General features: G+C 51.6%; 37 protein-coding genes. 16 read left to right on the top strand and 21 right to left on the bottom strand.

Going from position 1 to position 56,734, the window contains the following annotated elements; genetic code table 11:
- Positions 1–750: 750 nt before the first annotated feature.
- A complete protein-coding gene (locus tag CA13_RS26730; protein ID WP_419194870.1) occupies positions 751–960 on the top strand; it encodes a helix-turn-helix domain-containing protein in 210 nt (69 codons plus the stop codon).
- 467 nt (positions 961–1,427) lie between these two features.
- Here the strand turns inward: CA13_RS26730 and CA13_RS26725 are convergent, their stop codons facing one another.
- Positions 1,428–1,865 carry a hypothetical protein gene (locus tag CA13_RS26725; protein WP_419194869.1) on the bottom strand — a complete coding sequence of 146 codons (438 nt, stop codon included), beginning with the start codon at positions 1,863–1,865 and terminating at the stop codon, positions 1,428–1,430.
- Positions 1,866–2,007: 142 nt separating this feature from the next.
- Here CA13_RS26725 and CA13_RS26720 point away from each other — a divergent pair, with 142 nt between their 5' ends.
- On the top strand, positions 2,008–2,211 hold the full coding sequence (locus CA13_RS26720; RefSeq protein ID WP_419194090.1) for a hypothetical protein: 204 nt from the start codon (positions 2,008–2,010) through the stop codon (positions 2,209–2,211).
- Positions 2,212–2,679: 468 nt separating this feature from the next.
- On the opposite strand, the gene CA13_RS26715 is transcribed toward CA13_RS26720, so the two are convergent.
- Complete coding sequence (locus CA13_RS26715; protein WP_146401909.1) at positions 2,680–3,384, bottom strand: PEP-CTERM sorting domain-containing protein; 705 nt, start codon at positions 3,382–3,384, stop codon at positions 2,680–2,682.
- A gap of 339 nt (positions 3,385–3,723) precedes the next feature.
- Here CA13_RS26715 and CA13_RS26710 point away from each other — a divergent pair, with 339 nt between their 5' ends.
- Positions 3,724–4,794 (top strand): glycoside hydrolase family 16 protein, encoded by a 1,071-nt coding sequence (locus CA13_RS26710; RefSeq protein ID WP_146401907.1) that lies wholly within the window; start codon positions 3,724–3,726, stop codon positions 4,792–4,794.
- Positions 4,795–5,590: 796 nt separating this feature from the next.
- Here the strand turns inward: CA13_RS26710 and CA13_RS26705 are convergent.
- Complete coding sequence (locus CA13_RS26705; protein ID WP_146401905.1) at positions 5,591–8,062, bottom strand: alpha-L-arabinofuranosidase C-terminal domain-containing protein; 2,472 nt, start codon at positions 8,060–8,062, stop codon at positions 5,591–5,593.
- Between the two features lie 252 nt (positions 8,063–8,314).
- Here CA13_RS26705 and CA13_RS35705 point away from each other — a divergent pair, with 252 nt between their 5' ends.
- The 3 genes from CA13_RS35705 (at position 8,315) to CA13_RS26695 (ending at position 11,868) form a co-directional block, all read left to right on the top strand.
- The gene (locus CA13_RS35705; protein WP_419194868.1) at positions 8,315–8,479 is read left to right on the top strand and encodes a hypothetical protein; all 165 of its coding nucleotides are present in this window, start codon (positions 8,315–8,317) and stop codon (positions 8,477–8,479) included.
- A gap of 72 nt (positions 8,480–8,551) precedes the next feature.
- Entirely contained in the window at positions 8,552–10,567 is a 2,016-nt protein-coding gene (locus tag CA13_RS26700; protein ID WP_146401903.1) for a S1C family serine protease, read from the top strand.
- On the top strand, positions 10,564–11,868 hold the full coding sequence (locus CA13_RS26695; protein WP_146401901.1) for an SHD1 domain-containing protein: 1,305 nt from the start codon (positions 10,564–10,566) through the stop codon (positions 11,866–11,868). Before CA13_RS26700 ends, CA13_RS26695 begins: the two co-directional genes overlap by 4 nt.
- A 275-nt stretch (positions 11,869–12,143) precedes the next feature.
- Here CA13_RS26695 and CA13_RS26690 read toward each other — a convergent pair whose 3' ends face one another.
- The gene (locus CA13_RS26690) at positions 12,144–14,516 is read right to left on the bottom strand and encodes a glycoside hydrolase family 95 protein (protein WP_419194867.1); all 2,373 of its coding nucleotides are present in this window, start codon (positions 14,514–14,516) and stop codon (positions 12,144–12,146) included.
- 396 nt (positions 14,517–14,912) lie between these two features.
- On the opposite strand from CA13_RS26690, the gene CA13_RS26685 reads away from it, so the two are divergent.
- Positions 14,913–17,357 carry a glycoside hydrolase family 3 C-terminal domain-containing protein gene (locus CA13_RS26685; protein WP_419194866.1) on the top strand — a complete coding sequence of 815 codons (2,445 nt, stop codon included), beginning with the start codon at positions 14,913–14,915 and terminating at the stop codon, positions 17,355–17,357.
- Positions 17,358–17,397: 40 nt separating this feature from the next.
- On the opposite strand, the gene CA13_RS26680 is transcribed toward CA13_RS26685, so the two are convergent.
- The 9 genes from CA13_RS26680 to CA13_RS26640 form a co-directional block, all read right to left on the bottom strand.
- Positions 17,398–18,090 carry a creatininase family protein gene (locus CA13_RS26680; protein WP_146401897.1) on the bottom strand — a complete coding sequence of 231 codons (693 nt, stop codon included), beginning with the start codon at positions 18,088–18,090 and terminating at the stop codon, positions 17,398–17,400.
- The gene (locus tag CA13_RS26675; RefSeq protein WP_146401895.1) at positions 18,090–19,067 is read right to left on the bottom strand and encodes an ROK family protein; all 978 of its coding nucleotides are present in this window, start codon (positions 19,065–19,067) and stop codon (positions 18,090–18,092) included. The genes CA13_RS26680 and CA13_RS26675 overlap by 1 nt, the downstream gene beginning before the upstream one ends.
- On the bottom strand, positions 19,064–20,392 hold the full coding sequence (locus tag CA13_RS26670) for an FAD-dependent oxidoreductase (RefSeq protein ID WP_146401893.1): 1,329 nt from the start codon (positions 20,390–20,392) through the stop codon (positions 19,064–19,066). Before CA13_RS26670 ends, CA13_RS26675 begins: the two co-directional genes overlap by 4 nt.
- Before the next feature lie 10 nt (positions 20,393–20,402).
- Positions 20,403–21,188: an SDR family NAD(P)-dependent oxidoreductase gene (locus CA13_RS26665; protein ID WP_146401891.1), complete on the bottom strand. Its 786-nt coding sequence runs from the start codon at positions 21,186–21,188 to the stop codon at positions 20,403–20,405.
- An 18-nt stretch (positions 21,189–21,206) separates the two neighbouring features.
- A complete protein-coding gene (locus tag CA13_RS26660; RefSeq protein ID WP_146401889.1) occupies positions 21,207–22,025 on the bottom strand; it encodes a sugar isomerase domain-containing protein in 819 nt (272 codons plus the stop codon).
- A gap of 48 nt (positions 22,026–22,073) precedes the next feature.
- A complete protein-coding gene (locus CA13_RS26655; RefSeq protein WP_146401887.1) occupies positions 22,074–23,438 on the bottom strand; it encodes a sugar porter family MFS transporter in 1,365 nt (454 codons plus the stop codon).
- Positions 23,439–23,449: 11 nt separating this feature from the next.
- Positions 23,450–26,851 (bottom strand): glycoside hydrolase family 31 protein, encoded by a 3,402-nt coding sequence (locus CA13_RS26650; protein WP_146401885.1) that lies wholly within the window; start codon positions 26,849–26,851, stop codon positions 23,450–23,452.
- Between the two features lie 127 nt (positions 26,852–26,978).
- Positions 26,979–28,481 carry a sulfatase gene (locus CA13_RS26645; RefSeq protein ID WP_146401883.1) on the bottom strand — a complete coding sequence of 501 codons (1,503 nt, stop codon included), beginning with the start codon at positions 28,479–28,481 and terminating at the stop codon, positions 26,979–26,981.
- Between the two features lie 218 nt (positions 28,482–28,699).
- Positions 28,700–30,718: a right-handed parallel beta-helix repeat-containing protein gene (locus CA13_RS26640; RefSeq protein WP_419194865.1), complete on the bottom strand. Its 2,019-nt coding sequence runs from the start codon at positions 30,716–30,718 to the stop codon at positions 28,700–28,702.
- Between the two features lie 543 nt (positions 30,719–31,261).
- On the opposite strand from CA13_RS26640, the gene CA13_RS26635 reads away from it, so the two are divergent.
- From CA13_RS26635 to CA13_RS26625, 3 genes are all read left to right on the top strand, one after another.
- Positions 31,262–33,124 carry a family 20 glycosylhydrolase gene (locus CA13_RS26635; protein ID WP_146401881.1) on the top strand — a complete coding sequence of 621 codons (1,863 nt, stop codon included), beginning with the start codon at positions 31,262–31,264 and terminating at the stop codon, positions 33,122–33,124.
- A 225-nt stretch (positions 33,125–33,349) separates the two neighbouring features.
- Positions 33,350–36,697, top strand: coding sequence for a GH116 family glycosyl hydrolase (locus CA13_RS26630; protein WP_419194864.1), 3,348 nt, complete (start codon positions 33,350–33,352; stop codon positions 36,695–36,697).
- Between the two features lie 188 nt (positions 36,698–36,885).
- Entirely contained in the window at positions 36,886–37,524 is a 639-nt protein-coding gene (locus tag CA13_RS26625; protein ID WP_419194863.1) for a trypsin-like serine protease, read from the top strand.
- Between the two features lie 291 nt (positions 37,525–37,815).
- Here CA13_RS26625 and CA13_RS26620 read toward each other — a convergent pair whose 3' ends face one another.
- Complete coding sequence (locus tag CA13_RS26620; RefSeq protein ID WP_146401875.1) at positions 37,816–39,273, bottom strand: hypothetical protein; 1,458 nt, start codon at positions 39,271–39,273, stop codon at positions 37,816–37,818.
- Positions 39,274–39,331: 58 nt separating this feature from the next.
- On the opposite strand from CA13_RS26620, the gene CA13_RS26615 reads away from it, so the two are divergent.
- The 4 genes from CA13_RS26615 (at position 39,332) to CA13_RS26600 (ending at position 43,966) form a co-directional block, all read left to right on the top strand.
- The gene (locus CA13_RS26615) at positions 39,332–40,333 is read left to right on the top strand and encodes a helix-turn-helix domain-containing protein (protein ID WP_146401873.1); all 1,002 of its coding nucleotides are present in this window, start codon (positions 39,332–39,334) and stop codon (positions 40,331–40,333) included.
- Between the two features lie 160 nt (positions 40,334–40,493).
- On the top strand, positions 40,494–41,543 hold the full coding sequence (locus tag CA13_RS26610; RefSeq protein WP_146401871.1) for a cobalamin-independent methionine synthase II family protein: 1,050 nt from the start codon (positions 40,494–40,496) through the stop codon (positions 41,541–41,543).
- Positions 41,544–41,546: 3 nt separating this feature from the next.
- On the top strand, positions 41,547–42,989 hold the full coding sequence (locus CA13_RS26605; protein ID WP_146401869.1) for an enolase-like domain-containing protein: 1,443 nt from the start codon (positions 41,547–41,549) through the stop codon (positions 42,987–42,989).
- A 92-nt stretch (positions 42,990–43,081) separates the two neighbouring features.
- The gene (locus tag CA13_RS26600) at positions 43,082–43,966 is read left to right on the top strand and encodes a sugar phosphate isomerase/epimerase family protein (RefSeq protein WP_146401868.1); all 885 of its coding nucleotides are present in this window, start codon (positions 43,082–43,084) and stop codon (positions 43,964–43,966) included.
- 333 nt (positions 43,967–44,299) lie between these two features.
- Here the strand turns inward: CA13_RS26600 and CA13_RS26595 are convergent, their stop codons facing one another.
- The 6 genes from CA13_RS26595 to CA13_RS26570 form a co-directional block, all read right to left on the bottom strand.
- Entirely contained in the window at positions 44,300–45,715 is a 1,416-nt protein-coding gene (locus CA13_RS26595; RefSeq protein WP_146401865.1) for a sulfatase, read from the bottom strand.
- 222 nt (positions 45,716–45,937) lie between these two features.
- A complete protein-coding gene (locus CA13_RS26590) occupies positions 45,938–47,353 on the bottom strand; it encodes a sulfatase-like hydrolase/transferase (protein ID WP_419194862.1) in 1,416 nt (471 codons plus the stop codon).
- 7 nt (positions 47,354–47,360) lie between these two features.
- Positions 47,361–49,718, bottom strand: a complete 2,358-nt coding sequence (locus CA13_RS26585; RefSeq protein ID WP_419194861.1) for a glycoside hydrolase family 2 TIM barrel-domain containing protein — start codon at positions 49,716–49,718, stop codon at positions 47,361–47,363.
- A gap of 479 nt (positions 49,719–50,197) precedes the next feature.
- Positions 50,198–51,400 (bottom strand): Gfo/Idh/MocA family protein, encoded by a 1,203-nt coding sequence (locus CA13_RS26580; protein WP_146401863.1) that lies wholly within the window; start codon positions 51,398–51,400, stop codon positions 50,198–50,200.
- Positions 51,401–51,451: 51 nt separating this feature from the next.
- On the bottom strand, positions 51,452–51,916 hold the full coding sequence (locus tag CA13_RS26575; protein WP_146401861.1) for a cupin domain-containing protein: 465 nt from the start codon (positions 51,914–51,916) through the stop codon (positions 51,452–51,454).
- Between the two features lie 15 nt (positions 51,917–51,931).
- Complete coding sequence (locus tag CA13_RS26570; protein ID WP_146401859.1) at positions 51,932–53,329, bottom strand: glycosyl hydrolase; 1,398 nt, start codon at positions 53,327–53,329, stop codon at positions 51,932–51,934.
- 89 nt (positions 53,330–53,418) lie between these two features.
- Between CA13_RS26570 and CA13_RS26565 the strand changes: the two genes are divergently transcribed.
- Both CA13_RS26565 and CA13_RS26560 read left to right on the top strand, forming a co-directional pair.
- Positions 53,419–53,967 carry a helix-turn-helix domain-containing protein gene (locus CA13_RS26565; RefSeq protein ID WP_146401857.1) on the top strand — a complete coding sequence of 183 codons (549 nt, stop codon included), beginning with the start codon at positions 53,419–53,421 and terminating at the stop codon, positions 53,965–53,967.
- Between the two features lie 18 nt (positions 53,968–53,985).
- Complete coding sequence (locus CA13_RS26560) at positions 53,986–54,762, top strand: 3-ketoacyl-ACP reductase (RefSeq protein ID WP_146401855.1); 777 nt, start codon at positions 53,986–53,988, stop codon at positions 54,760–54,762.
- 118 nt (positions 54,763–54,880) lie between these two features.
- Here the strand turns inward: CA13_RS26560 and CA13_RS26555 are convergent.
- The coding region (locus CA13_RS26555) for an Ig-like domain-containing protein (protein WP_419194860.1) at positions 54,881–56,734 on the bottom strand (1,854 nt) is incomplete at its 5' end.

Below are 56,734 nucleotides of genomic sequence, written 5' to 3'. Positions count from 1 at the left end.
CCCCGGTCAAATCAAAAGCGTCGAGCCAAAATCCGCGTGAAACTATAACCAATAACATCAAACTCGCGCTGTCCAGCTAGACTACAAAACCGCGATATGCACCCAACATTTCGGAGCCGTTAGCGGAAGCTCGGAATCGGTTCATCGGTATCGACGTGATGATGTTGGAGTTTGACTTGTGCTGCAGCTGCTGTGATTGCTGCAAAACCAAAAATTGAATGAAACAGCCGCAACTGTTTTACGCCGCTGGATGGTGTTCGCTATCCATTGGGAATCGGGCGGATGTATCCGTGATGCCAATTGGCATTGAAGATGCAATCACTGGTTGTTTACAGGCTCTTTTGTGAGCCGAATCTCCAGAGCGTCTTGCTTCCAAGGCGTTCTCTCTTTTGCGATCCCCGTGCACTTGGTTGTCAGGTGCCGATCGAACCCTACCTCAATTCGGAGAGTGGAACGATGAAAGTGGTGTTGAGTGACCGTCAAGAGACGGCCAAATGCGTGTGGTGTGAGAAGGACAAAGAATGCGTGAAAACGTCATTCTCGGACGGCCTTATTAGAGAAGCTTGGCTCTATTGGAAGTGTTTGCAAGCCGCCTTCAAGGTTCGGTCACGCGGCAGCAAGTCTGAACTGACGAAGCCTGAGAATCCAAGCTAAGCCGCTCGCTTGACTTGCCTATTTGCCGGAGGTTCGGCTTAACAGCCGGAGCGTTCTTCTCTCCCTTTCATAGCCAACACATCGAGACAGACCAAAATGACCGATCAAGAACTTTCTGTTCGACTTGAACGAATTGCAACCATGTTGTGCTCGCTTATCGAGCAAGAGAAAACAAAAGAGCACTACACAACCGCCGAGATCGCCAACATTCTAGGTCGAGCAGAATCCACAGTCCGTGAATGGGCACGCGGCGGACGCATTTGGGCCGAGAAGCGGCAAAGCGGTCGCGGTCGAAGCCGCGAATAAATGATTTCGTCTGTCGAACTGGAACGCATTCAAAACGAAGGTTTGCTACCGCTGTGAGTAACTAAGATTCGGCCAAAGTATCTTCTCGATCGCGTCATGAAACGCGATCTGGTCCGATACCACCAAATCGGCCCTTACTGCTATTCTTCCCCAAAAAAGTCCCCAAGCAAAACAATGCAATGACTTATTTATGGACGGTCCATCGTGCAAGACTAGTTTTAAAAAGATCTGGCGATTATTTCGCTTGCCAATCGAGACAAAACGTTTGTTCGACATCGGTTTTCTTGGGGATCGATTATTATTCAAGCTACTTCGGCTATCCACGCATCGTTGATTTCAAGTTGGTTTTCGGGTAGATACTTTTCCTTTCATGTCTCGTCACCAATCGCGGCTCCGCCTGCATTTCGTGGCGGACAGCGTCTCGGTAAACGGGGAAACACCACAAACACCTAAAACCTTTAATTTGGTTACGACCTCTTTCCCTTATCCGCCCTTTTCCTCACACCGTAGTCTCGCCAATTTCGAAAGCAGCCGATGTCAATGCGGCTACATTCCAGCCTGTCAGTCGATAGCGGCAAGTAACTCACGCACCCATCGGCATTCTTCCGATGCGGGCAGAGCATCAGCCATCGCCGAGCAACCTCGGTATCCTCCCAGCTCGCAACAACATCCGGCCTGCTTCGCAGCATCACATGAAAATGGTTTGACAGAATTACGAAACCCAAAAGGTCGATACCGAGGCGAGCAGCGAACTGCTTTAACTGCTTTTCAATCCATACCTTACGGTGGTCAAAATTCTTGCCGCTGATCCGGTCATCCCCCATCAAGAAGCAGCGACGAACGGTGCGATTGAAAACATGAGTAATCGAGATTTCGGCGGGATCAAACACCTCGACGCGAGCCAATCTAGCCTCCGAATTCCTCTCCTAGAGCCATTGGTATCTACACAAGTCAGGAAAGGATTACGTCGGCAATCGAGGTCATTGAAAAATCTAAATTGACAATTGTAAATTTGAAAGTCTAGAAACGTTTCAGTGGAGAAGATCGATGGATCAGCGCGGTGAAGATCTGGAAGACCGATTGTTGGATTTTGCAGCACCCATTGGGAAATTGGTAGATGCGTTGCGGGACACTCGGCAAGGCTGGCATATCGCGGGACAATTGGTGCGAAGTGGCTATCTGATGATCGGATCACGCCGCTTCTCGATGAATGCGTCCAATTGTGCAACATCATTGGAAAGTCAGTCGTGACAGCCAAGGCTAACCTTCAAAAAATGAATAAGCTGGCTGACGGAGGCGATTTTACAATTTACAACTTTCAATTTAACTTTTTCAGTTGGTAACGACTTAAGCCAGTTTGGTACTTGTGTAGATACCAATGCCTAGAGCAACGGATCGTCAGAATCCGAAAAGTTGAGTGCAGCGCTACTGGATTGCGAGTAAACCCTCACTCGTGTGCTCCGTCCCCTCCTCTCCGCCTCCTCCATCCCCTTTGCTGCCTACTGTCCGGTTGCTGTTCGTCGAGTCATGACTTCGCTACACGCTTCCTTCAGACCCCGCCTCACGACGGATGCCCTTGCGTTTGGCTAGTCCTTCACCTCCGTCAAATTGGACAAGCGACTTTCACCCTCAAGCTGAGAAACATGCCTGGCAAACCAAAAAATCTCCTTCGCGTTTACGAAGGAGATTTGGTGATCGCTTTGAACTCGTAAGGTTGTGCTAAGCTGCGATATCAGAGTGAAGCTTGCGACGACGTCGTCGAGCGATAACCGTGCCGGAAAAACCAACGATGGCCAATGCCGCGAAGGTTGATGGTTCGGGTACGGCTACGGCCGTAGCAAGGCTGATATCTCCAATGTAGATAGGGTTCAAACTAGTATTGTTCTTAAACGTTACCAGTCCATTTAATACAGAGGTACCTGCAACGAAGCCTGAGACTGTGCTTAAATCAAACTCCAACTCATGCCAATTGCCGCCCGTGAAATCACCAATTGCACCTGGATTTCCGTCCAAGGTCCAGTCATCCGTTCCAAGGTCGAAACTCCCTGTGTCCATGCTAATGGTAAAACCGTTCATGTTGCCTGCATCGGTTGAGTAAGCGGATACCCGCAACAAGCTTTCGCCTGTCGGAATCGTGTATTCCTTCCCTCCGTAGAATTCGAGCCCACCGCTCTTGTAGCTGCCGTCAGGCGTGAACTTTATGACGCTCTCTCCCGGGAAGGTAGCCGTATCGATCTCCTTCATTCCGTTCGCGAAAAGTCCTCCATGCACAACTGTGCCGTCGAAAAGGACTACATCAGCATGGGTAACGGTAGTTGCGGACGATATGCCGAGGGCGGCGATGACGGCTAGGGTGAGAAAGCGTTGAATCATGCTGGTTCTCCAAGCGATGTTGGCGAGGGACAGAAAATCGACGAATGCCATTGCCAACAGAAATTATTGCATTGTCTTTAGTAAGTCTTATCATAGTGAAGAGGGGAGGGCTGTAAAGCTTTTCTGGCCAGGGAATGAGCAATTCTAGCGAGGTTTCTGGCAAGACAGACAAGCGGGCACGAATCCCCCGGGACGATAAAAAATCGCAATCAATGCTGTTTTGGCTTCGGAGATATAGGAGATTGGATTTGCCGCTACTGTAAATCGAAAAGCTAACCGGTATCGTAGGTTGATGCCGGTTGTTTCTATCTCGTCTTCGACCGAGACAGCCGTTGGGGGGAGGAGTGACGGCCCCCAAAGGCAACCTCAACAAATCTCATTAAGCGAATCATGATTTTTCGAATGCGTGCAATCTTGTTCCCCGCCTTGGCGATTTTAGTTTTGAGTTCTGCGGTGAATCGTGCCGAAGATGCGGCCGAGACTGCTACTGTTTCTGTGACTCCATCAGGAGAGGCACTCAACACATCCGGCGAACCGATCAATTCGCCAAGCTGGGTGCCGCCGGGAAAATGGGAGATTTCCTGGTCGGACGAGTTCTCGGGAAAAGGGGAACTAACGAAGTGGTTCCCCATGCTCGCCTACGATCCGGATACATTCAAAGCCAACCAAGCGAAGGGGCTCCGCTGGACCGGCGCAACAGAAGAATCCGCTTGGATGTATAGCACCAAATCCGGCAACCACGTACTCAACGGCTCGGGACAACTTGCGATGCGGATCGTCTGTGACAAAACGAAGCAAAATGAGCACGGGGACCGCGTCAATGCAGCCTACCTGTTGTCGGGCTATCCAGAAACATGGGCTAGTACTGAACCGAACAACGTGAAGTGGGCCGGCCAGTTTTTCAGCCCGAAGGAGGGGCCGCTCTACATCTGTGCAAGTGTTCGCAGCGATAAAATTATTGGCTATTCGACGTGGTTCGCGTTCTGGCTTTTTACCCAAACACGAGCCTATAACGACGAACCGGCCGATGGGACAGAAGTCGACATCGTCGAGATTGTCAAAGGCGAACCAGACTATATGCGGTACTGTTTCAACGTCGCTAATCACTGGGGAAAAAAAGACGCGTCGGAATCAAAGCAATTCAATGCCGCCTCACGCCCGCGTCCGCAGCAATACGTTGATGTCAACGACGACAAGTACCATGAGTACGGCTTGGAATGGTCAACCGATTTGATGAAATGCTACGTTGATGGAAAACTCTTCTACACCTTCACGGAAAACATCCCGACCGATCCCGTGGACATGATGATGCTTCTAACTTTAGAGTTCAAACCAAATTCGTGGGACCCCAATCAAGGCGACGGCCGCACCGAAGGCCCCTGCGTTGCTGAAAACAATGAAATGCGTGAAATGTCACGCGTCTTGGTCGACTACGTTCGCGTCTATCAAAAACAACCTTAGAGCGAGCGATCCGAGTATCGAACCTTTAACGCCACGCGTTGACTCACCATGACTCGTAACCAAAGTAACCAAAGCAACCAAAGTAACCAAAGAGGGCCATCAATAACCAAAGAGGGCCATCAATAACCAAAGAGGGCCATCCAACATCTATCTTTCGTACGGAACTTTTTCGGTGTCTTTGATTTGGGAATCTGCAGCCAGTCGATGCGCTCGAAGCTGCAGACCTTCTCTCCTACGAGTTCACAACCATCTTTGCAGCATCGACCGCCCAGCGGACAACGCCAATCAGAAAATCGGCTGCAAGTTCAAGAGTGCAAAACAGATGCCGCTACGCCGAAGATAACCCGAGCGGATTGGCTGGCGCACATAGCCATCCTTGGCCACTTCGAACCGCTTTACGAGCAAGACTCTCTATCGTTCCCGCCGCAATGCAAGGGTTTATTGGATGGCCCGTTTGTTTTTCGTTTGTTTTTCCAACGGAAAAAGAGCCGATCATTGGAACAACCTCCTCACGATAAACAGTGAACTCAAGGTAGGAGACCGGTGAGGACGAACAGAACCCCGTGTGCTCAAACGAAGAAAGAAGGAAGGCAAGCTAACAGCAACACCAAGGAGCGGAGACCCAACTCGTTATGCATCAGCAGCTTAAGCTTGTGCCCGTGCCATTGAGCCCGTGCCATTGAGCCCGTCACACCTGTTGTTAAAGACCATTCGCTTCATCTGACCGGGATAGCCCGGCCAGATGATATTCCAATTTGCTCACCTACGCTGGTATAGATTTGCGTAGAGGGTCACATCAACGCTCGGCCTTGATGCGAATGAATTCCACGGCAAACGGCGGGATGCTATGCGAAAACTCACGACCTGCGGCGATTTCACTCGTCACTGGCGCAACGGTATTGGGGTGATCCAACGTGTTGGTGGCATTTTTCTCACCCGACAAAGAGATCAACTGCGCCTTGGTGGCAACGCTATCGCTGCCCGCAATATTAAGATGAGCCTCAATCGGGTCGGACGTTGGATTGACGAGCTTAACAATCACCTCGCCGGCATCACGATCGTAGGTCGAGGAAATGCTCAACGCAGCTGGCTCGATCTTGTATTCTTGGACCAACTGATCATCGATGTAGCATTGTATCACGCCGGGCGTCAAATCGACCCGCAAATCGTACCAGCGGTTTGTCTCGATCGAACCGTTCACACTGTCCAACGTTGCGCTGCCGCTCGAAAAGTCTTCCAAGCCATGACGGCTGTTGTTCCATCCTGCCACGTTCCACCAATAACCACCGTTACCTTCCTTGTCGGCACCGAACCGAATCAGGAATCCTTCTGAGCCGCTTGTTTTGCGTGCTCGCACCGCGAACGTAACCGTTTCGTCCGAGAAGGTTTCCTGGCTAATACTCATTGCCGGTGCGGCCTGCTCTTCGGATTGAAGATAGTGACCATCCTTGACCGAATAATCGCCGCTGATCACGTTCCAATTGGCAGGATCCAACTGGCGTCCGTTCACCGTGACTTTTTCAACATCAATGGCGGTGTTCCAACTTCCAATGCCAACGCAACCGGAAACGGTAGGCCGATCTCCCACCGCCTTGGTCTCGACGCTGTTGCTGAGATAGACGTCGCCCTTGTTTTGCCCATAAATTTGTTGCACGTAGTAGTTCGTCGTTCGTACTACATTCCGTTTGTCAAAATAGATCATATCCGGGTTCCATTGTGAGTGACCCTCACGACCGAATAGCGGCGCGTAACACGTCATATCAACGATAGCCGCGTTTCGTTCCACGCCGTTTAGGAATGCCGCTTCCGAAAGCGCGGAAAAGAGCGTGTTTTTGCGATCCGTATCGTGAGCAGCGTATTCCCCTACAAAAATCAACGGCTTGTTACGACTGAACTCATCGAAGCGATCCTGATTGCCCAGGAACCATGATGGCGGCATGTAATAGTGCTCGTCGGAGCTATAAACATTGTCACGCGTCATTAGGTCGTAGATCGGGATCTCTGGTCCAAGCCCAGAGGTACCGATGATCTTGACGTCCGGGTATGCCTCACGAATGACCTTGGAGAATAGCGGAAAGCGTTGACGCATGTCGGGCGTGTCGTGTTCCTCGTTACCCAGGCAAACGAACTCCAAATTAAACGGTTTCGGATGCCCCATCTCGGCACGTACCTTACCCCACTTGCTAGTCACCGAACCATTGGCGAACTCGATCAAGTCCAACGCGTCTTGGATGTGCGGTCCGAGCTCTTCGATTGGAACAAATTCATTACAACGGAAACCACATCCCACGCCGATGGGAACGACAGGCAGCGGGGCCATTTCCAGATCTTCACAGAGTTGGAAGTATTCGAAGTAGCCTAGACCGTAGGTTTGGTGATACCCCCAAAGGTTCCAATTCGGTTTGCGTTCGGCAACGTCACCAACACTATCCTTCCAACGATACATGTTGTCTAAACCATGACCATGAGCGATGCATCCACCAGGAAAACGCAAAAACTTCGGGTTAAGCTCTTTCAACGCTTGGACCAAATCTTTCCGCAATCCATTTTTGCGACCATTGAATGTGTCTTGCGGGAACAGCGAAACCATATCCAGGTTCAACGTGCCCTGTCCCTTTGTGGTAACAACGAGGCGTGCGTTATCGGTCGTCGCGGAGGCAACAATGACGCCCTCGAGTTTCTGCCACGTTTGGCCACCACCCTTGAGAACAACCGAACCACAATCAGACACGTCGTCCGACTGTAATTTAACGGTCAACGCCGAGTCGCCATTCCAATCGTCGATTCTGGCGTAAAGTGAAACGTTGTACCGCTGCCCTTTATCCAAATGGATACCGTCGAAACCGCTATTGCTTATGCCAACAACGCCGCTCTGGTCAATCTTCAACTGCAGATAGTTTCGATTGTTTTGATTGAGTGGGCTTGTGTTGACAACCTTCGCATCGGCGTGCCCCCCTTCACCACCAATACTTTTCCAAGCAAACAAAGGATGAAAACCACTGCCACGATGCGTTTCTTCAAGCGAGTGATATTCGAACGAGCGGTTCTGTACCAATTCAGCATACAACCCGCCATCCGCTGCATAATTGATGTCCTCGAAGAACAGGCCATACAGGTGGGGACTCAAGGCCACCGTCGGCTTCGCACAATCGATTCGGATCTCAGCCCGGTTTTCAGCCTTGGCGATTGGTATGTTGGCCAGGACGATCAAAGCAGTGATGGCGACAAAGGAAACTAGGTTCCACGACTGCTGACGTTGCTTCTGCATGTCTCATTATCCTTAGAACGTAAAACAATTGGGAGATTCAGTTGCGAAAAGGTAACGTGACTACTTGCTTGACCAGAAACCGTGATACTTGACGGCTGCTGGGAATGCTTGCCACGTTTCAAACGCAACCTACTATGGTCCCCAATCATTCCATGGATACAACCCAAATATACGCATAAAAATATCCCATTTGCGCAGGCAATACCTTCACCGCGGATCGACTTGGGTTTCTGGACTACACCGAATTCAAAGATGGTCACACTGGCCTTCCTGCTAAGTGCGTTTAAAAGCATTGGAGTAATTCTCTCGCGGACCCGCGCCACGAAGTCGACCGAAGTGGCTTATCGCTGGCATGCCAAGAGCTTATCGCTGGCATGCCAAGAGCTTATCGCTGGCATGCCAAGCAAGGATGGCTAGGATCTGCTAACCTATTGGCCAGACGAGACGTGGTCGACTTCCATACCCGGGGCATCAAAGCAGAGAATAAGAATGAGAAGCGAAGCCAATCGCGACGATCGTAAGGTTGTCCTGTTTCTTGTTTTTTCTGGTCTACTTTTATTCGCCTTGCTCAGTTTGACCCTGCTATCGTTCGCTGGTTGGTATTTCTACCGCGATGTTTTCGTCACGACTGAACAAAAGCCGCAATCTCCGACTCACCCTTTTGTTGCCCAGCAGGCCATCCCGCAAATTGAAGAGAACATTGTTGCTGTCGCTGCAGAGGTCGAGCCGACCGTTGCAGAAGAACTTGAACACGAGTCCTCTCCAATTGCAGACGACGATCGCGCAAGCGATCTTGGCAATCATTTTTCCAAGTCCAAGGCAATGCAACTCCATTTGATTGCAGATCTTGCTTCTTTAGGTCCAGAAGTTCCCACCGCACTCGATCATGTGGAATCCGCTCTCAAGTATTCTTTTGATCCAACAAAGAAGTTGGTTTACGGTTTCGAGATCGAAGCTGAGGTGGGAACGAAGAAGCTCAAATACAGAGGCCGCAACTCGCTTCAGGGAACTGGGAATCGCCCAACCATCACCGCAACGGATGATGAAGTCGATGAAGGTAGCGGTACTGGGTTTGTCATCCATCCACAAGGAATCATTGTGACCTGTGCACACGTGGTACAGGGCGCAACGAGCATACAAGCAACCATCGGAGACTCGGAGCTTAGTGCGACGGTGATCAAGCTAGACTTTGAGAACGATCTTGCGGTACTACGTCTCAACAAGGATGACCTGCCCTACCTAAAGTTGGCGAACTCGGACCAAGTTCGATTGGCTCAGGAAGTCCGAGCATTAGGATACCCGCTGTCGGATGTGTTAGGAGAATCCATTAAAGTGACCAAGGGGGAGGTGTCTGGACGTGGCGGCCCCGATGGGGCGGATGGGCTTCAAATCGACGCGACGATCAACCCCGGGAACAGCGGAGGACCGCTTGTCGATGATGCTGGACGACTCGTTGGCGTCACCAGCTCACTACTTGCAGGTGAGGGCATCTCCGAAGTCGGTTTCGCAATCCCATCGAATAAGGTGATTGAGATTGCGAAGGAGCTGAACATTCCCGTGGTGCTAGAAGATCAGGCAACTGCCATGTCAGCGCCAGACATCATTGATTTGGTGAGCCCAGCGACCGCTCTATTGAAGCTCAGCTTTGGCCCCAACGGCGCCGGGATGGAATCCCCCTACGAACTCGATTACGGCTGTTATTGGTATGAGTCGACGCTGCCCACTCCGGGTGTGTTTCAGTCACCTTCATTGCGCCACGAGAACTATGACGGAAAAATTCAAATCGATCCGTCCGGACAAGTACTTCACCATGATGAACACGCAATGTTACCGTTGATGATTGAAAACGCAGGCCAGGTGGGGATTGAGATGCTGCCGAATTCGGCGCCCGGACGCACCGCCACCAGCCGTCTGATCGTATTCCAACAACGGACCGCCCAAACCCGATCCTCGGGACTGGATCGCTATGGGTTCGGCGGTTTTGCATCAAGAAGACGTCCGCCTTGGATGCGGTCACAATCGCCGCCACCTGAAAACTCGCCAATGCTGCTCGGAACCGAATCAACAACCATCGCTTTTGGAAAGCCTGGCCCCGACGGTATCGATGTGACAAAGACATACTTGCTGCGCATCGATGGCGAAGCTAAGGACGAACCACCTCTTGTCATCAGCGGATCCGGAAAAGGGATGTTCGACCCGAACGCTGGCCGGATGCTGCACATGAACTACGAAGCAACGATTACACTGAATCAAGATAACCTGACGATTCGCATTCCCATTAAATTCAATTACAAGCTAGTCGATCAGGCGGAGCTAAAGCAGGAACAGCAAGCAAGGCTAGAACGCGAGGAATCACGAGCGAAGGAAAGAGCCAATGCATTCATGAATTCGGATTCGCTATCGCCGTCAACAACGCGTTCCGTCGCTACCGACGATTTAGAGTTCGAAAACGTCAAAGATGCCCCCCAATCCACCAGCCTGAACAAGTTCGATCCAAACAAATGACATTCAACCGCCTGGTCCGAACATTTTCATTCGCCTGCGCGATCCTGCTGGGCTTCGTGCCTAACGCACTGGCTCGAACATGGACTGACCGCACTGGAAAATTCAAAGTGGATGCCGAGCTTGTTACCGTTCGCGACGGGAAGGCTTACTTAGAGAAAACAAACGGTCAAGTAACTGCGGTCCCGCTCGGACGCCTTAGCGTCAAGGACCTCACCTACATTGCTTCCCTTCCTGAGCACGCTACACACGTCAAAGCGCTGTTGCCAGAGACAAGCCCATCCACCGAGGGGGACGAGGCAGAGACGACGGGTAACGAGCAAGCGGGAAATCGAGAATCGCACGCCGCAGGATCGCCGGCGGTGGTGATGGCGACCATTGTCACCGATTCCCCATCAGCATCGGGATCCATTCGCCAATTTCGCTCGGATTCCTGGGGCTACAAGGGACTAGCGTTTTCGAATGATGGTGCATACTTGGCTACGCTTGGCAGCGATAACCTGACCCTCATAGACATCAATGCGTCGACAAAATCCGCTTACGATATCGGTAGCGACAATCGATCCGCCGTCGCGTTTTCTGCAGATGGTAAGCGGCTCTTTGCGGGGTCATTCAACGGCGAGGTGCTGGTATGGCAATTTGACGGCAAGGGGACTTTGAAGCCGGAGAATCATTTTTCAATCCATCGCGGAGAGATCAAATCGATCGTTGCATCGCCCGACAATAAGCATGTCATCACCATTCACTCCGCCGACATTGCCTGCCTGTGGGATATGGTGTCAGGTGAAGTGCTGGCGCGATACAAAGGCTTCCAATTTAGTTCCAGCGGAGCTGCCCGGTTCAGCCGTTACGGCGGACACATTCTAATCACCGATGGACGAATGGCGGCAGTGATTGACGTGCAAAGCCGCAAAATCATCCAGCGCATGCCGCTATCAAGTGGAAGCGGCCAATTTGCAGCGATCTCACCCCGCGGAAGCTTGATCTCGGCCGGCCGGACTTACGACGTTCATTACTTTGAAACGCAATCCGGAAAGCAGCCCGCCATGGGTGAAGGGAACGAGATTGCATGGTCCGCAGCCTTTTCACCAGGCGGCAAACGCCTAATTACCGGCTGCCGAGAGCACGTCAAGCTTTGGAATACGCAAAGCGGCATGCCGCTCCGCAAGTTTCAAATGGGCGACAGTGGCTATGTAAAATATGTTGCTTTCTCACCTGATGGAATTCATTTCGCAGCGATTGGTGGCCCGATCGGTAAACTGGTCGAAATTTTTCGTCTGCCCAGCGAAGAACGCAGACGATAGACACTCCGCTGCAAAATACTGCAATCGCAACCGTGCAAAAGGCTTTGCGCGAACGATTAAAGGGGAACGGAACGATCAAAGCACTGTCATGGTCGAGCATGCCCCTTAAGTAAACGCATTCGATCACTCCATCGCGTGAGACAGAGTTCCTGTCTGACGCTTTCTTTTTAGCAGTAAGGAAGGGGTTATCCGAAAAGCTATTGCGTTTTGTGACCACCGTTGGCAACGATTTTGATAGCAGCTCAGCTCATGCTGAATCACTGGAGTTTGTACTCCTAACGAGAGAGATTCCCGTCGAAGTGATACTTCTGGTTGGCTTCGGTTTCCAAGACAATGGCTTTGCCATCGTAGCACATCGTCAGTGGCGTCCCTTTTAACGATGTGACGTCCACTTGCAACAGTTTGCCATTTCGCCACTGCAGGTCAAAAACGAAGGCACCGCGGCCGCAAAGCCCCGAAACCGAACCTGTGGGCCATGCTTGGGGCAGGGCAGGAAGCAGGTCGACAATGGGCTGTCCGCTGTCGCTAAGCCGGTGACTTTGCATCAGCATTTCTGTCATGCCAGCACAAGTCCCCATGTTACCGTCAATCTGAAAGTACTTCTGGGTGTAGAAGTGCATCATGAGGTTCGGATAGAGATACTGCGTGATCGCTTTGTGGATCGTCTTGTAAGCCTGCTCTGGTTCTCCGAGCCGAGCCCATTCGTTTAGTAAGGTACCTGTAATCCAACTGCCACCCCGTTGGTAAACGGGAATCTTGGGAATCGTATAGACAAGATGTTTGACGGCCGCAGCGGCGAGTTCGGGTGTGTCGTGCGGCGTGATTGCTCGCCCCGGACTGATTGCCCACAACGGAGCAGTCTGGCCACTAACGACTGTTTGCTCCGCGGGAAAAGCCCATTCCATCAACCGACCCGTTTTTGAATCAATCTTTGTTGGCCGCAGTTTCGAGCGAATCGCACCGAGTTGCTCGCGGAAATCCGGATCGATATCAAGGACCTTGGTCGCCGCGATACAGTTGCTGAACAAGTCATACAGAATTTGGTTGTCCATCGTCGGGCCATAGGTCAGTCGCCCTTTTCTACCATCGGCCAAGATGAATGTCTGCTCAAAGGAAATCGCGGGGCAGGTTGAAAGATAACCATCCTTGTCCTGCGTTAGGTAGTCGACGAAGAACTCAGCCGCCTCGCGCATCGTTGGATAGGACTTGCGCAGGAATTCGACATCGCGAGAAAAATCATAGTGTTCCCAAATATGTCGAGATAACCATGCGCCACCCAATGTCCAAAGGCCGTGGATCGAAGTGTCGACCGGCGCTGCCCCGCGCCACAAGTCCGTATTGTGATGCACAACAAACCCGCCACACTTGTAGTGCTCGCGGGCAACTTTTCTTCCTGTGACGCGGACGTCTTCGATAAGTGCCAGCAGAGGCTCATGGCACTCGGCAAGGTTCGTTGTTTCGGTAGGCCACGTATTGAGTTCTGCGTTGATATTTAGTGTCCATTTACCGCCCCAGGGCGCACTGAGCCCCTCGGCCCATATGCCGACGAGGTTGAGCGGTTGAGTGCCGGGACGGGCGCCGGCGATGCTCAAATAGCGGGCAAACTGAAAGAGCTGTTCTTCGAGGAGCGCCGAATGCTCTCCGGCTAACATCTTCTGTATCAATCGATCGGTAGGAATCGAGGCATCGGATTCAGTGCCACCGAGGTCGAGACTCAGTCGGTTAAAAAGTCCACGATGGTCCGCAATGTGACGTTTCTTGAGATCGGCAAATGAACTTTGTTGGATTTTGGAAAGGCAATCCGCACAGCGCGACTGAGGATCCCCAGAGACGTCTTGATAATCAACATAGTTCGTAGCGGCGACCAGGACGAGCGTCGCGGCGTCTGCGCCCGTAACACTCAACCTGTTCTCGTCAGTCGAGACCGACCCGCCTTCGGTTGAAACCTGGATCTGACTTTCAAAATGGATCTTGCCTTCAATTCCGTTCCGACTGGAAGAAGTTCCCGTGATGTTTAAACCGTTCGTTCCTACATGCTGACGATTCTGTGGCGTATGCTCGGTCGAGAAGAACGTTGTAAACGAAATTTTGCCTGGTTGGTCGCAACTTAAACGAATCGCAATCACGTCGTCTGGGTGCGACGCGAGAATCTGGCGAGTGAATGTGGCACCACCAACCTTGTATTTGATTTCGACTAGACCAGTGCTCAAATCCAGTTGACGTCGGTAGTCCGAATAGGAGTCATGTCCTTGGCATTCGAGGTGCAATTTTCCAAGATTCTGGTAACCCTGCTGTTTACGTGGTACACCCAATGAGTGAGCGGCACCAAATTCAGCGGCTTCGTCGTATTTTTCCTCTCGGATCAATTTCCGGAGTGGTTCCAAGTACTGATGCGATCCGACATTTGTGTAATCATGAGGTCCGCCCGACCAGACCGTTTCTTCGTTTAAGTAGAAGACATCGGCTGCGGGATCACCGTGCATCATCGCGCCCCATCGCCCATTGCCGATCGGCAGCGATTCGGACCAACTCACCGCTGGACGGTCATACCAGAGGGTGACTTTAGATGAGTCATTAGCGTGACAATTTGCCGCCCCCGCAACGAAAATTGTAATTACGGCGATAACGAAAGTAGGAATTCGGTTCACGATATTGGACTTATTTGTTGCAGGCAGTGATTCGATCCGAGTCAATTTTTCCAACGAGTGTATTAGCGTCGGTGACACCGGGTCATTATGCGAAACGCCATTGTACTGAAACCAATAACCGCAAATTCAGCTACTCTATCGGATGTGAGAATATTTTGAAGAAAACCACTCCAAAAACTCGCTGGCTTCGTTTGCCCTCATGCGCTACACACGAGTGCGTTAAGCAGCTCGTCGCGTTGAAATTGGATCACTGAGTCGGTCTAATTTGCCCAGTCAAATTTCACAAACCCGATACAGACGAGTCTCAAATTTGATAAACTCTGGTTCTCATTTCAACGGAGCACAAATCGCCCCTTGATCCTATTTCACTACGATCAACTGCACGACTAAACTGACATGCGAAACCTAATCATTTTTTCAGTCCTGACTTTGCTAGGCATGCCGGCGCTGGCTCATGCCCAACCGTATGACAACGACGTTGTCCTGAGCCAAATTAACGCAGAGCTTTATCACGACACTTGGATCGATTTCAACAAGAACGGCAAAAAGGATGTGTACGAAAATTCTCAGGCCACGATCGAGGATCGCATTGAAGATCTGCTTGCACAGATGAACGTCGATGAGAAGACGTGCCAGCTTGTCACTCTGTACGGCTACAACCGCGTGGTTAAGGACGACTTGCCAACTGCGGCATGGAAGAGCAAAGTTTGGAAAGATGGATTGGCGAATATCGACGAGCACATCAATGGAATTGCTGGCCATCAAAACAAGAAGGAAAGCAAATATGTATGGCCTCCTTCGTCCCATGTGCGAGCGTTAAATGAAGTGCAACGATGGTTCGTGGAAGAAACGCGGCTCGGCATACCGGTTGACTTTACTAATGAGGGAATTCGTGGGCTATGCCACCATCGCGCGACGAACTTCCCCGCCCAAGTAGGCATTGGGGCGACGTGGGACAAAGAGCTGGTTGCACAAATCGGGAAGGTAACCGCTACCGAAGGAAAATCTCTCGGGTACACCAATCTTTACTCGCCGATTCTTGATCTGGCTCGTGACCCACGCTGGGGCCGCGTGGTTGAATGTTACGGCGAAGACCCGGTGTTGGTGGCAACGCTTGGTATCGAGCAAGCAAAAGCAATTCAGAGCGTCGGAATCACGTCATCACCAAAACATTATGCTGTCTACAGCATTCCCAAAGGTGGCCGTGACGGCCAAGCTCGCACGGACCCGCACGTGGCGCCACGAGAGATGCGTCAAATGTTCCTGCACCCCTTTGAACAAGTGGTTCGCAAAGTCGGGGTGATGGGAATCATGAGCTCCTACAACGACTATGACGGGGTTCCTGTTTCGGGCAGCCAGTACATGATGATTGACCTGTTGCGAGACGAATTCGGTTTCAAAGGGTACGTCGTTTCCGATAGCGATGCAGTGAAATTCCTGCACTCCAAGCATCGTGTTGCAAGATCAGCGAAAGAGGCTGTCAAACAATTTCTTGAGGGCGGCGGCAACGTCCGTACCGAATTCAACGCACCAGAGAACTTCGTCGGTCCGCTGCGCGAGCTGATCGCTGATGGCGATATCGACATGGATCTGATTGACGACCGTGTTCGAGACGTACTACGTGTGAAATTCACGGTTGGCTTGTTTGATACGCCTCTTCGAAGGGATCCCCAACAAGCGGACGGCGCAATCCGAAACAAGACGCACCGCGACATCGCTCTTCGAGCCGCACAAGAATCGATGGTGTTGTTAAAGAACCAAAATGATCTCTTGCCGCTTTCGAAAAACTGTGGCTCGATCCTCGTGTGTGGCCCGAATGCAACCGCCATTGAACACAGTGTCAGCCGCTATGGACCGACCGGAGGTGAAGTGATTTCGGTGCTCGATGGAATCCGCCAAGCAGTGTCCAAAGAGACACAAGTGCACTACGCCAAGGGGTGCGAGATTTTCGACGACCGTTGGCCGGAATCAGAAATCTTCCCCGAGCCACCAAGCGGTAAAGATGCGGAGATGATTGCGGAGGCAGTCGAGATGGCGAAGAATGCAGAAGTGGTAGTTGCCGTACTTGGCGAGTCAGAGAAAACCGTTGGCGAAGGCGTTAGCCGCACCGATCTAAACCTCACCGGGTATCAACGAGAGCTCGTCCAAGCGCTTCATGCTACCGGAAAACCAGTGGTCGTTGTGCTCATCAACGGTCGAGCGTTAACGATCAATTGGATCGATCGCTATGTGCCTGCCATCGTCGAGGCTTGGTTCCCGGGCGAATGGTGCGGGCGGGCGGTGGGCGATGTCCTATTCGGAAATTACAACCCCGGCGGCAAGCTTCCGGTGACCTTTCCACGTACCGTCGGTCAGGTTCCTCACAACTTCCCCTTCAAGCCGGGAAGTCAAGCGGAACAGGGACGAAACGGTGACCCTAATGGCGTCGGCAACTCACGGATCACCGGTGAATTGTACCCGTTCGGGTACGGGTTGAGCTACACAACCTTTGAGTACAGCGATCTCGAAATCTCGCCAGCCGTCATCACCCCTGGCGACGCGGTTCGAGTAAATTGTCAAATCACTAATACAGGCGACCGCGATGGTGATGAGATTGCACAGCTCTATCTACGCGATAATTTCAGTAGCGTGACTACCTACGATACGATGCTGCGAGGGTTTGAACGTGTTTCGCTAAAAGCAGGTGAGTCAAAAACGATCTCGTTTCAACTCGAAGAGAGCGACATGCAGCTGCTCGACCGCGAAATGCGTCGCGTCGTGGAACCTGGCGACTTCACCGTACGCATCGGCAGTTCGTCGACGAGCATTCATTTGGAGGGCGGGTTCAGCGTGGCCGAATAGGCATGTTGAACCATCATCGATCTAGCGTCGGGTGTTCCATTCACTCGGCGCTACGGATGATTGCCGAGACCTTCTCGGTTAGAATTCGAACGATGTCTTCTCGCATGCGTTCGCCCTCACTGAAAACGGCCTCGCTTGGCGATCCGTTAATTCCGCCAGTCCCCGGACAAATCTCAGCACGCGACCGTATGCGATACCAGGGCTTTTTGACCTTAAAGTCTTTAACGCGGTCCATGTGCGACTTGGTACCAACAGCCAAAGCAATTTCGGTTTCGCCTTTGTCCGCATGAGAGATATTGGTCAAGCCGGCCTCGGTCCAATAGTTCCAATAGACGGCCTGCAAATCTGGATACGTTTCCCAGATGCGGTAAAAAGCCATCTCGGTGGGCAATTTGTTCGCACCGTGGCCGCTTAGGAAGATTTGGCGTTTGAATCCGTGAGAGCAAAGTCGGCAGGACAGATCGTCGATAATACGCGACATCGTTTCGGCTCGGACGCCAAGCGTGCCAACGTATTCGGCCATCTCGTCAGCAAAACCGTAAGGCAACATTGGCAATAAGATGGCTCCAGTGTTTTCCGCTGTACGACGCGCAAAGTAAGCTGCCGTATCCATGTCGACCGATGTTGCTAGATGCGGTCCATGTGCCTCGACTAACCCAATCGGCAAAATGACGGGTAGATTACGATCGAGCGCAGCGACTTCATCCGACGAAAGTTGCGACCATTCATGCATTACAGATTTCCTAAGTAGACTTTCATCATCATTGCTGCGCCAAGCACCCCGGCGTGTTCGGCGATTTCAGAGACAACAATCGGAACACCTTGTCCCGGTGGGTAACGAAAAATGTGAGTGTTAACGTGTTCTTGAACATCCGCAAGGAAATAGTTCGATGCCAAGGTGGCTCCGCCGCTTAAGACAATCATTTCAGGTGAATAGGCGTGAACCGCATTGACCAATAGCCAACCAACCTTGCGAGTCCAACGACTCAATTCATCGCAACAGAGTCGATCTTGTTTGGCAACGCCGTCCTCGATGATCATTCGAAAATCGATTGATTGAGGATCCGCAAAATAGGGCTCTGTCAATGTCGAAGGGATACCTCGCTGCAATCCACTTCGCACGGCCAGTACCAATGCCGTTGCCGAGCAAAGCATCTCGCCCGTGCCACGTGCTCCGGTTAAACACAGCTGATCATTCGATGCATCCAAGACCAAATGGCTCAGTTGGCTACCGAACATAAAATGGGGATCGTCGAGGATCTTCCCGTCTAGCATGACCCCAGACCCCACGCCCGTGCCAATGGTGACGGAAACTGCCCAACAGACATTTTTCGCTTGGCCAGCATACTTTTCAGCATAAATCGATAGCACGCCATCGTTCTGTGCTCGCGTAGGCAACCCAAACCGCTCTTTGAATCGTGGCACGATCGGATACTTCTCGAGTCCTTTGACCTTTCCGGGCAATAGAACAACGCCAAGTTCGGGATCGACGGGGCCAGTCAATCCAAGTCCGATGCCGAGCGGCGGAAATCCAATCTGTTTGACAAAAGAATCCGTCCAATCCAAGAGGCCGTCAACGACGCCGTCGATATCCGCATTTTGAGGCGACTCAAAGATTTCTTGGTCAAGAAATTCTGCTTCGCCCGTAACCGCGCCGAGCTTGATGCGTGTTCCGCCCCAATCAATTCCAAGATAGTAGGGAGTACTCATGGTGTTTCGAGAATCGCTCCATTGGCACGAAGGGTCTCTTGGATTCGATTGACCGGAATCTCAAGCGGTGATTTCTTCTCTTGGGCCATCAATGCCGCAGCGGTACCAACCGCCTGGCCCATCGACATGCACTGCGCCATCGATCGAACGCTTGCATGCGCGTCATGGCTTGCAGAAAAACAACGTCCTGCGATGAGTAGATTCTCGGAAGCTTTCGGAACGAGTGTACGCCAGGGAATCCCAACGCATTGACCATCTGGCAAGTAGGCCCATTTCGTATCGGCACCACCATGGTGATCTTCAATCGGAGCACCGCACAGGCCAATTTGGTCATCGAACTGAGTCGCTGACAGAACCTCGTCGCGACTGAGCCGATGCTCACCGTATACTCGTCGCGTTTCACGGACGCCAATCTGCATGCCAAACGTAGAAAGCTGAGCCTGCTCGTAACCAGGAACTCGGTCACGTAAAAAGCGGATGTACTCAATCGCTTGCTTGCGTCCTTCCATTTCGGCTTGAGAGAGTAATTCAGGGTCGGTCGCGTTGACGACGGTCTCTCCCTGTTTGTAAAAGGATGGAAGACGCGTCATGATTGTCGCGGTCATATGGTCCACGGGCGTGATGTGATCGCTACCTTCTTTGCGAGGCAAATCATAGTGGCCCGATTCCGCTGCCTTCGCCATCAGACCGTGGAACTCATCCTTGCTGATCGTCTTTCGCTTCGCGACATCCACGTTACAAAGCTTAAATGTCGTCGTAAGCGTTTGAGCCGGATCAATGTCACCGGCCAACTCGTAGTCGAAACCGCCGAAATGACATAGGTCGGCATCGCCTGATGCATCCACAAAGACATCTGCGGAAAAAGATTGAAGGCCCAACTTGGAAGCGACAATCACCTGTTTGACCGACTTACCATTTGCTTCAACGTCCTGAACCCAAGCGTTAAGCAAGACGTCAGCGTTCGATTCGCGAACCAAATCCTCCCAAACGACTTTCAAGTACTCAGGGTGATACGTGACTCCGGTGCCCGCGCCGTGAGTATTCGGCCGTTCGAGCCAAGAACGATAATGACGAAGCCGCTCCATGACATCGTCGCTGATTCCACCAACGACTTTCTTAGAACTAGCACCCGGCGTGTAGAAACCATAAAACGTGTCGAGGACCGCCGTGCTGGTCCCGCCAAGAAACGGCAAACGCTCGAGCACGAGTGTCTTTGCACCAGCACGTGCAGCAGCGATCGTCGCGGTGGCTCCAGCAGACCCCGATCCGACAACGATCACGTCGTAATGCTTTGGTGCCGAGATCTTTTTCGTGTACGTATTCATTCAGTTCGATTCAACAAAGATTCCACCCCGCGTCCACTTCGAGCACTTCACCCGTCATGGCACGCGACGCATCAGACAACAGAAAAACACTCACGGACGCCGCATCCGTGACAGGGATGACACCGCCTACAAGCGGTTGTTTTTTGGAAATAAACGAAAGCACTTCGGGGCTCTCTGATGCTCTCGCGCTCATGGGAGTTTGGACCAATGCGGGGGCGATTGCATTGATACGAATCCTTTGTTCGGCGTAAAAAGCGGCCGAGGCACGGGTCATCGATAGGATCGCTCCTTTCGCCGCAGCATAACCGATTGCCGAAAAGTTCTTCGGCTCGGGATGTATCCCCAGGATACTAGCCATGTTAAGAATCACCCCGCGTTGAGCGTTTTCCGAGTGTGGTTCTTGCGAGAGCATCTGACGCAGCACTTCGCGACACATTCGATATTGAGTCGTCAAATTCGTGTCGAGCACTTTCTGCCATCCTTTCTCGGTACACTCATGCAATGGACCGTCGCCGAACTTTCGTGCGCTAATACCAGCGACGTTGTAGAGTCCATCAATTCGACCAAAACAGTCCACACATTTTGAAACCGCCAAAGGCCCAACGTTGGGGTCGGTCAAATCACCATAGGCCGATTCCACCTCCGCACCCAAACCACGAAGTTCATCGACAAGGTTGTTCACGTTCACCGGGTTGCGGCTGACAATGAACAACCGATGACCAAGTGTTGCAAGTTGCCGTGCCGTTTCGGCGCCGATGCCCGTGGAAGCGGTGATAAGATAAATACGTGGAATCATAATGGTCAAACACTAACGCTACGATTTTTGAGGCTTCACGGCATTCGGATTGTACATCGCCTTGCTATAGCGTCTGCGCTGATCGGCAAGCCATTGGTCATAATTGACTCCATATCCGCCGAGGTGCATGTTTTGCAGCACCGTATGCTTGTAGCCTCGCGAATCAAGTTCACGCAGCGTGAGTTCATTCAACGATTGCACCAAGGTTAGAGATCCGATCGAACTCAGCGGACAGACTGCATATTGCCCCGTCTGGCCATCAATCGTTGTCGACAAATCGCCCATCGGCATGCAATTATCAAGAAAATAGCCCGGCTGATGCTCGTTGGCGACATGATAAAGCGTTTTGCCACTGCTATGTTTTGGCTGCGATTGACTCGCCTGCTCAAGCGACGCAAAACAGACCAGTGGATGGCTGGGATACCGGCGTGAGGCCTCCAACGCAAAGTCCACCGCGGCTTGTGTTTGACCAGTTGCACTGATGGCAATGAACACATCGTGCTCCCCGACGTCGATTTCATCGAGCAGCACCGCACCGAGCCCTTCGCACTTTTCAATCGACTGGGCAACTCGCAATCCATCCGAACCGACAACATCGGTAAAGTTAGCGAGCGAATGGGACAGCACAGGATGGAACCCCGTGAGGGCGCCCATTCTGACGACCATTTCTTCAACGGAAACACGCGAATGACCGTTTGCATAAACGTGAATCAGACCATCGTTTTGAATTGCATCCGCATAATGCGAAGCGACCTGACGCAATGTCTCTTGTTGCGCCATCACACCATCGCGAACACGATCAAGTTGACTCGGAAAAGTAAGGGGATTCTGATTCATGGCTTCTTAATGCTAAAGGAAATTGAACGAGTTAGATTTACGTTGTTGTTAGGGCGACCAAAACGATTCAATTTCTTCAAGCGAACGGCCTTTGGTCTCAGGCAACATCGCCCAAACGAAAATGGCAAGCGATGCACTTGTGAACGCAAACAACCAAAACGTGCCTGCCTGGGTCGATTCCCAAAGCGACGGAAACACCAAAGTCGTTAGAAAATTCACAACCCACAAGCAAAGCGTACAAATCGACATTGCTCGACCACGCAATCGCGTCGGAAAGATTTCGGAAATGATTAACCAAGCGCCGGGACCTACGCCGACTGCATAAAAGAACACGAAACCAAGGATCAATCCGAGCAACGCGATTGGCGAAGCACTGGCCATCGTCAAACCAATCGCAATCAGGGCCATGCAGATGCTCATTCCGATGGGTGCCAGCATCAACAACGGCCGTCGTCCCAATCGGTCGATCACCAAGATCGCAATGATCGTCGTCAACATATTCACGATACCGATCGCTACCATTCCGAGAAGCGCCGACGATGAACTTTTAAAACCCGCTTGCAACAACAACTTGGGAGTAAAGGTGAACACAGCAAAGTTACCTGTGATTTGGGAAAAGATCATGATTCCAATCCCAATCCAAAGCGCCTTTCGAAGGCCTGGCTGAAACAACTGCGTCACACTGCCTGCTTCCTGCTCCAACGCAGCGCGTATGTTCCCAAGCTCGTACTCCGCGTGCTCGCTGCCTCCGATTCGACTGAGAATTTCTCGAGCGTCATCCTCAAGCCCCTCCTTGGCTAACCAGCGTGGGCTCTCAGGGACAAAAAACAATGCTGCGAGAAACAATAGCGCGGGCGGAACTTCCGACACGAACATCCACCGCCATCCATGCGATGCCCCCCAAGCGTCATCCCCCATCCCAGCGATAAGCCAGTCGCATGCGTATGCTGCCACAATGCCAAACGTAATCGCAAATTGGTAAAGCGTGACCAACGCGCCGCGTCTTTTCTCAGGCGCCATTTCGGCGATATAGATCGGTGAAATGGGACTCGACAATCCAATTGCGATCCCTCCAAGTAGGCGTGCAGCGATGAACAACGATAGATTGGTTGCTAGTGCCGTCAACAACGCTGAAACGACAAACAGAATCGCCGCTCCGATCAACGGACGTTTGCGTCCGAACCGATCGCTCAATGTTCCAGCGAAACAAACGCCGATGATACATCCGAAAAGTGCACTACTGACCGCCACACCTAGTTCGTAGCTGTCCAAGTCAAAATGGGTCTCTAGAAACGGAACCGTTCCTGAAATGACAGCCCAATCGAAACCGAACAGCAAACCGCCCAGCGCAGCAACCAGTGAAATCAACGCCGTGTAGAGAGCGCTTCCGCTGTCCGATCCTTGAGAATGCATTCGTCTTCCTATTACTTTTCCGCGGACCAATTTTCGGGAAAGACTCGCATTTCCACCGGTGCGAATCCAGGACTACTCACCTCAAACAGATACTTCGCCGGGCGAGTCTCGTAACGCACGTCTTTGAATTCCACCTCACCATCGACGGCCTGCTTTTCGAGCGTATTAAGAACCGTCCCTTCGGCATCGCGAATGGTAAGTGTAACGATCGGTTCCGCGGTCGAAACCAATTCGCCCTCCGCTCGCACACTCACAAACACACTGACTTGTTTCGGTTTCCAATCGCCCCCTGAAGGCAACTGAACGACGAAAGGCGGGTTCACTCGAACGTCTAACTCACCTGCTACCGAATCGATCCTAATCGGCTCACTTTCTAGCCCACCTAAGCTTGCTACAATTTCACATCGCTCAGGATCAAGCGATGACACCACACTCAATTTCCCCTGTCCATCCATGATCGCAACCGCATGCTCTTCGGCTTGTGATTCGCCCGACCTGGTGACGCGAAAAACGACGGGTGATTCAAGAGTCGTGATCTGCCGACCTTCGTCATCAAACAATTCGGCGACAACCTCAATTGCATGACCACCACCAGCCAGCCAAGGGGAATTAGGTGGATCAAGAGAAATCTTTCGAGCTTCACCATGTACCGGAATCGCGATGAATGCGTCTTCAATCGTCGAGCCAGACACTTTGATTCGACTGAGCCCCGGAGTCGCTCCAGCAATCACTTGTAGACTTGCTTTTCCATCCACAAATCGAAGCGTCGTGCTCGTCTTTCCATTGAGAAACGAAGCCGGACCTTCGACTTCCGCGACACATACACCGTCAAAATCCGACCCGTCAACGGACGTGACCACAACTTCACAACTTGTCGAATTGTCCGCAGGCAGTGTCGCCAACGAACTTGACAACTCAAGCACCGTTTTCGTTGGCATCGTCAACACGATCGAACGAGCCTTGTTAGGGATGTTGGCACCATCGATCCAGACTATCTTCTCGTGTCTCGCCGTCGGTGGGATGGTGGCAAGCGGGTTGTTCGTTTCGCTAACGGACGCATACGACCATCCCTTATCCACTTTGACAATGACTTTTTTGGCCGTCTTATCGTAACTCCATCCGTATGCATTGGCGTCACGCACCAAGTCAGAAGGAACATTGGCCCACGGCAATTCGACACCATCAACCATTACTTCTTTTGGTTGAACGAAGGAGTGGATTTTAAGCAGATAGCTTCGCCGCGTGGGCATCCCTTCATAAGTTCCGTGGCTCGCGGAAATTTCAATGCCGACCGAATCATCGGCTTGTTTGCACGAAATATCCGTGATCGCATGAACGCCCTTTTCGTAGTCATACGAAATCCCATCGTCTTCGTAGAGGCGGAATTCGGTCATCCCCTCGGGATAAATGTCAAGCGTGACCAACTCATCCTCGGACTCACCGACATAATTCTTTACGCAGCCCATCGGGATGATTGCACCCGATTTGACCCACAACATGCCTCCCATGTATTTCGGCCACGAACCGGAGACCCACGCCGACTTGGCAAGGTTCAATTCCCGTCCCGTCCAGTAGTCGATCCACTTGCCTTTTGGCAAATAAACTTTGCCACTTCTACCTTTGTCTTCGCCCGTCCAGTAATCAACTTTTTCGTCTGGCGGGGCATCTTCAGCGTCCGACAACGCAACCAAAATCCAATCGCCAAACATGTACTGGGACTTCATCTGATGCACGTTGGCATCTGCGTAATAGTCAAGCACCATCGGCCGCATCATCGGCACGCCACTAACGCGTGCCTGCCACAAGGTTGAATAGAAATAGGGCAACAAACGAGAACGAAGGCATGCGTATTTGCGATGACTTTGTTCCATCGTATCGGAGTAGAGCCACGGTTCGCGGCAATACGCCCAACTGTCCACAACGGCAAACGGCGTAAAGAAACCTTGGTGCCAGCCCGCCGGATAAGGATTGCGAATATCAAAGCTAACCATCGCATGCCCTGAAAGGCTGGCGTTGAGCATCCCATTGCCTGCCTGAAAATCACCAGCCCACTGGAACGGCCACCGATGCGACGCAACCGACGCATTGTAGGCATGGAACATCACTACCGCCCGTTCGCCCGTTTGCTCACGGAACTTGGAAAAGAGAGTGTCGGTGTAGAGGGTGTTCGAGATATTCACGAGCTCGCCAGCCGCGTATCGTTCGTCCGCAATACCTTCCTTGGAAAACACCGCCTCGAGAAGCTCGGTACTCTTAATGCCACGTGGGTAGGGATCATCTTGTTTAAACATCCGCACGCCTTGGTCGATTACTTTGCGGCGTTGGTCATACCACGCATCACGGACCGCAGGGTCCGTCAGATTGCTCGTCGGCGCGACACCCGATTCCCAAAGGTCCAATTGAAAACCCATTTCCTTGAGCTCTTCAATCATCGCATCCGAATCCGGAAACCGCTCTGGACTCCAATGCCAATTCATCTTGTACGGAACCGCTTCCCAACCAGGCTCGAGCGCCATGATGTCGCAAGGAATCTCTTTTTCACGATAGGTCCGTGCGATCTCCAATAGATTCGCTTGGTTTTCCAAATAACGCGCGCGATACTCAGCACCCAATGCCCACTTTGGCACTAACCATGAATGCCCAGTAAGATCAACATAGCGTTTTAGGATTTCACGAAATGAAGGACCGTAAATGAAGTAGCAATCAATTTGCCCACCTACGGAATTGACTTGGTAGGAGCCAACATCCTCTGAGACATTAGTGAAGTCAAACTCGTGCGCCCAAGTATTGTTAGAGTAGAAACCATAGCCGCGAGTACTCAAGTAGAAAGGCACCGTGGCTTCCATCCAACGATAGCCTCGTTTCCAAGTCAACTTTTTCCCGCGTGCGTCGAGAGTGGAACGCATGAAGCCGAACCCAAAAAAGTGCTCGTCAGCAGGCATGTCGAACTTCAACTGATTCGCATCGCCAAAGGAAACCGATTCCTTGGAATCGCCCTTGACGACTCGATTCCCATCCTTGTCGAGCACGCTCAATGAAAACGGAGTCTTGGCAACCGAAAGCGTCAGAGCATCTGTCGAAATGGTTACTCGGTCATCCTGATCCTTGACATCAAAGTCAACCTGAGGCAAATCACTTTTCACATAGCCAAGGCGAACCATCATCGACTCGGCAAACGCTCCATCCGGGGCAACCTGCAGTCGCAGCACCCCGGCATCCACTAAAGTCAATCTAGCAACCGCTCCATCATCGCACGCCAAAGTGACACTCGCGTCGTCTGCGGTAACACTAACAACATTGCCCAGCACAGCCATTTGACGTGGTGACGATGTCGGCTCCGCACCGATTGCGGCCGAAAATGCGGGAACGAAGATCGAACCGAATAGCCATACAATCAAAGAAAATATACGCATGAGATATCTTTTGCAGTAAAAGGGGAATCGCGATTTGATGTCGATTGGGATCCAGCTTTCAGGTCAAACTACGATTCAACAGTATGGCCATCCAAATCGATCGTGGATCAACACCAGAATAATGGCGTTACGGAATCTTCTCGTACTCCTTGAAGGCCATTTCATACTCGGGAGCGTCAACGGATTCTCGCCATCGAATCATTTCCTGATGCAACTCCGTTACTAACTCAGGATTCGCAGCGGCCACGTTCTCTTGCTCGGAGATATCTTCACGAAGATTGTAAAGTTCAAAGCTGCGGTCTTGCCCGTGTGGAGTCGGGAAGAATTCCATCAGCTTCCAATTGCCTTTGATGATCGTGCCTACAGGCCCCCGTTTTCGCTCCCCTTTTCGATAGTGGAAAACAACAGGATAGCGCAGCCAATGCAGAGCCTGACGATCGAGTTGCGAGGCGGGGTCTTGGAAAACAGCAGTCAAGTCGACACCATCGATTTGAGCGTTGTGCTTCGTATCGCCCTGCGCCCCCACCATCTGTAATATCGACGGGTAAAGGTCATGACCAATCACCGGAATCTCGCTCGTCGCACCGACGGGTGTCACCCCAGGCCACTTCACGATCAACGGCACACGTATGCCCCCGAGATACTGCGACACCTTGCCATCTCTTAGCGGATAGTTGCTGGTTTCACCATGCGTGACTTCGCCACCATTGTCGCTAAAGAAAATGACAATCGTATTGCGTTCGAGTCCGTTGTCACGAATCGCTTTGAGTACTCGGCCAACACTTTCATCAAGGTGCTCGACGAGTCCCGCGTAGGCAGCATTGCGTTGCCGCGAATCGGGTGTGATCAGTTTCTTGTATTTTGCGACCTTGTCACGTTCCGATTCGATGGGGGTATGCACGGCGTAGTAAGCCAAATTCAGAAAAAAAGGCTCATCCTTGTGACTGCTAATAAACTTCACCGCTTCGTCGCCAAGACATTCCGTCAGGTGGTCGTCTGGGCCACGGTCCTGAAGGTCCGGTACGGCACTATTTTCAGCCTGCACGCCCGCCTTTTTCTTATTTCGATAGGGGTAGATGTAGCTGCCCGGACAACAGAATTCGTTGGAGGCAATGTCGAACTGAAAACCTTGCTCCTTTGGGCCAGTCGTGCCCTCATGCCCTACATGCCATTTGCCGATGTGGCACGTCGTGTATCCGGCGTCCGTTAACGCTTCGGCCATCGTATATTCTTCGCACGGCATGAACGTACCGTCACCGGCTGTTACCGTACCGCGGCCGCCATGCCCGACAATCCCCAATCGAGCGGGGTACTTCCCGGTCATGATCGCTGTCCGACTTGGCGAACAAGTGGGGTGTGAAGAATGGGCATTGGTAAATCGCAGCCCTTGGCTCGCCAAACCATCGATATTGGGTGTTTGATACAAATCGCTTCCCATCACACCGAGGTCAGTGTACCCAAGATCATCCGCAAGAATCAGAACGACGTTTGGCTTAATCGGACTCGACTCAACACTGCGGGAATCAACCGCACCCAAGGACGTCACAACGAACAGGTTCAGCAGAACCAATAGTGTCCGGGAAATCGGTTGAAACAGACGTGAGCATTGACAAACGAGGAGGATTGGCATTTTGTCTGAAATAGGGCTTGGGGCGGGATTCTAGGTACTGGGGCTTTTAGGCACTGGGGCTTTTAGGCACTGGGGCTTTTAGGCACTGGGGCTTCGACAGAGACTTTGACAGACCGCATCGCTCTGTTACACAACGATCTCAACTGAGTTACTGCCGGTTGCCTACGAAAACAGCCCTCGAATCTCGATAATGAACGGCAATATTCTCGAGATTCCCGCTAGTTGGACCCCGGTAAATCCCCCGTACCCAACATTGGCAATCCGTCCCAGATACGAAAAACATTCATGCCCTGCTTCAAATTCTGAAAAGGCCCCGGACTTGCATTTCCGCTTTTCGAAATCGGACGCAACCAAAAATCTTTCTCGACAACCTCAGACGGTTGGCTACCAACAACTTTCGGATCAAAGGGAACAAACACGGTAAGCTCATGGGACTTCGGCTCGTAAGAAACCGACATCCCCTTTTCAAGCACGCTATGCTCATCGTTCCGAAGCCCGTGGCTCAACCAAAAGGCACGCCACTGATCGAAAGTAAGATTCGCCTTATTGCCACCATCGAGTGAATCTCGACCAGTGGACGATTGACCCAAATCGCGGTCCACCAAGTCGATAAACTCCGCTGGGCTCCAAGGCGATGGCTTGTCGCTAAAGCTATTGACCAAAAACACACGCTGCTCGGCTGAAGTGTCGTAGACGTTATGATCCAGTCGCTGAGGCCCACCACGATGCGAAGGATAGTCAATATCCATCATCACCTTGTGATTGACGAAAAGGTTGTTGAAAAGCGAGTGGTGATAGGTCCGCGTCCTTGCGGTGACTTGGTAGATATACGCCCCTTGACCATTACGACTTTCCGCGGGGCTGTTCGCAAACAAATTATGCATGACCGTCGAACCCGAGGCGTCATGAACATAGAACTGATTCAAGTCGTTCCCAAGCACAATATTGTGGTCAACGAAAGCCGAATCCCAATCCTCGTCGCTCATTTCCAAAAAGATGCCCTTGACTCCGTTGTTGATGATCACGTTACGCGTAATTCGCGTATTGGGGAACTGATTGTCCAACCAAATACCATCGTTTAGCGGATTGTCGGCAACATAGTTTCCTTCAATCAGACCATCGCGGATCCCATGGCACTTGATGCCAGCGTGTTCATAACGCTTATTGCCAACGAAACCGAGCGAATTATTTCTCAGGATAACATTGCCACGAATCACGATACGTTCACTACCAGATCCGATCAGCCCCGCGGCGCCATTGTCGACGAAGTAGTTGGATTCAATCCGATTGTCACAACCAAACTTCTCCAGATCCGCGTCGGTTAAAGGCTCCGTTTTGGCCGAGGGTGCCGATTCATTATTGCCGCCCCGAGAACCAATATCGATCGCGATCGTGTTCGCATAGCGGATCATGTTATTCCGCACCACCCAATGATGCCCACCACGTAAACCCAGGGCGCCCGCTTGGCCCCATATAGGCGTACTCCAAAAATTGGTCGGGTAGTTATTTCCGCAATGTTCCAAGACAAAACCTTCGATAACGATATGCCCCAATCCCAAACGATGTGAGGCAAAAACTCGCCGCCGAGTCGTGATTTCAACCGTCTGTTGCGATGGTGCACGACCACCAAAGTGTATGTAGATACGGCCTGAAACGGGATCGAATGTCCAAGTATCAGCCTGCTGCTCAACCTCCGACAAAAAAGGCATCTGGGTAAGCAATTTGTCACCAACAATTACTTGCCCGCAATTGTAAATGAGCGTCGGATCGCCATAACCAAAGCGTTCCTTCTCTGGCTTTCCGTTGCGACCATGGGGCGTTGAAGCCATCTCCACGCGAAACGGATTGGGGCTGTCCAGACAAGCATCGTCGGTAAACATCGATTCATCCGGTACCGCATAGTAGACGAACTCAGAATGCTTCGTCCACTTCGGCTGCCAAAGATCCGATCCTTTGATAAAGACGCGTCCCAGCTCTTCCCCGCGGTAAATGATCGGCTTGTTAGGCTCTCCACCACGCGGTGGCGAAACCCGTTCACGATACGTACCCGCTGTAACGAAAACCGTATCACCAGGCATTGCAATTTCAGCTGCTCGGCTGATCGTGCGGAAAGGAGCTACGGCAGTACCAGCGGCGTTGTCGTCACCTGCGGTTGAAACCACGATCGTGGCCGCATGCGAATGATTGAGAAGCAAACATAGCGAAACGATTGCCAAGAAGGCGGGGTGTATTTGCATAACAGTGGCGAAGGGGAATCAAGGTGGGAAGGAAAGGCAGGAGAGATCTAAGGGAGGGCGGAATTGCGAGAACTTTTCGCCCCTGAACAATTCCGTCTTCGAATCGTTGAGATTCATTCGACAAAATGGTTCAACCCGCATTCTGATTAACAGATTGACCCAGTGGAAGCCCCTAAAGGGTCGAAGTCCTTGCCACTTCCCCAAAGACGGCCTTGACGACAGACGCCAAAGACGACACAAAACCACCGCCAACCACCGCTCGTTGACGCTGCCGCAAGCCATTTGAATCGCATTTTCGGTGAAGTATGACCTCTGTCTACTTACTGGAACAGCCTCACATGAAAATTACCAGCAACACAAAACGCCAGCCAGCTAACAAATACACGGCAACACTCACTCACTCGCATTTCGTGTTATGCTGCACTGTTTTTGTGCCCGAAATTGCTGCGTATAAGTCAAATCGACTGCTCGCGAAGACTCCACAAACGGCACAATAAACGAATAGCTGAACACAAATTCTGCTCCCACCGAAATGACAAAAAAATGCTTCGCTCCCTCCTTTTACTTTTGTTCATCGCTTCCACCGCATCCGCACAAATCGTTCCTGCTCCGCAAAACGTTGAACTCGATAGCGCACACAGCATCACCGGAGACTCCATCCGCTGCGAGACTCTCGAATTCAAAGACCAGGTAGACGCCTTTGTCGCTGCGCTCGAGAAACTCGGAGCGAAAAATGTCACAATCACAACGGACCCTGCGCTGAATCCCGTTGTCGTGTTTGCTAGAGACAGTTCGCTCCCTCCGGCGGGCTACAGCATCAATAGCAATGACAATCAGCTGACCATCAACGCCGCCTCCTCCCAAGGAGCAGCCCATGCGGCAGCCAGCTTGCTACAAACCGTCACACTCGAGAATGGTGAAATCACCTGGCCGTCGATGACGATCGATGACCATCCGGACTGCTCCTACCGTAGCTTCATGGTCGACATGGGGCGCAACCCACATTCGCCGGCGACGCTTCGGCGCATTGTCGATATGATGTGGTTCTACAAAGTAAACTACCTTCAACTCCATCTGACCGACGACCAACTTTTTAGTTGGCCATCAAAGGCCTTCCCCAAACTCTATCGTTCACGCGCAGGCTGGGAATGGGATGACTTTGTCGCCCTCGAGAGCTATTCACAAGCTCGCGGCGTCACGATCATTCCGGAGCTCGAAGCCCCAGGTCACTCCGGTATTCTCCGTCGAGAGTATCCCGAGATCTTTGGAAACACTTCTACCGATCTTGCGACCAAACCCAAGGCCCAGCGAGGCCTGGAAACACTCCTCGCCGAACTTCTTAGCGTTTTCAAGGCCACTCCCTTCATTCATATCGGAGGTGACGAAGCGAGCGGCGTGCCGATGAACGACCAACGCGATTTGATCAATCGCCTGAATACGTTCTTAAACGCCAAAGGCAAACGCACACTTGTCTGGGAAGGGCCGCACCTAGGAGAAGGCAAGCACAAGGTCGCCGAAAACGTCGTCCATATGAACTGGCGTACCGTCGACTTTCCCGCGCAGCAAATGCTTGATGCCGGATACGAAATTGTGAATGCCGCCTGGAACCCACTTTACGTGGTTGACCATTACCCAAGAACCATGTTTACAGCAGTGGATGTTGAGCGTTGTTACAACTGGGACATACAAAGTTTCGGCCACATCGACCACCGTTTTTCCACATACGAGAATCCGCACCGAACCAAAACAGCCGAGGGAATTCTCGGATTCTGCATGCCATGGTGGGAGGGCCGAGAAGAAAACGTAATCCCGCTATGCCTACCACGCCTTGCCGCCGTCGCTAGTGCCGCTTGGAATCGGGAAGGCGAGCGTAACTTCGCCGACTATAAAAATCGCCAGAAACAAACCCTGCCGATCCTAGAAAAGATTGCGGACTACAAGCTCCCTGAAACTCCATTCGCCGATCCGGAGTCACAAAAGGACAACGTCGCATACAGGGCCAAAGTCACGCCTTCGGACGGTGCATCGCAACCGCACTTCGGGCCCCAGCGTCTGACCAATGGTTTTCCGGATCGCTTTGATCACTTCCTCGGATTCCCCACTCAACCCAAACCGCTCGAGATCCTGATCGAACTGAAGTCTCCCTCGGCGGTCGGTCGTATCGTCATCTACGAACGAGCGATTGGTACTAGCCACGAAATCTACGAACTGCATGTCTCACCCGACGGCAAGACGTTCGCGAAAATCGGCAGCGCTCAGAAGGGCAGTCGTGGCGAGAAGAATCACGTTGTTCATTCATTCCCCGTTCGCGAAATTCGCTTCATCAAAATTGTCACCCAAGGCTGCCATGGCCTCACATTCCCTAGCTTCAGTCGCCTAAGCGAAGTAATGGCCTTCGCCGAATAAAGCCGCTCAATCGAGTCACCATGCAAATCCCAAGTTGCCTCTCCAATGGTAAGTCCTTGTCGTCGCAGGACACGAAAATGGACAATGCCGCTGGAATTTGGCGATTAAAAACGCGGTGCGTGACAACGGCAATCCAACTTTTTAGTAGATGTTATGATTGGACGCGGGCGACACCGTAGCCGCGTTCACTGCAGAACAGCTGCGCAAACGCAACATGAGATCCCAATGAATATGGTTGATTATCCCTACATGCCGGTGATGTTGGAACGCTCAAAGCAAACCGGCGGATGGACAGACACAAAGGCGCCGCGGACACTCAGCAGTTTGCCCAAAATGTGGACATTGCTGCTGATTCAAGTGTTACTACTTTGTACGCCTGAGACTCCGTTGTTGGCTGATCAGCCATCGAACGAACATTACGTGCCTGCAGAAAAGCACCTTGAAGCCGAGTGGATCAGCGCACTGTTTGACCGAGGCGAGCGGAAGGTCTTTCGCGGTGAAGAACGATACACCATTGGCATGCCCTGTGGAGGAATCGGTGCGGGACAACTCTACGTACGTGGTGACGGGACCTTAGCCCGATGGTGGATCTTTAACGAAGGCATTTCAACCGACTTTCGCAAACAAGACCCAAACACAGGCTACAGGACGTTCCGGCCCGTCAGTCGTTTACAGCAAGGTTTTGCGATCGCAGTTGCCAAGGACGATGACGATCGAGTTGGCAATGGCGAGGGGAATCGCAAGGTGCTACCACTTAGCCAGGACGGCTTCGACAACATTGGCTTTATCGGGGAATACCCGATCGCAACGATCCTCTACGAAGGGGCAAAGCAACAGGATTGGCCGGTGAAAGTTGTCGGCGAGGTATTCTCGCCGTTTGTGCCGCTCGACACGAAGGCGTCCGGGCATCCAGCGACGATCATTCAATACACCGTCACGAATGAATCAGACACGCCACTCAATGTGAAGCTTGGCGGTTGGCTGCAAAACGCGGTGATGATTAACAGCGACGATAGTTCCAAAGCACAACGGCAAATCCGAGTCGTTTCCGAACCTCAGTGGCATGGAACGTACATGGATTTAATTGCACCTGCAGATCATCCCCATGCACAGGACAACACTTCTCCCGCCGAAACTCAACGCGTAAAAATGTTTGATAACTTTGAATCGGCAATCATACGGCCTGATGGCACATCGGTTCAAAGTGGCAGCCTCGAAAAGTGGACCGTCGAAGGCGATGCATTCGACTCGGTAGCAACAAGATTCGTCGACCACAAACAACTGAGCCGAATCCGAAGAGCAGAGGGACAGCACCTGATCGCCTCGGGCACCAATGGTGACAACACACGAGGGACATTAACATCCATCCCATTTATGATCGCTGAGAACAATCTGGTCTTCTCGATCGGCTATCGAAATCGTTCGCGTACTTGGGCGATCAATGTACCGAGTATTCAACTTCTCGTCGATGGAAAAGTGGTTCGAACAGCGACCCCAGATTCGAAAGATTCGCTAACGGTCAAATCATGGAACGTCCAAGAGTTCGTGGGCCTTCAAGCCCAAATCAAGATCATTGATGAAGATCCACATCAAAATATCTTGGTCGACCAAATCTACTTGACGAACTTGGATCCACAGCAAGAGGAACAACTTCCGGTATGGCACCCGGAGTTTGGCAACATGACGTTGGCAGCATTGGACCCAAATGCCGTAGCATCCGCCGCCTGGGATTCACAGCAAGCTTTTTTGACATCACTCTCCGAAAACGAAGTACCCGCGAAACTATCAAGCGTCAGCCCGATTTCGTCAAAGCCGTGTGGCACAGTAACTTCGTCGCTGACCTTAGCAAAGGGCGAATCAAAATCGGTGAGGTTCTTCATCTCGTGGTACTTCCCAAACCATATCAACGACAACAAAGGTTGTCCTGGTGAGGTCGGTCGAATGTACGCGAATTGGTTTGATGATTCCTTGGATGTGGTGAAGCATTTAGCGAAGAACATTGACCGATTGGATCGATCGACTCATACGTTCCGTGATAGTTTGTATCTCGATACGACATTGCCGTACTGGTTGGCCCAACGTTCGATGGCATCCACGTCGACCCTCGCCTCGGACACAGTCGAGTGGTGGAAAAACGGTCGATTCTACTCTTGGGAAGGCGTTGGGTTTTGTATCGGCACATGTGGTCATGTTTGGAACTACGCACAAGGACCAGCTCGATTGTTTCCTGATCTGGAAAGATCTGTCCGCATGATGCAGGACTTTAGCGATACGGCTTCCTTCAAAGATTCCGGACGGATCAATTTCAGGGGATTCAACGACAACAGTGAGTCATTCAAAAATTGGGGCTACATCCCGGATGCTCAGGCCGGCTATGTGCTGAAGGCCTATCGCGAACACTTGATGTCAGCTGACAACCAATACCTAAATGAGCTGTATCCGAGAATCAAGAGAGCAACCGAATACTTGATTGAACGCGATGGACGACACGGCCCCACCAACGGCATCCTCGAAGGTTTGCAGCATTTAACAGACAGCTTAGGCTGGGGGCCCAACACCTTCAGCGGTTCCCTTTATCTAGCAGCATTAAGAGCTGCAGAAGAGATGGCGCGTGTCCAGCATGACGATGCGTTTGCTGACACCTGCCACAACTTGTTTGAAAGTGGCCGCGACTGGGGCTTGGGAAATCTTTGGAACGGAGAGTACTTTATCCACAAGTACTCGCCTGCTCCCGAAGGGGCGTTACCAGACAATCAAAAAGGGCGATCCTATGGTGACGGCTGCCTTTCCGACCAAGTGTTTGGCCAAAACTGGGCACACCAACTTGGACTTGGATATGTCTATCCGAAGCCCTACGTTGACGGTGCGCTTCGAAGCGTCTTTAAGTACAACTGGACGCCCGACGTTGCAACGGTTTACAAGCGGGTAACACGGCGTTTCATTTTGCTGGCTAACGAAGGCGAAGCTGGAATGGTCGGGATCACCTATCCCAAAGGGGATCCGCCAGACAACCGGATCGGCCAGAATGATGATCCATGGACTGGCTACGAGTATCAAGCCGCCTCACATATGATTTGGGAAGGATTGCTTCAAGAAGGGCTATCCATCGCTTACGGCGTGCACCAACGCTACGACGGCTCGAAGCATAATCCTTGGTGCGAAATTGAAGGAGGTGACCATTATTCGCGAGCGATGGCATCGTGGAGCATGCTCCTAGCCGCAAGCGGCTTTCGCTATGACGGCCCGGCTGGTGAAATCGGTTTTGCACCGCGGATGATGGTAGATGACTTTCGTTGTTTCTTTAGTGGGGCCGAAGGATGGGGGGCACTACAACAACAAAGAACGGACTCCACGCAAACCAATTCCATTGCAGTGAAGTGGGGACAATTGCGTCTGCAATCACTCGTCCTCTCGCTCCCAAAAAATAAAACGGCAAAGCAAGTAACCGTCACAATTTCCGGTGAACAAATCAAAACCAACTGGGAACAAAACGGCACAGAGATCACAATCACTCTATTGCAGGACGAAACCATTCGAGCAGTGCAATCGATTGAGATCCATTTCACGATGTAACCCAACGCTACACAACCTTCGTTAAGTCAATGACAAAAGAACTCCAAAAACCATGCTCCCGAACGCAGTTAGTTCGATTCTGTTTTGCAATGGTTGCTGCGTTCGCTTTGCTTCCTTTGCCTTTGGCTCATGCAATTATTTGGAGCAAAGAACAATCAGCCCAAATAGGTCGCGAGCCTTCGGATGTCATGCAATCCGTAGTCAAGCTGCATTACACGCCACTTCACGTCTTCGGCGGGTGTGGAGTCCTAGTCGATTCACGACATGTTCTAACAGCAAAACATGCCGTCGACTCTTGGCCGATTGAGATGGTTAGCATTGCGATTGGCGGCGAATTTTTTGCGGCGGAATCGATAGCCAAGCATCCCGTGAAAGGGGTCGACTTAGCTTTGATCCGTCTTCGTCGAACGGTTTCCGATTCAATCGATTGCCAAAGAGTATCGTTATGCAGGTCAAAGCCAAAAGCGGGGGATCGAGTATGGCTCGGTGGTTACGGATTGTCCGGATGGGTTGGTCACGCCCTCCTCGGAGGCAACTTCGCCAGCGGCCACAATCGTATCGAACAGGTGACGAATCATCGAGGAAAGATTCGCTTCGATGCACCCGAAGCCGAGAACACAGAGGGTGACGAAGTGTTTCCAGCATTGCTTGATAGTGGTTCGCCAGTGTTTATTCGTCGAGGTGACTCATGGTTGCTTGTGGGCATAACGACAACCGTTTCAAACCGATTATCACCCTCACTAGGAAATCACAGCCACCACGAACTACTGGCCGAATCCCGCAAATGGCTAGATGAAAATTTACCCGACCTAAAGTGGCACGAGTGAACGAGGAAGCAGCAACCCCTCAACCAAAAATGCAAGCGATACCGACGCAAACCTTCTCATGAACTTCAGCTCCTAAAGGTTTTTTCGCATAAAAGCGGAGTGATTTTGCCTAGACAAACAATAGGCAACGCCAGAGTTTGGGCAGATATACAGCCTACACCTCCCGACATCCGCCTAAGAGATCAAGGGAATGCAATGCAAAACAAATGCTTGGGCGAGACGCTACTGACAATCAAACGAGAGTCGTTCCAAAAGTGCCAAAACGCAGTTTTCCGGCACTGCGCCAAAAATTCAGTTGGGAAGCACAGGAAGACAACACGCGTCTGATGAGCTCGCATTCTCGACCCGATGTTGATGCTGAACTTGGTCATGAACGAGAGGGCTTGCCACACGCCAAGTCGATTCCCCTAGGGTCTGAAGAGCAAGGAACTTGGCAGCGTATCGCAGGGGCTGAGTCATGTCACCGAAACTGAGAACTTGGTGGGTCCCAAGCAGGTGCGTTAAAAAGTCTCGGGGGTAGTCAAGCAAAATCCGCAATTGTGTGTGACAGGCGGATTGCTTAGCCACTTGCTGTGATTGTCCGGTATGAACGGCAATCTTTGTTAAGTCCGCACCAATCCGAGCCAACGTAACCGTCTGTTGGCCAGGCAACTCGACCTCCGGCGCAACGCCTTGCCCCGATTCATGGTGAGTCATCAGGCGGTACGGAAAATCGACGCCGCGTCGTCCGCGTGGAGCAGTACAGTGAACGAAATCGATAAACGGACCGCAATAGATAATTGGATTTCCGATCCAAACAAAATCGGCACCGAGATTCTTAAGTAGCATCATGGTTGCGGCGGCGTCCAAGTCGCCTTCGCAAGCAGCCAACGATCCGAACGCCTCATTCAAACACGCGGTCGCCAAGCAACTTGTTGTCTTCAATTCTTTGATCAATGCAAAGCAAGCGATCGACAAACCATCGGCTTCGTGTTCGGCCAACAATTGTCGCATCGCCACGACAACGCGTGCCGCTTGATTCACATCCGATGAATCAATACCCACAAGCTCCTTGGCACGTTGTACCCACTCTGACGCGATCGACTCGGCGTCTGACTCTTGAACGCCACGAACGCGCTCATACAAGTCAGGCAGCTCGATCGGAATGATCTCCATCCCCAACCGCTCTCGGAACCGTTCGACCGACCGACAACTGTTAATTACCCAGGGCTCGGTCTCGCCTATCTTAAGCAACCGACTGTGTTGCAGTTTCTGTGCTGCACACCAGGCTCGACGAAAGGCATCCCACGCCTCTAGCGACGCCAACCACTCGATGGACTTACCGCGCATCTGCTGATGGGCGAAAAAATCAGTTGCAGCCGGGTGCGCATTACGACACAGAAACGCTGCGGTCAAAACGGGATCGAGCGATGATGGCAAGTACAGATTGGCAAGTCCAATGTGTTGGTAGCACTTTGCCGTTGCAATCATCCACGGTTGCACGCCGCCACTAAGCGGAGCAAAGATCGCAGCATCGCCCCGCGGCTTCGTGACGAAATCCTGGCATTGCTCCGACGAGCTTATCAAATGGAAATGGAGATCGAATTCGTCTGCGACCACCCCATTATCGATTGTCGACTGCAACTCACTCATCGCGGCTTTCACTTGTTCCAAAACACTCGAAAGCATGCTTTCTTCGTTCCAATAGACCGTCGAGCCAAAGAGGACCACGTCGAAGCCAAGCTTGTTGGCCAAATTTTTGCTGCCCATCTCTCCCACTCTCTTTCAACACACTGCTAACGAAAACGTCAAACGATCGGATCGGATCGTGAACACTTTAACCACCCAACAAACACGGGTCTTGGCGCTTTCGGTGGATTTGCGCATTCGGCAATCTGTCTACCATTCTCGTCAAAATTTACTTGAGATCGCTTCCACGCCACGTTATATTTACGACAAAATGCAGATTCCCTTACGAAGAAAACCGATCGAGATTGATCTTCCAAAGTTCGGCATTTCGGCATTAACCAGCCAACATGCTGCTAACTTTGCGATGCCGTTTTGCGCCCATCCGTACCACAAACTTTGTTACGTACGGGCGGGACGCGGTCAATTGCTAGGGACTTCCAAGACCATCGATTTGCGTGCATCTTCGCTGGTTCGAGTGCCGCCTCGCATACGTCATCGTTTTATCGACGAACCTGACAACCCGATGACGCTAAGTATGCTTTGCCTGGACGGACGTGCTTTGTCGTCACCCGAAAGCGTGCGAAGCCTTTGGCGACGAACACGCGAACTGCTCCCTGAAATGTCAGCACAAACGATTCCTTCGGAGAATGAACGGGCGGGGTTGGAGCGACTTTTTGACGCACTCGTTTTGGAACTTGGACAAGACCTACCCGATCGAGCGGCTTCGGCGCTCGCTCTTTCGATCCATTTGTTGCTCTCCCTCACGCGTGCCTTGACTCGCAGCCAACGCCAACCATCGCATCAAACGCCTAAACGCTTTTTAGCCAGCATAGTCGATATCGACCATCGCTTTACCGAAGAACTTCACGTTGCGGAACTCGCGAGAGAAGCGAACATGAGCTATCGCTCCTACACCGACCATTTTCGTCGTCACACCGGAATGACAGTCACCCAGTACGTCACACATCGGCGGATTGAGTTTGCCAAGCGTCGTATGCTGGAAACCGAGGACATTTTGGGCTCATGCTTGGAAGCAGGGTTTCACGACCTGGGACATTTTTATCGAGTCTTTAAACGCCAAACGGATGAGACTCCGCAAGCATTTATCCAACGGCATCTAAAAGAAGCATCCAATTCCTGAGTAAGGCACGATGCAAAAAAAAATCTTATAGTAAGAGCTTACTGACAGCGAGTCGCGGAACAGTGGCGACTTTGTTGCGGCGGATTTCCCAATCCATCAACTTCCTGTTTTTCGTTATATTTCCCTACTTAATTGTTTCATTAATCGATCGAGAATTTCCATGTCGACCCCCAGCATTCGAACCACTGTCGTCGGATCCTATCCGGTACCGGACTGGCTCATGGCGTCCCCGTCTCAGCAAGGACTGATCGACGCCACGCGAGTTGTCTTTAAGACTCAAGAGATGGCGGGCGTCGACGTCGTCGTTGATGGCGAACTGTATCGATGGGACGTCAATCATCCCGACACCAATGGGATGATCGAGTATTTTATCCGACCCATGGAGGGAATTCGCAGCGAGATCACTCGGTCGGATATCGTCGAATTCTCGCAAATCGAGGGGATGGGGTTTCGAGTCGAACCGGCGGGCGTGGTCGATGGGCCAGTCGATGAGGGAACGTTGAATATTCCGCGCGACTATGCTCGAGCACGCCGATGTACCGATCACCCGCTGAAGTTCACGTTGACCGGCCCACACATGCTTTGCAAAACGTTAATGGACCATCACTATCGATCGCGCCCGGAACTTGCTGCGGCTCTTGGCCGAGCGTTGGCAAAGCAAGTTGCCGACATTAATCCGGAAGTCATTCAAATCGACGAGGCCAACATTACGGGGCACCCGGAAGAATCGGAATGGGCCGCCAAGGCAATCAACTTGGTGCTCGACGCCGCGACCGGAGCAAAGGAAAAAGGCGTGCATTTGTGTTTCGGCAATTATGGCGGGCAAAATATCCAAAAGGGCCACTGGGATCAGCTGCTTTCACTGATGAATCGCCTGCACTGTGACCACGTCGTGCTTGAGTTCGCTTTTCGTGGCTATGACGAACTGAAATTTTTCCGGGATGGCTTGGACCCTCGAATCGGGCTTGGCATTGGCGTTGTGGATGTGAAAGTGAATACCGTCGAATCACCCGAAGTGATCGCCAAACGGATTGAAGCCGCCACTGCGAACGTCGGACCCGATCGCATCCGATGGGTCCATCCCGATTGCGGATTCTGGATGAACAAGCGTAGCGTCGCGGATCGAAAAATCGCCAACTTGGTCAAAGGACGCGACTTGTTCCTAGGAATTCAATCCGAATCCACCGCAACCGATCCAATGGGAGCATAGACGGTGACGATTTCCCTAAAAAACGTTCAATTGCGTACCACGCACGTCCGCACGCGGATGCCGTTTCGTTATGGAATTGCCACTCTCGAAATGGCACCCTATTTGGTGGTGTTTGGAGAGTTTGAAATCAATGGCGAATCCAGCACCGGGATCTCTGCGGACATTTTGCCCCCGAAATGGTTCACCAAACAACCGGAAGCTTCGCTAGACGACGAAATCGATGAAATGATGGACGTTGTTCGATGCGCGTGCGTGCATGCGACGAAGATTCCGGAACAACCGAGCGTTTTCGACTGGTGGCGTGAGTTGTATGAAGCGCAGATGTCGGACTCGGATTTGAATCATTGCCCGCCACTGCTGAAGGGGCTCGGAACGTCGTTACTAGAACGCGCAGCAATCGATGCCTTTTGCCGCCATCATCGTTGTCCCTTTGCTCAATTGCTGAGAGAGAATCGCTTTCAAATCCGCTTGGGCGACCTGCATCCCGAGTTGTCGGATTTAGAACCGATGGATCTGCTGCCGTCCGAGCCGAGACGATTCGTCAGTGCGCGGCACACCGTTGGACTTGCGGATCCGCTTTCCAGCGGCGAAATCGAATCCGCCGACCGGTTGGACGATGGATTGCCTCAAACACTTGATCAGTGCATTGAGTATTACGGTTTGACCCACTTCAAAATTAAACTGCCCGCCGACATTGATACAGCCCGTGATCGGCTGCGTGCAATCGCTCGCACGCTCAGCGAACATTGTCAATCGTACGCATTCACGCTTGACGGGAATGAATTCTTCACGACCCCATCCGCGTTTCGAGATTATTGGCAGGAACTAAGTTCGGATCCGTCGGTCTATGAATTCATACAGCATGGACTGCTTCTTGTTGAACAACCACTACACCGCGACGTCGCTTTGTCGGACGAAGTGGGAAGTGTTTGGGATGCGTGGAAGCACCGACCACCAATGATCATTGACGAGTCCGATGGTGAAATTGGGAGCTTTCCAAGAGCGTTAGAAATCGGCTATGACGGTACAAGCCACAAGAACTGCAAAGGGGTCTTCAAAGGAATTGCTAACGCCTGTTTAGTGCGTTTTCGAAACCAAGCAAAACCGTTGCGTCCGCTTACGCTAACCGGCGAAGATTTGATGAACCTTGGTCCGATCGCGCTTCTGCAAGACCTCGCAGTCAGTGCCGTATTGGGGATCAAGCATATCGAACGCAACGGGCATCACTATGTTGCGGGGCTCCAACCGTTTACTCAAGCGATTCAAGACGCCACATTGACACATCATTGCGACCTTTATTGCCCCCACCATTCACCATCGGGTAAAACGTGGCCACGCCTAAACATTACCGACGGCCGAATAGACTTAGAGTCTGTCAACCAAGCCCCCTTTGGGTACGCGATGTACCCGCTAACGACCGATTTTGATCGCGTTGCGGACGTCTGAGACAACCATGACTCGCACCGTCCCATCCCGCTCGTTTCCTTTCCAGTAGAAACCCACCCCCAACGATCCTTCCCCTACTTTGAGGCCTTGCCATGATCGAACGACGACTTTTTGCATGCTGGTTTTTCGTTACTTCCTGTGTGTTCGCAACCTTTGCGATGAATCCGTCACCCGCTGGTGCTGACACATCGGATACAAAATCGCCATGGGCTCTTTTCGCATTTGATAACGGTGTTGGGCGTGATGCGGGCTGGAAGCCTGATGCACAAGCACAATTGTTATCGGAACTTGGATTCGACGGCATTGGCTACACCAACGTGGTCGACTTGGATCAACGCTTTGCCAGCTTCGACAAACAGCAATTGAGCGTAGTCAGTTTTTATGTGCCATTTCATTCGGAGAAAGAGCAATCGATAGATCCAAAAGTCATTGCCCAGCTACCGAAGATGAAGGGCAAGGACGCAATATTGTGGATTCACATCCACGGCAATGCGTCAGACGAACAAACGGCCGATCGCCTGCGAGTGCTTGCTGACCAAGCGGCAATTCATGACGTTCAAATTTCCGTTTACCCGCACCATGGGTTTCAGGTCGCAACAGCGGAGCACGCTGTCAAGATCGTCAAGGCGGTCGATCGAGAGAACGTCGGCGTTACATTCAATTTGTGTCATGAGCTACGTGCAGGTAACGGACCTCGCATCAGTGAGATCATCAAGAAGACGGCCGACCATTTGACGATGGTTTCGATCAATGGTGCAATGCGAGTCATGACGGACGCAAAAAATCCGTGGAAGGAATTGATCCTTCCACTTGGCGAAGGTGACTTCGACATACTGTCGCTGCTGAACGAATTGAAATCAGTGGGCTACGACGGGCCCATTGGGTTGCAGTGTTACAATGTCAAACAGGAACCCGCCGAGATGCTTGAAAATTCAATCAACGCATGGAACACGTATCTTTCCAAGCTTGAGAATTAGCAATCAAATCGGCAATCGAGAATCACGGTCGCCTGATTCGCGACCGTGAAATCGCTGACATAAACAAGCGACGCTGGACCGTGTTGGCGATCAACTCCACAATGAACTCAACTCCACTGTGAACTCGAAACGACGGACGTCGCGTCAATCGTTCCCTTGGGCCGGTGCGAAATCCATCAACGATTCGTTGTTGTCGGACCACTTTGTGAGAGCCGCAAGACGCTAGCCGGGGTTTTTCTCGCGTCAACCGGCGGCAAACGCCGTACCGCTCACAATCGAATACATTCACTGCCCCAATGGGCATGCTGCTTATTGTTGATGGCGGACGGCTTCCTACTTTTTCTTTTTCCGCTTCCCAATTCCGGGATCATGATCTGGGTTATCTGTCATCATCTGAGCGTCCACGGAACGACGCCACTTTTTGAGATTCCTTAACAACTCCTGCGTCTTTTCAGGTTGAATCGATGCGAGGTTTTGCGTCTCCTTGGGGTCCTCTTTCAAGTTGTATAGTTCAAGCTTTCCATCCTCAAAAAACTCGATCAGCTTCCAATCACCGTCGCGAATCGCTCCATACGGATTGGTGCGGTGATAGTGCGGATAGTGCCAATAGAGAGTATCGCGATTGAGAGTCGTGGCTGAGTCAGTCAATAACGGTACGATGCTTACCCCATCAAGATGCTGATCGCGGCGAGGTGCGAGCCCAGCAATATCAAGGATCGTCGGATAGAAGTCAGTCCCAATCACTGGGACATCGCAAGTCGAACCGGCTCTCGTTTTACCCGGCCACTTCACCACAAAAGGTTCCCTGACACCACCTTCATGAGAGTACGCTTTGAAGTCTCTTAATCCTCCAGTGGTTTTATCATGATCGCCGCCGTTATCGCCAGTCAGAATCACCACGGTATTATCCGCAATCCCGAGTTCATCGAGCTTTGTCATAATCCGACCGACACTATCATCTAGTTTTTCAACCATTCCGGCACGAGCAGGATTTAGAAACTCATCTTTCTCATTCGAAAAATCTTTCGCTTTCGTCTTGTATTTCGCAACTAACTCGGGCGGTGCCATGATTGGGCCGTGAAGAGTGTAGTAAGCAAAATACATCAAGAATGGCTGTTCTCTGCTTGTCTGATCTAGATAGTCCACGGCGGCATCGGTGAGCTTATCGGTAAGAAAATCACCGGTCTCTCCGTCATCCAAATTGGGCATGCCGAATGGCGAAAAATAGCGTCCAGGCCCCTTCGGTTGCCCCCATTCGCGGCCACCAATATTCACATCAAAACCATGGGACGTTGGATAATGTTCATCAAAGTCCGGCTGACCGATCGGCATTAGATGCCACTTCCCGAGAAAAGCTGTCGCATAGCCCGCCTGCTTCAACGCCTCCGGTAACAACACACGCTGTGGATCCAGCTTCGTTGACCATTCTGGCACCGAGAGTTTCGCGTAGGGACGTTTATGCCCGGTGATCCAATCTGTTAGATGCAGTCGAGCCGGATAGCATCCGCTTAGGATCGCCGCTCGACTTGGCGAACAGACCGTGCAAGCAGCATAGCCGTTGCTGAAAAGCATCCCCTGATTGGCCAACTTGTCGATATTTGGCGTCTCATAGAACTCGGCGCCGTAACAGCCAAAATCTCCCCACCCAAGATCATCCACCAATAGAAACACAAAATTGGGTTTTGACTCCGCCGCGCATAATGTGATTGGCAAAGAAAGAAACACGATAAACTTCAGTACATTCAACATCGGAACTCGCTACTTCGTTTTCGTAATTATTGAAAAGGTCAATTTTTCTGAACAGCATCCGCTTCTTGGAAAACCGCATCGTCCATCCAGTGCAGATAGTTGGATCGGGCTGCCTTCCCGATTGTCGATACTGTCTTTTGCCGTGTGTTTTTTTCAACCCCATCGATCGTTGCCAATCAAGCCGAAGCATAAACAGTGAGTCCGTTCAAACCGAACGACGCGCTATGGACCATCTCCAGAATAAGGGAAGTGCGGATCCTTCTTACTCTCGGACCGCAATATTTTATTCATCTTCTCGACAATCTCCGGGTAAGAAGCGGCTACGTCCTTGGTTTCGTAAAGGTCCGTTTCAAGATTGTAGAGTTCAGTAACGCCTGCTGCGCCATATCGCACCGCTTTCCAATGCCCCATCCGTGTCGCTTGACGGAATGCCTTAGCGGCTCGCCCCTCCATGATTTCCCAGTAAAGATGGTCATGCGTTTTCTGTTCTTTGCCGATTAACTCGGGCAGGAAGGATATGCCGCCCGTTTGGTCTGGAGGATCAACGCCAGCGATCTCGGCGAGCGTGGGCATGACGTCGTAAAAGATCGCCTGATGTTCGGATGTCTCGCCGGCACGGATCTTTCCTTTCCAGTAGGCAATACCCGGCACCCGAACGCCACCTTCATAAAGATCTCGTTTATGTCCCTTCAGCCCATTGGAACTGATGAAGAAAAGCGGGTCATGTTTGTCGCCGCCTGCAGGCCCCTCAGCATGCGGTCCGTTGTCACTGGTGAAGAGAACAAATGTGTTATCCATTTCGCCCATGGCTTCAAGCTTGTCGAGCAGTCGTTGGATTTGTTCGTCCAGCATCGTGATGCGTGAGGCGTGCCGTCGTTCAATCTCTGGCCATCCATGCTCTTTGTAGCGATCCTTTTCACGGAGAAAGAACTCGTGCGCGTGAGGACTTCGGTAAGACATAAAAAGAAACAGCGGCTTTTCTTGATCCCGCTTTTGATCCAAAAATTTCAGCGCAATGTCCGTCCGAAATTCATCTAAACAATCGATTTTCGTGTAGTCGTGGAAAACGCTTTCTTGGCATCCGTTCACCCAGTGATCGCGTTCATCAAAAACACCACCATCGGCTTTCGGTCCCCACTGCTCCTGGACTGCAAAATCAAAACCGCGTCCCGTCGCCCATGTGGATACATCCTGCGGAATTCCTAGATGCCACTTGCCAATGAATGCCGTTTGGTAACCTGCCCCGTTTAGCATCTCGGGCACTGTTACTTCCGACTTTTTGAGCGCGATACGATCCCATTTCCCATCCTCATGCAACCCTTTGTTGCCGCGAATGCTCAGACGCCCAACCGGAATCCCCGTCATCAAAACGGCCCGAGATGGCGAACAAACCGCACAACCTGCGTAGAAATCGGTAAAGCGAAGCCCCTTTGAAGCCAACGTATCAAGGTTCGGAGTCTTGATCACCTCTTGTCCATAACACCCGAGTTCCCCCCAGCCCATGTCGTCCGCCAACAGAATCACAATATTGGGTTTCGCCGGGATTTTTGCAGGCGAATTTTGAGCGGGTTCGGTTTCAACGCCAAAAGCCGTCAGAGAACCTACGCACACAAACACCGAAAAAGACAACAACATCATTCTCATATTACTCAAGCTCCACAATCAATTTCCCGTTCTGCAAACCTATCGCCGACGCACTAATGCTAATCTCATCCGACGCGTCGCCAATTTGGACCAACGCGGTAGCGATACCAGCCTCTGCCTTTATCTCACCAACGTTCAACAACGTAACATCCCCATTCAATTGAATCGCAACGGCTTCCGAGTAATCAGGCACGATCGTTCCGTTTTCATCCACGGCGGCGATGTAGACGAACACGGTGTCGTTGACCCCGGCGGTCGGCATTTTGCCGCTTTCGTCCAGCCAGACTTTTAACGCAGCAGCTTTACCCGGTGTCTTTACGGCATGTTCGCAAACAGCCGTGCCAGCGATTAATCCAACTGCCTTCAGTGTACCGGAAGTAAACGTCTCGATCTTGAACGTAAACGGCGGATGGCCAAGATGGGTGCAGTTCTTATCCGCATCCGGTTTTTGCGAAGAAACCAATTCATCATCCAGGAACAACTGCACTTCGTCGCAATTGCTGTAGACCTTGATATCCAGAGCCGACTCGGGGGTCCAATAGCTAGCGATTTTTACCATCGCGCCCGCAGAAGTCTCACGTTGACTCTGATAGAAGTGGTAGCTGAATTTCGGCAATCGAAAAATGTCCATGATGCCCGACGACTCGATCTCGTCGTGGTAGCCGCGGTTGTAATCATACATCACCCAGTAGGCATCGCCGTAGGCCGAAGTGCCGAGGTTGTCGTTGTGCGATTCTTGTACGTTGTAGGCCTGCTTCAACAAACGCTTTTCACCATACTCGCGAAGTTGACGGCTACTGGCTTCAAGACGTGTCGTCTTGTCCAACTTGTCTTGGTTTAGACCTGCATTGTTGGAATAGTATTCCCAGTCGCCGTATTCCGACACGAAATAGGGTTTCGCGAGATTTTCGTGATAGCCGTGCAAAATCCGGTGCTGACGCGCCTGTTCAAAAACGTCATAGACGTCATTCATCCAGCCTGATGAGTAAACCTTCTCGCCAGGATATTCCGCGTGCGTGATCCGATGCAGCTCTTCCATGAACGGGACCGGCATTCGGCTTTCATTCAGCGAGACTTCCCACGCCAATACCGACGGACGGTTACGGTCGCGGCGAATCAATTCTATGGCAGAGCGGTAACAGTAGTTGCGGAAACGATCGTCATCGAGGTAGTACTGCCAACCCATAATCGCGTCAAGCGTTATTAACCCGAGCTCATCACAAGCATCCATGAACGCGGGCGAATGCGGATAGTGCGACAAACGGATATGGTTGAATCCAGCTTCTTTGATCTTTTTTGCATCGCGATATTGCGCGTTGTCCGAGAACGCATATCCGACAAAAGGATACTCTTGATGACGATTCACACCGCGCAGAAATGTCTTTTTTCCATTGACATAAAGTTCATGAGCTTTGAACTCAAATTCGCGAACTCCAAATCGTTCACTCTGTTCATCCATCAACTTGCCGCCAACCAGTACGGTCGTCTTCATAGAGTACAAACTCGGTGATTGCGGCGACCACAACTTTGCACTCACAACAGGAATCTCTTCAACGAATTCGGCTTCGCCGTCCGAAGCGATTTCTACAGGCTTCGATTTTCGTTCCGTCACGAGTTTGCCTTCAAAGTAAATTGATTGAACAACTTCAACGACTTTTTTATCGGCATCCTCATTGATGACATGAGTCTTCACCTTCACGATTGACTCATCTGCTGCAACCTTCGGATAGGTGATAAACACACCACCGCCTGCTGTTTTGCCAGCCAGCACCGGGTGAGAAATATAGACCTTGTCTTTGATGGTTAGCCACGCGTTACGATAGAGCCCTCCATACATATTGAAGTCTAGAATCTTCAACGGCTTTGGCCCTGTCAGCGGGTTGTCGGTGTTATCCAACCGCACTGCTACGACATTTTTTTCGCCCGGTTTGAAATACTCGGTCGCATCAAGGACAACCGGCAAGTAGCCCCCCATTCGCTCCTTGACTAACTCGCCATTGATCCAGATTCTTGACTGACTCATCGCACCTTCAAACTCAACAAATAGCTTTTTCTCCACAACTTCTTGCGGAAGCTCAATGGTCTTGCGATACCAACAGATTCCCTGCCACTGATCGTTGACCACCAATGGCTCTACATGGGCGGTATGCGGCAAAGAGACCGACGCCCAACTAGCATCATCCAACATCACAGACTGGAAACCGGAATCCGTTTCGGCGGCGTCCAGCAGCTTGAATTTCCAACCGCTATTTATCTTCTGTTTGCACGCGTCCAACTGCTCGGGCGAAGCCAAAGCAAGCGTCGGAACAGCAAACGAAAGAACCAATAGGAGCACAAAAAACACGAAGGATTTCATCATCTATTTCCTTGTTTTTGACTGAGGCCTTAAGACTTCACAATCAGCAGGCTGAGCATTCTTGGAGGGCGTTCGGCTAAGCTATTCTTCCCGTTTTGGTCTGCCGCGAAACGTAACACACATAAGATCGCTCGACGCTGCCAACACATTTCTCAACACCTTGGCACAGCGTCAAGCCAATCTGCAATCGCCACAAACCTAATAGAGAGAGCTACACATTGTATCTGCGATCATGCGCGAAGTCGCCTCCCTAGAAAGGATTGGCAGGGCAAATCAGCTTTTCAAACTGGGTCATCAGCCGCCGAGCGCTCGCTCGCGGTCACGCCAGGAAGGCGGCCTAACGGCCAGCAACAAATTTGCGTAATGTGATAAACGAATTTGCCCTGAAGGGATCGGCGGGCATGAAAAGCGAGTCGAATCACACAACGACCCTCTCGTTTGGGCCAATCTGTATATTGACGAAAAAGGAACGCTAGACAGTGCTACTGCGTTGTCGATGCAGCAAACGCTTCAATGTCAGTGACGTCGACCCATTTGCGTTCCTTCCAGCTTTGCATTCCCAACTCCGCAAGTTGGACTCCCTTCGCACCTTCCATCAAGCTGTATCTCCAAGGGGTATCGAGAACGACATGCTTGATGAATTCTTCCCATTGGATTTTGAAGGCGTTGTCGTAACTAATGTTGTTGGGCACATCTTCCCAACCAGCTAGAAAATCAATCGGCTGAGCGATATCGGGATTCCAAACGGGTTTCGGTGTGTTGGCGGCACTTTGCGTTTTCACTTCGCGCAATCCAGCCACCGCCGAGCCTTTAACACCGTCAACTTGAATGGAAAGAAGATCGTCGCGGCGGACTCGCGTACACCAAGAGCTATTGAACTGCACCATGGTGCCATCTTCCAACAAGAACATGGCGTAGGCCGAGTCGTCAGCAGTGCATGGGTAAGGCGTTCCATCTTCACTGCGACGTTGGTCAATATCGGTCGCTCCGTACGCAACGAGGCTCTTCACGGGCCCGAAAAGATTGTCGATCACATAACGCCAATGACAAAACATATCGATCATCATTCCGCCACCATCTTCAGCGCGGTAGTTCCAACTCGGTCGCTGTGCCGGTTGGTCGTAATCCATCCCCGTAAAGACCCAATAGCCAAACTCGCCGCGCACCGAAAGCAGTTTTCCGAAGAAACCAATTTCTTGCAGCATCTTCAACTTGCGTAATCCCGGCAGCCACAACTTGTCTTGCACGACACCATTTTTCAGCCCCGCGTTGTCGACGAGCTTGGCAAGTCGAACGGCCTCTGCGGTCTTGGTCGCCGTTGGCTTTTCGCAATAGATTGCCTTACCCGCTTTGACCGCCATCTCGATGAAACCGGCGCGCTGAAGCGTTCCTGAAGCATCGAAGAAGATTTCGGATTCACCGTATTTTCCATCCAGTGCACCTTGAACATCGGTGGTGTAGGCGTAGGGTTCGCCACGTGAATCATTTCCGTGCGTTTCCGCAAGATCCTTTAACGCGTACTCGCGGCGTCCTGTTAGGATCGGGTCGGGCATGATTACCAAGTCGTTACCAACCTTGATACCGCCTTGCTTGATAATCTCACTGATGGATCGAATCAGATGCTGGTTCATCCCCATGCGTCCGGTCACACCATTCATAATGATGCCAATGCGTTTGGTTTCCATCGTTTGTTCCTGCGGTAAGATTCTTTGGTTGGTTAATTCAATTGGTTTGAACTAGATAATGACCGGCCCACCTTCGGGCATATCCGTACACTGAGTTTGGGCACCTGTGGGCAATTCAGGTACGTCGACACCTGCCTTTGGTAACGTTCCGGCAAGCTCCTGACGCCAATGGGCGACATCTCCGGCGGGCCCGTAGACATAGACAAACGTCAAAGGTTCATCACCAATATTTGTTAATTGGTGGTAAACGCCAGATGGAATCTGAACAATTTGCCCCGAGACCATTTCTTGCCGCTCTTCGCCCAAACACATTTCCGCTTTACCGGAAATGACGAAGTAGATCTCCTCGGATTCCTGGTTATGCCAAGGCACTTGCCCGCCGTTAGGCTCAAGTGTTACGTAGCCCATGCAGAAATTTTTGCACTGAACCGGTGAAGCCCCGCCAACCAAGTTCTGAGTCAACCTTCGCGCTGGGTAAGTCCGTCCTTCGATTTTGCTTAGATCGCCGATGATCATGAGATGCCCTTTCCGTTAGAGGAAAAATTTTAGGTAGGTTTTATCGTTTGCAATACGGTCGACAAGCAGTGCCAATTCGCGTGCGTGATAATCTCCCCACATGCTCGATTCGCCACACGGAACGCTTTGTCCGTCGGGAATATGGTCCCAACCGTTGGGGCGGTGATATACCGAGTGAAGTATCAGGCCTTGATGCGACGGATCGGTGCTGAGGTAGGGCTCTTCCAACAATGTCTTAAGCACCGTGAGACCGGCTTGCATATAACGTTCACCAACCGCCGAATCTTGGTCGTTTAGATAACAACCTAGTCGAATTAGCCCCTGTGCACCAATGGCAGCCGCCGACGAATCAACCGGTTCGAATTCATTGAACGGATCTGCAGGACGGTCAAGGTAGTCGGTACCGAGCTTGTGGAGATTGGGTGCTCCGGTGTCCCAGTATGGAATTCCGTCAGCAGCACTATGCTTGATGAAAAAATCGCAAGACGCTCTTGCCATCTTCACCAAGAATCCCTCTACCGCGATGCGGCCGCCTTCGGACTCAAATTCGCTGTCATCGATAGTTTGCAGGAACTCGAGTTGCTCCGCAGAACCGACCATGATCCACGCCAATCCACGCGTCCACGTTGTGAAGGGCGAAAACCCTTGCTGCGAATTCGGGCAACGGAAGTTACCGTCATTTAGATTAAAAATACTCTCGTGTGCTGTTCGACCTCGGATGTCGTAGGCGTCTCTGCCTTCCCCGTAGTACACCGAATAATCCGCTGTCGCCTTTGCATGTTGGATCAATCGAGTTAGCAGGCTGACTTCCGCATCGTTTTCGTGCATAAACGAATGCCCTAGCTGGTGCGAGACCGCCAACGCACGCAGAGAACGAATCGTATCGGCGAACAACGAATGCGGGCCATTGAACGAATATACATAACCACCGTTTGGAAGTGTCGTCCAGCGGCGAGCCTGAACAGCGCCCGAAGCTTTCAAGGCCATTTCGTAGAAGTTTCGCTCCCACAAATTTTCTGCGATACGGCCTTCATTCATCAGACGCAAAAGATTGCCGTACGTGCTGACGTTGTTGAACCCATGGTCATGGACGCCAAAATGCGTGACGTGTGGAGCCATCTTGTCGATGGTATTCTTCTTGCCCATCTCCAAAAATGACACATCGTCACTGGCATCGTACTGAAGAATTTCCGATCCATACTGAAACCCCTGAGTCCATTCGGTCCATCCGCGCGTCGTGTATTTGCCCTTCACCGTAAATACGGGCGACCCTTGGGCTGAGTCGTAGTTTTGATTGAGATCGTTGATCTTTTGCCCGGAAATCGCCCAAAAACGATCGATGGCTGGCTGCAAGTCTTGGGGGGAAATATGATTGTCGAAACGCACGTAAAGTTCTCCTGTAATATTTTTCATGCGTTTATATACTATCGGGGAACGTTTTCAAGCAATAAACTGAGATTTGTTGCGACTTGGTGAACAGAGCGTTTGAGAAAGCACTGTGAATGGACGAATCTGCTGAAATCGGCTTGGACATGTACAATTTTTCGGTAATACGAGACCTCCGAAAACTTGGCAACATGACCATTGCCGATCTATCGGAGCGGACGGGGATTTCGCCAGCGGTGATTTCCAAGCTGGAACGCAATCAGACAGTTGCGGAATTGAAAACACTGTTTCGATTGTCGCGGGCGTTTGGTGTGACCGCTGCGGAACTTCTATCGCTTGTCGAGTCTCGCACCGCGCAGTGCAAACACGAAACCGAGCGGATTGCTGGTGACTTTCATTTTCGTGAGATTCAATTTGCAAATGCCAAGTGCTTCTATGCGGACGCTCCGAAAGGCGCCAAGCGTTCCAATCCAGACGCGCATCGCGACGACTTCGAAATCTGTTGGGTGTTGGAAGGTAAGTTAAAGCTTGACCTTCCCTATGAGAGTCACATTCTTTCGGCAGGGGACTGCCTTCAGTTTGACGCTCTGTTTGAACACACTTACGAAGTGCTCGAAGATTGCAGAATCATTATTCAACACATACACAAGCAAAAGCGATTTTGAATCGCTCGGAGAATTCAGATGACTAAACAGGTAGCCTTGATCACTGGCGGAGCACTTGGCATCGGTTTTGGAATTTCGACAAGATTAGCCTTGGATGGATTCAACCTTGTACTGAGTGGACGACGAGATGCATCGGAGGTGGCGGAGTCAATTGAATCGCTTCAAGCACACGGCGCCGAAGTGCTGTATTGCTCGGGAGACGTTTCGAGTAGCGAGGATCGGTCGGCGATGCTCGAGGAAATCGAAAAACACTTTGGACGTCTTGACGTACTTGTCAACAACGCGGGCGTAGCACCCACCATACGGGCGGACATCCTTGAAGCATCGGAGGAGAGCTACGACCGTGTGATGAACATCAATTTGAAAGGGCCCTACTTTCTGACGCAGGCAGTGGCAAACTGGATGATCAAGCAGAAAAATGCGGATAGCGAGTTCAATGGCTGCATCATCAACATTGGCTCGATTTCGGCAACCGTCGTGTCTGTGGCACGTGGCGACTACTGCGTCTCGAAAGCGGGGATTGGGATGATGAGTTCATTGTTTGCCGCGCGACTGGGAGAATTCAACATTCCTGTATTCGAAATCCGACCTGGCATCATCAAGTCGAACATGACGGCCGGCGTGACTGAGAAGTATGATCGCTTGATCTTCGAGACGGACCTATGCATTTTGAAACGCTGGGGAGTGCCCGAAGACATCGGTAAACTCGCAGCAGCAATGGCACGCGGGGATCTTCCCTACGCGACGGGACAAGTCATCTATGTCGATGGTGGGATGACAGTCCAGCGATTGTGATACGAGCGATTGTGATACGAGCGATTGCAATGTCGGCGATTGCAATGCGTCATAAATAGACCATCGCCACAAGCACGTACTACGCAAGCGGCCGAAAACGTCCCAAGGGTTTCCCCCGCTAGCCAACTCGAACTTCGAACCGTTCCTGAATTGCCGCGTCAAGAGCCGCTAAGAGAGAAACATCGTCATCAGCCGCGTCCGTGTCCCCAACGCGATGACGATCCATTGCGATCAAATCGATTGGATTAAAGACATTCGCCGTAGAGTCGCCGCCCGATTTCCGCTTCGTTTCACCTTGTCTCTCATCGATCGTGGTTGGGTGAGTATTGCCAGAGATGGGATCGTTTTCCGCACTTACAAGTGGTGATCCAATCCATTCGCCAGACGGAACTCGCTCTGACTCAGCCGGTTGCTCGACGAGTCGATTGATTGCAAGCAACGCATCCAACGCTGAAATTTTAACATCGCCGTTCACATCGTAAAAATACTGCTCATCAACGCCGTCATTCGTGCCAATCCCATAATCATGCTCTTGGTCAACAACGATTTCCACGCTCCCAGTTCCTAGACGGTTGAGCCGATTAATGACGAGCAACGCATCCAATGCGGAAACCTGTCCATCACGATTGACGTCTGCAGGATCGAGTGGATACTGCAAGCGACTCTGTACCGTTTGGATGGTCATCAGCGTTGGCAAGCTCCTGCTACCGTCTTGATCCACTACGGTAAAATAGAGTGAATCGGACCCGGTGTATCCCGGGCTAGGCATATAAACCAGCGCACCATTGATCACTTCCGCTGATCCATGGCTTGGACCGTATTGCTCTATCGGATTCGTTCCCGGCACAGGCCCGCTTAGGATCTCAACAAGCGAAAGGTCCAATGGTGTTTGCGAGGCAAAGTAGGGTGCAACCGCGACTTCTACACTTCGCTCAATCGACGTTCCAGCAACAATTGTGTCGGCAAGAGGACGTGCAAGGAGTCGTACGGTTGCAACACGACTGAGTTCACCGGAGTGATCCGCGATGGTATAGGTGAATCCATCTTCGCTAACAAACGAAGCTCCCGGCAAATAGCTCAACTGTCCGTCTTCAAATAGCAGCTCTCCAAACTGAGGCTCCACCGTTACGCTCATGGTCGAGCGAACAATATTTCCGTCGACATCTTCATCATTGATGAATGGGTCAATCTCCGTCTTGGTTACCGAACTAACCGCAATCACATCATCGACAGCGTGGGGCGCGTCATTACGACCTGAAACGGCTAGGAAGACGGTGGCAAAACTGGCAACACCCCGATCGTCCCAGATACCATAACGGAAAGAGTCCTGAACCGTCTGACCCACATTGAGAGATTGGATTTCCGACGAAGTCAACGGTTGGTAAGAGATTTGCCCCGTATCCGCGGCAACCGAGAGGACCGCTCCCAACTCAGTCACCCCGATACCCGCAAGGAACTCAATGACGCGCTCGTGATCAACATCAACATATTGATCATTCAAAAGCAAGTCAGAGACGACCAATTCCAACGCCAAATCTTCGTTCGTTGTAAAATCAATATCGTCGACGGCAACTGGGTCAAAATCGCTAACGGAAATAACAAATTCAGTCGTGACCGATTCATCGCTTGGATCGATCGCCGCAACGACAATATTCAATGTTCCAACGTCGCCACTTGTCGACGTGCCAGCAAACGTCCGCGTGGACGAGGTAAATGCCAGCCAATCGGGCAGAGCGGAGCCATCGTCAAGCATGGCCGTATAGGTAAGCATGTCCCCGTCGGGATCACCAAAGGAGCCTTCAGGGAACGTGAACGAGAAAATCGATCCCTCGGTTGTGGATTGGTCATTAATCGACTTGCCTAGCGTCGGAACGTCATTGGTGTTGCCGACCGTCAAGACAAACTCATCCGAGACTGTTGCATTACTGGGATCACTGGCAGTGACTTTGACGGTGATCGTTCCTACATCGAC

The organism is Novipirellula herctigrandis, from assembly GCA_007859835.1.
Lineage (GTDB): Bacteria > Planctomycetota > Planctomycetia > Pirellulales > Pirellulaceae > Novipirellula_A > Novipirellula_A herctigrandis.
This window is presented reverse-complemented; position numbering and strand designations above follow the sequence as displayed.

Coding starts and splice junctions, on each gene's coding strand:
- CA13_RS26715 (WP_146401909.1), bottom strand. CDS start 3,384: ATGGCATTCGTCGATTTTCTGTCCCTCGCCAACATCGCTTGGAGAACC.
- CA13_RS26560 (WP_146401855.1), top strand. CDS start 53,986: ATGACTAAACAGGTAGCCTTGATCACTGGCGGAGCACTTGGCATCGGT.
- CA13_RS26685 (WP_419194866.1), top strand. CDS start 14,913: ATGCGAAACCTAATCATTTTTTCAGTCCTGACTTTGCTAGGCATGCCG.
- CA13_RS26675 (WP_146401895.1), bottom strand. CDS start 19,067: ATGAGTACTCCCTACTATCTTGGAATTGATTGGGGCGGAACACGCATC.
- CA13_RS26595 (WP_146401865.1), bottom strand. CDS start 45,715: ATGTTGAATGTACTGAAGTTTATCGTGTTTCTTTCTTTGCCAATCACA.
- CA13_RS26570 (WP_146401859.1), bottom strand. CDS start 53,329: ATGAAAAATATTACAGGAGAACTTTACGTGCGTTTCGACAATCATATT.
- CA13_RS26705 (WP_146401905.1), bottom strand. CDS start 8,062: ATGCAGAAGCAACGTCAGCAGTCGTGGAACCTAGTTTCCTTTGTCGCC.
- CA13_RS26710 (WP_146401907.1), top strand. CDS start 3,724: ATGATTTTTCGAATGCGTGCAATCTTGTTCCCCGCCTTGGCGATTTTA.
- CA13_RS26640 (WP_419194865.1), bottom strand. CDS start 30,718: ATGCAAATACACCCCGCCTTCTTGGCAATCGTTTCGCTATGTTTGCTT.
- CA13_RS26585 (WP_419194861.1), bottom strand. CDS start 49,718: ATGATGAAATCCTTCGTGTTTTTTGTGCTCCTATTGGTTCTTTCGTTT.
- CA13_RS26635 (WP_146401881.1), top strand. CDS start 31,262: ATGCTTCGCTCCCTCCTTTTACTTTTGTTCATCGCTTCCACCGCATCC.
- CA13_RS26680 (WP_146401897.1), bottom strand. CDS start 18,090: ATGCATGAATGGTCGCAACTTTCGTCGGATGAAGTCGCTGCGCTCGAT.
- CA13_RS26610 (WP_146401871.1), top strand. CDS start 40,494: ATGTCGACCCCCAGCATTCGAACCACTGTCGTCGGATCCTATCCGGTA.
- CA13_RS26575 (WP_146401861.1), bottom strand. CDS start 51,916: ATGATCATCGGCGATCTAAGCAAAATCGAAGGACGGACTTACCCAGCG.
- CA13_RS26720 (WP_419194090.1), top strand. CDS start 2,008: ATGGATCAGCGCGGTGAAGATCTGGAAGACCGATTGTTGGATTTTGCA.
- CA13_RS26665 (WP_146401891.1), bottom strand. CDS start 21,188: ATGATTCCACGTATTTATCTTATCACCGCTTCCACGGGCATCGGCGCC.
- CA13_RS35705 (WP_419194868.1), top strand. CDS start 8,315: ATGGTCACACTGGCCTTCCTGCTAAGTGCGTTTAAAAGCATTGGAGTA.
- CA13_RS26625 (WP_419194863.1), top strand. CDS start 36,886: ATGCAATCCGTAGTCAAGCTGCATTACACGCCACTTCACGTCTTCGGC.
- CA13_RS26580 (WP_146401863.1), bottom strand. CDS start 51,400: ATGGAAACCAAACGCATTGGCATCATTATGAATGGTGTGACCGGACGC.
- CA13_RS26630 (WP_419194864.1), top strand. CDS start 33,350: ATGAATATGGTTGATTATCCCTACATGCCGGTGATGTTGGAACGCTCA.
- CA13_RS26660 (WP_146401889.1), bottom strand. CDS start 22,025: ATGAATCAGAATCCCCTTACTTTTCCGAGTCAACTTGATCGTGTTCGC.
- CA13_RS26590 (WP_419194862.1), bottom strand. CDS start 47,353: ATGATGTTGTTGTCTTTTTCGGTGTTTGTGTGCGTAGGTTCTCTGACG.
- CA13_RS26700 (WP_146401903.1), top strand. CDS start 8,552: ATGAGAAGCGAAGCCAATCGCGACGATCGTAAGGTTGTCCTGTTTCTT.
- CA13_RS26620 (WP_146401875.1), bottom strand. CDS start 39,273: ATGGGCAGCAAAAATTTGGCCAACAAGCTTGGCTTCGACGTGGTCCTC.
- CA13_RS26650 (WP_146401885.1), bottom strand. CDS start 26,851: ATGCGTATATTTTCTTTGATTGTATGGCTATTCGGTTCGATCTTCGTT.
- CA13_RS26600 (WP_146401868.1), top strand. CDS start 43,082: ATGATCGAACGACGACTTTTTGCATGCTGGTTTTTCGTTACTTCCTGT.
- CA13_RS26670 (WP_146401893.1), bottom strand. CDS start 20,392: ATGAATACGTACACGAAAAAGATCTCGGCACCAAAGCATTACGACGTG.
- CA13_RS26565 (WP_146401857.1), top strand. CDS start 53,419: ATGGACGAATCTGCTGAAATCGGCTTGGACATGTACAATTTTTCGGTA.
- CA13_RS26730 (WP_419194870.1), top strand. CDS start 751: ATGACCGATCAAGAACTTTCTGTTCGACTTGAACGAATTGCAACCATG.
- CA13_RS26695 (WP_146401901.1), top strand. CDS start 10,564: ATGACATTCAACCGCCTGGTCCGAACATTTTCATTCGCCTGCGCGATC.
- CA13_RS26645 (WP_146401883.1), bottom strand. CDS start 28,481: ATGCCAATCCTCCTCGTTTGTCAATGCTCACGTCTGTTTCAACCGATT.
- CA13_RS26655 (WP_146401887.1), bottom strand. CDS start 23,438: ATGCATTCTCAAGGATCGGACAGCGGAAGCGCTCTCTACACGGCGTTG.